Below are 54,495 nucleotides of genomic sequence, written 5' to 3' on the forward strand. Positions count from 1 at the left end.
CGGTGGCCGATCGTGGTGTCCTTCTCGATCTGCTCCATGTGCTCGAACGACACCGCCGCCCGCCCGACGCGCACGGCGAAGAACGTCTGGTCCTGGACGATCGCGTACTGGGCCCAGGAGAACTCGATGGTGCCGGTGCCGTAGGGCCCGGTGAAGGCGTCGGCCGGCGCCCGGATGCCGACCTCCTCGAACAGCTCCCGCGCGGCGGCCTCCCGCAGGCTCTCCTCGCCCTCCACCGCGCCGCCGATCGTGAACCAGAACGGCTGGTCGGGGCGGACCGGGTCGAACCCGTTGAGCAGCAGGACGCGGCCCAGATCGTCGATCGGCAGGGCGCGCGCGGTGTAACGGCGCAGGGGGATCATCGTCACGTCTATGAAGCTTACGCCGGGTCAGGGCCATGAAGGGGCAATGAACCCGGGATGACGCCCAGGTGAGCGTGTATCTCTGGCCAAGGGTTCACGCGCTTCGATACACGCTTTCCGGTTGTGGTCATGGCCTGTTCTCCGTCTGTTCACTTTGGACCGGTTCTATCGAAGTGCATCGACTACGGATCTCATACGGAGAAGGACGCACACCGTGACCAGTGGACAGCGCCGCCTCAGCGCGGCGGCGACGGCCGCCATCGTCGTGGCCCTTTCCGCCGCATGTGGCGGCACCAACACCACTCCGCCCGCCGGTGAAGGAACCGCGAGCGCGAACGCCAGCCAGGCAGCGGGCGGCGAACTGTCCGGCCAGGTCAAGGCGGACGGCTCCAGCACGGTGGCGCCGCTGACCAGCGCGGCGGCCGAGTTCTTCGCCGAGGAGCAGCCCAAGATCAACGTGACCGTCGGCACCTCCGGCACGGGCGGCGGCTTCGAGAAGTTCTGCAACGGCGAGACCGACATCTCCAACGGCTCCCGCCCGATCAAGGACGAGGAGAAGGCCGCCTGCGACGCCAAGGGCGTCAAGTACGCGGAGCTCACGGTCGCCACCGACGCCCTCACCGTCGTGGTGAACAAGGAGAACACCTGGGCGAGCTGCCTCACCACCGACCAGCTCAAGAAGATGTGGGAGCCGGGCGCCGAGGGCAAGATCACCAGCTGGAAGCAGGTCGATGCCAAGTTCCCCGACGAGCCGCTGAAGCTGTTCGGCCCGGGCACCGACTCCGGCACCTTCGACTACTTCACCGACGAGATCAACGGTGAGGAAGGCGCCAGCCGCAAGGACTACAGCCCCAGCGAGGACGACAACATCATCGTCCAGGGCGTCACCGGCACCAAGGGCGGGCTGGGCTACTTCGGCTTCACCTACTTCGAGGAGAACGCCGACAAGCTGAAGGCCGTCGAGATCGACTCCGGCAACGGCTGCGTCGCGCCGAGCTCCGAGAACGCCCAGAACGGCACCTACACCCCGCTGGCCCGGCCGCTGTTCCTCTACCCGTCGGTCGAGTCCGCCAAGCGCCCCGAGGTCGCGGCCTTCCTCGACTTCTACGTCGCCAACATCGCCAAGATCGCGACGGACGCCAAGTACATCCCGCTCAACTCCGAGCAGGAGGCCAAGCTCAAGAGTGACCTCGACACTCTGAAGCAGGGCTAGATGGCCGCGCGACACTCGGCGACCGCGTCAGGGGCACCCTCGTCCCTGGCGCGGTCGCGCCCGCGTTACGGCGAGGCGCTCATCAAGGCGGTCCTCATGCTGGCCGCCCTCGTGTCCATCGCGACCACGATCGGCATCGTGGTGTCGCTGCTGGAGCCGACTCTCCGGTTCTTCACCGAGGTCAGCGCGCTGGAGTTCTTCACCTCCACCAACTGGGGGCCGCTGTTCGAGCCTCCCACCTATGGCGTACTGCCCCTGGTGAGCGCGACGCTCATCACGACGGGGATCGCGGTGGTGGTGGCCGTGCCGCTCGGGCTGGCCGCCGCCATCTACCTGTCCGAGTACGCCAGGCCGCGCGTCAGGAAGTTCTGCAAGCCCGCGCTCGAGGTGCTGGCCGGCATCCCGACCGTGGTCTTCGGGTTCTTCGCGCTGAGCTTCATCACCCCGCTGCTGCGGGGCATCCTGCCGTTCGAGATCGAGATCTTCAACGCGCTGAGCGCGGGACTCGTGGTCGGGTTCATGATCATCCCGATCGTCGCCTCGCTCTCCGAGGACGCGATGGCCGCCGTCCCGGCCGGGCTGCGCGAGGGCTCGTACGCGCTCGGCGCCTCCAAGATGGTCACCTCGCTCCGGGTGGTGCTGCCCGCGGCCTTCTCCGGCATCGTGGCGGCCGTCATCCTCGCGATCTCGCGGGGTGCCGGCGAAACGATGATCGTCTACATGGCGGGTGGCGGTCAGCCGAACTTCACCCTCGACATCGGCAAGGCGATGCAGACCATGGCCGCCTTCATCGCCCAGGCGGGATCGGGTGACGTGCCGGTCGGCACCGTCGACTACAACACGATCTTCGCGGTGGGCTCGCTGCTGTTCGTGATGACGTTCCTGATGAACCTCGTCAGCGCCCGCCTGGTGCGCAAGTTCCGTGAGGTGTACGAATAATGGCCGTCCTCTCCACCCCGCGCTCGGCCGTGCAGCTGGCGGGCAAGGGGCAGCCGGTCCGGGAGCACCTGTTCAGGATCGCCCTGATCTCCAGCCTGGCGATCGCGTTCATCTTCCTGGCCGCGCTGCTCACCTACGTGCTCGTCGAAGGCTGGCCGAGGCTCGACTCCCGCCTGTGGGAGAACATGCCGTCGATCCGCGACCCCGAGATCGCCGGCGCGCAGTCGGCTATCACCGGCACGCTCTGGGTGATCTCGCTGACCGCGCTCTTCACCATTCCCACGGGCATCGCGGCCGCGATCTACCTGGAGGAGTACGCGGACAAGTCCCGCTGGTGGAACCGGGTCATCGAGCTGAACATCCAGAACCTCGCCTCGGTGCCGTCGATCGTCTACGGCATCCTGGGGCTCGGCATCATCGCCCGCGCCCTGGCCCTGGGATTCAGCGTCATCACCGCGTCGATCACGCTGGGCCTGCTGGTGCTCCCCGTCGTGATCATCGCCTCGCGCGAGGCGATCCGCGCGGTCCCGCCGTCCATCCGTGAAGGCTCGCTCGCCCTGGGCGCGACGCAGTGGCAGACGATCTCCCGCCAGGTGCTGCCCGCGGCGATCCCCGGCATCGCCACCGGCTCCATCCTGGCGCTCTCCCGGGCGATCGGCGAGGCGGCCCCGCTGCTGATGCTGGGCGCGGTGTCCTTCATCCGCTTCAACCCGGACGGCGTCTTCGCCAGCTACACGGTCCTGCCGATCCAGATCTTCAACTGGATCTCCCAGTCGCGCGAAGGGTTCCACTACCTGGCCGCCGCGGCGATCGTGATCCTCCTCGCGATCCTGCTGCTGATGAACTCCGCCGCCATCTGGCTTCGTAACCGCTACCAGAAGCGCTGGTGAGGGAAGAAACATGAGCGAGACAGAGACGACAACCATGAAGAACATCGCGGTCAACGCCCCCGGCGCCCCCCGTACCATCGAATCCCTCGACCCGGTCTTCACCGTGTCGGGTCTCAGTGTTTTCTACGGCGAGTACGAGGCCGTCCGCGGCGTCGACATGATCATCGGCAATCGTGAGATCACTGCCATGATCGGCCCGTCCGGCTGCGGCAAGAGCACCGTGCTGCGCTGCTTCAACCGGATGAACGACCTCATCCCCGGCGCCCGCGCCGAAGGCAAGATCCTCTACCACGACGAGGACCTCTACGGCGACCACGTCGACCCGATCGAGGTCCGGCGGCGCATCGGCATGGTGTTCCAGAAGCCGAACCCGTTCCCCAAGTCCATCTACGACAACATCGCCTACGGCCCCCGCGTCAACGGCCTGAAGGGCAAGATGGACGACCTCGTCGAGGAGGCGCTCACCCGGGCGGCCCTGTGGGACGAGGTCAAGGACAAGCTGAAGCAGAACGCGCTGTCCCTCTCCGGCGGCCAGCAGCAGCGGCTGTGCATCGCGCGGGCGATCGCGGTCAAGCCCGAGGTGATCCTCATGGACGAGCCCTGCTCCGCGCTCGACCCGATCGCCACCACCAAGATCGAAGACCTGATGCAGGAGCTGGCGCGCGACTACACGATCGTCATCGTCACGCACAACATGCAGCAGGCCGCCCGCGTCTCCCACCGCACCGCGTTCTTCACCGCGGAGGTGGACGACAAGGGCGAGCGGCACGGCCGCCTGGTGGAGTTCGACGAGACCAGCCGCATCTTCACGAACCCGACCGACAAGCGCACCGAGGATTACATCACCGGTCGCTTCGGGTGACCCGACTCAGAGGAGGACCCGGGTGATCCAGCCGCAGGCGACGCTCGGCGGGGGCGCGCGGGCGGGGGCGCCTTCGGTGCCGCTGCTGCTGGTGGCAGACCCCGACTCGGCCGGGGTCGAGGTGCTCGCGGCGGCCCTGGCCCGCGAGGGCGTGGAGGTCACGGGCGTGGCCGACGGCGCCCAGGCGCTCATCCAGACGGGAGCGCTGCGCCCGGACGTGGTGCTGGTGAGCGCGTCGCTGCCGCTCATCAGCGCCGTGGACTTCGTCAGGGCCATCCGCATCAGCCATCCGATGCCGGTGCTCCTCGGCATCGGGGAGGGGCACGCGGAGCTGGCCGTGCAGGCGCTCACGGCGGGGGCGACCGCCTGTGTGGCCATGCCGTACCGGCTGCACGAGCTGCTGCCCCTGATCCAGGCGACGGCGGCGGGCGAGGCCGGCCGGCTCATCGCCGTGGGCGACGTGGAGCTCGACGCCGACGCCTACCAGGTGAAGGTCGCCGGCCGGGTCGTCCACCTGCCGCTGCGCGAGTTCGAGCTGCTCCACTACCTGATGCGCAACCTCGACAGGACCGTCACCCGCGAGCAGATCATGCGGCACGTCTGGCACGCCTCGGGGGACAACATCGCCACCAACACGATCGCGGTGCACGTCAAGCGCCTGCGCGCCCGTCTCGGCGACACCGACGACACGCTCATCCAGACCGTCAGGGGAGTCGGCTACCGCCTGGTGGCCCCCGGCTGAGCACCGGACCGGCCGACGCCCCTGATGATGATGTCGATGACGTCCTCCAGGCTGATCGCCTTGTGCGCGAGGTGGCCCGCCGTCGCCAGCTCGGCGAGGCCGTGGGCGGTGGACATCAGGGCCATCATCGTGGCCTTGTTGACCGGCCCGTGGTCGGTGATGTCGAGGCTGAGCGCGGTCATCACCTCGTCGAGCGCCTTCTCCATCTCCGGATGGTCGCCGGCGGAGAACGCCGAGGCGAAGACGAGCCGGTATTCCTCGCGATGCGCCACGGCGTACTCGACGTAGCTGCCGTAGAAGGCCTGGAGCCGCTCCTGACGGCCGGCGTGGCGCAGGACGGCGGCGGCGACGTGAGTGCTGAGGTCGGTGATGACCCGGGCGGCGAGGGCCGCCAGCAGGGCGGTCTTGTCGGTGAAGTGCCGGTAGGGGGCCATCCGCGACAGACCGGCCAGCTCGCCGACCGCACGCAACGTCACGGCGTCGAGGCCCTCCTCGCGCAGCAGGCTCAGCGCGCTCTCGATCAGCCGCTTCCTGGTGTCGTCCACCATGCGTCCACCCTCTCACGACCTCCCATGTTGACAACGTCAGCGATGGTAGCTGACACTGTCAACATCCGATGTTGACGGCGTCAGCAGGAGTGACATGAAAATCACCATAAACGGCGTGCCCACCGAGGCGGACGCCGGCCCGGACGACGTGGTCGTCGACGTCCTACGCGACGGCCTGGGCCTCACCGGGGCCAAAGCGGTCTGCCGTACCGGAGTCTGCGGAGCGTGCACGATCAAGGTGGACGGAACCCCGCAGGTGAGCTGCCTGCTCCCGGCCACCGCGGTGGAGGGACGGGCCGTCGTCACGGCCGAAGGACTCGACCATCCCGTGCAGCGGGCGTTCATGGCCCATGACGGGCTGCAGTGCGGCTACTGCACGCCCGGCTTCGTGGTGGAGGCCGCCGCCTTCGTCGACGCCTGGCGCGAAGAGCACGGCGACGTCGCGCCGCCGCGCGAGCGGATCGCCGCCGCCATGGCCGGTCATCTGTGCCGCTGCGGAGCGTACGCGGGGATCTACGCCGCGATCGAGGCCGCGTGCCGGGGCGAGCACGACTCCGGCACCCCGACGCCCGCCCGGGTCGAGGCCGTCGAGAAGGTCACCGGCCGCGCCCGCTACACCACCGACATCCGGCACGACGGCCAGTGGGAAGGCGTGATCATCCGTTCGACCCGGGCGCACGCGCTGGTCACCTCGGTCGACGTGGACGGGACCACGGTCGACCTGCTCCCGGCCGACCGCATCGTCCGCTACGCCGGCCAGCCGATCGCCGCCGTCGCCGCGCCCACGCGCCGCGAGGCGCTGGCCGTCGCGGAGGCCGCCAGGATCGGCTACGAGCCGCTCCCCGCCGCGCTCGACGACACGCCCGGCGCCCCGCCGGTCTACGACGAGCGGACCAGGAAGAAGGCCCCGTCCTCCGGGGAAGGGCTTACGCTGCCCGGCGGCTGGAACGGCAACGTGCACGGCCCGTTCACCGGGGCGAGCCGGCGCGGCGGCACCGCGGTGAAACGGATCGAGGCCGCCCGCCGGCGCGCCGACCCGCTCCTGGTCACCGGGACGTACACCACCGCCGTGCAGGTCCACACGCCGCTGGAGCCGCACGCGTGCGTGGCTCGATGGGACGAGCGGGGAGACCTCCACCTGCACCTGTCCACCCAGACGGTGGCCATGGCCGCCGAGCGGGCGGCCAAGCGCTGGAAGCTCGACGCGAACCGGGTCCACGTCGTCGCCGAGCACGTCGGCGGCGGCTTCGGGGCCAAGGCGGGGATCACCGTGGAGACGGTCGCCGCGGTCGAGCTCGCCCGCGCCTGCCGGGCCCCCGTACGCGTCGTGCTCAGCCGCGCCGAGGAGCTCACCGACGCCGGCAACCGGCCGGGCACCCGGGCCGGGATCGCCCTGCTCGCCGACGAGAAGGGCGATCTGTCGGCCCTCGCCGTGGACGTGCACGGCCGCGGCGGCGTGTCCGTCGGATCCGCCGTCGCCCTGCACGCCCGCCTCGTGTACGGCACCGCGCCCCGGCGGCTGCGCGACTTCGACGTCGTCACGAACGAACCGCCCGGCACGCCGTTCCGCGGCCCCGGCGCCCCGCCCCTGCTGTGGGCCCTGGAGCAGGCCGTCGACGAGATGGCCCACCGCCTGGAGGAGGACCCGATCGCGCTGCGCCGCCGCTGGGATGGCAACCCGAAGCGCCGTGCCCTCTACGACCGGGCGGCGGAGCTGCCCCTCTGGCGTGACAGGCCGCGCACCGGATCGCAGACGGGCCGCCACCGCCGCGGCGTCGGCGTGGCCGCCGCCAACTGGTTCTACGCGGTCAGCCCCGGCACCGAGGTCGAGCTGGAGGTCGAGGACGACGTGGTGGTCGCCCGCACCGCCACGCAGGACATCGGGACCGGCATCCGCAGCGTCATCGCCGGCATCCTGCGCGAGGAGCTCGGCCTGCCCGCCGACCGGATCCGCGTCGAGATCGGCCGATCCGGCACCGTGCCGGGACCGGCGTCCCTGGGCAGCCGCACCACCACCTCGGTGGCCCCCGCCGCACGCGACGCGGCCCGCCGCCTGCGGGCCCAGGGCATGACTCCGGGCACCAAGGTGGTCGGCAAGCGGCGACGCGACCGGGGCGGCTACGTGACCCCGTTCGCGGTGCAGGGCATGGCGCTCGGCCGCGGATTCAGCGGCGCCGTCCACGTCACCGAAGTGGAGGTCGACACCCGCATGGGCACGGTCAGGCCGCTGCGCGTCTGGGGCGGCATCGCGACCGGCCACATCTACGCCGACAGACCGGCCCGCAACCAGTGCGAGGGCGGCATCATCCAGGGCATCGGCTACGCCCTGTACGAGGAACGCCACGTCGACCCCGCCACCGGAACCGTCCTGACCGCGAACCTGGAGGACTACCGCATCCCCGGCATCGGCGACACCCCGGAGATGACCATCCACTTCCACCAGGACGGCTGGGACCACGTCAACGGCCGCGGCGTCGGCCTGGGCGAGGTCTCCACGATCGGCGTGGCCGCCTCCGTCGCCAACGCCGTGCACAACGCCACCGGCTGGCGCCCCCACGACCTGCCCATCCGCCCCGACCGGCTCCTCGAAGGGATCAGAGCGTGACCATCTTTGAGAACCCGCCGCACGGCCGGCTCCGCGCGGGCGGCACCGACCTGATGAGCCTGCCGGGCACCGGACCGTACGTGGACCTGCGGGACCTGCCGGGGCCGTCGGGCGTGACCTGGCAGCCGGACGGCTCCGCCCACATCGGCGCGCTGACCACGATCGCCGAGATCGCCCGCGACGAACGGCTCCGCGCCGCCTACCCCGCGCTGACCCTCACCGCGGGAGCGCTGGCCACACCCCAGATCCGCGCCGTGGCCACCATCGGCGGCAACCTGCTCCAGCGCAACCGCTGCTCGTACTTCCGCAACCCGGCCTTCTCCTGCCACCAGAACGGCGGCGACTCCTGCCCCGCCCGCGACGGGCTCAGCCTCTACTCCGCGGTGATCGACACCAGCCCGTGCGTCGCCCCCCATCCGTCGTCTCTCGCGATGGCGCTGCTGGTCTACGCCGCCGAGGTGGAGGTGCACGGGAGGAGCCCCTTCCCGGTCAGCTCGCTGTACGGCTCGGACCCGACCCGTGACCATCTGCTCGACCCCGGGGAGATCCTCCTGGCGGTCCACCTGCCGCCGCCCGTGGCCGGCGAACGGGCCGCGTACCACCGCGCCACCAGCCGGTCCGAAGCCGAGTGGCCGCTCGTGGAGGCCGTGGCACGGGTGACGCCGGACGGCGCGGCGGCCGTGAGCGTCGGAGGCGTCGCCCGCGTCCCGCTGCGGCTGCCGGAGGTGGAACAGGCTCTCGCCGCGGGGGAGCCCATAGAGGTGGCGGCCGGGCGGGCCGCTTCCCGGTGCACGCCAACGGCCTCGAACAGGTACAAGGTCACGCTGCTGACGGCCACGGTGCTGGAGGTGCTGGAACAGGCCACGGCACCCTCCTGACCAGCGTGTTCGGCCGGGTGGGGGGAAGGGCTCCTGACCGCGCACGGTGCCGGCGGGAGCGCGACGACCGCGCACGGCCTCGCGCCCCGCTCCGCTACCGGTAGTTCGTGAACTGAAGGGCGATGTCGAGATCCTTGCCCTTGAGCAGGGCGATGATCTCCTGCAGGTCGTCCTTCTTCTTCGAGCTGACCCGCAGCTCCTCGCCCTGGATCTGCGCCTTGACGCCCTTGGGGCCCTCGTCGCGGATCATCTTCGAGATCTTCTTCGCGTTTTCCTGGTCGATGCCCTCCTTGAGCGCGACCAGCATCTTGTATTCCTTGCCCGACAGCTTGGGCTCGCCCGCGTCGAGGATCTTCAGGGAGAGGCCGCGCTTGATCACCTTCTCCTTGAACACGTCGAGCGCGGCGCTCGCCCGCTCCTCGCTGTTGGCCTTGATCTCGATATGCTCCTGACCGGACCAGCTGATGCTCGCCCCCGTACCCTTGAAGTCGAAGCGGTGCCCGATCTCCTTCACGGTCTGGTTGAGCGCGTTGTCGACCTCCTGCCGGTCGATCTTGCTCACGATGTCGAACGATGAATCGGCCAAAGCACACTTCCTCTCAGCTGCGTCAGCACCGGTGAGCGTCCGACTCCGAACGCATCCAGCCCACGAGCCTAGCCAGCATCTCCGCCCGGTGCAGGGTCCGCCTCCGGCCCTGTGGAAAAGCTCCGTGTCGTGGGGCTGACCTCGGTGGGGTGTCCGCGGGAACGAGGGGGTCGGAGCGATTCGGGACGGGGACAAACTGGTGTCACGTGCACTGCGGAAGTCCGCTATCCTTTTCTCTGTCGCCGCGAGAGCGGAAGACACGGCAGGTTGCCCGAGTGGCCAAAGGGAGCGGTCTGTAAAACCGTCGGCTCAGCCTACGCAAGTTCGAACCTTGCACCTGCCACACCAGCGGGAAGAGGCCCGTCACCAGCGGAAACACGGTGACGGGCCTCTTACGTTGTGTCCGGCCGTCTACGGCTGAGACCGGCGCTCTACGGTTGATCGTTCCCTAGACGTTCCCTAGTGATCAAGGAGAGGGGCCGTGGCCAGTTCGCCGAGCTTGCCGATCTGAAGCGGCAACGGACGGTTCAGGTCCTGCTTGGCAGCTCAGAGGAGATCACCGCCTCGCTCGACCCCACTTCCCGGGGCAGATTGAGGGCATGACTGGGACCATTGCGTACAGGTGGACGCCTGAGCGCAGATGAGCTGCCGGGCGTTCCGCCCTTCGTGTGTCGACGTCGGCGACCTCGTCGTCAAGGCGGGAGGCGAAGTTACGGGAGACTCCGAGTGCTTCGTACCTCGGGCTGTGCACGCTAACGACAGTGGCGCCTTGAGACTTGCAGGCCCTGCTGTTCGCGCGATGGGTGGCCGAAAGTCGCTGAGCGTCTCGCTCATCATGGCTCGACCGCTGAAGAGATCGAGACCCCTGGAGTCCCTAGGACGAGGTGTGAAGGTTCGGATGCTTGCCTGCCCCTACAACCAGGGAACCTGCATGGTGCTTCTTGGAGGTTGACTTAAGGCGGGCGAGTAGGGTCTGCTGTTTCGAACGTCATGGCCTCTTCGACGACGGAGAAACGTATCCTCAGCGAGGCTTTGGACGGAACCAGGAGGTCACGATCGTGAGCGATGTTCCTCTCGGCCAAGTTATCGAAGGTAGTTTGGGATTCTTCTGGCCCTTCACGAAGAAGGTTCCAAGCTTGAACGGGGACCCGGAGCGCGGGTATGTCCGTCGCGATGGTGGGTGGCTTCTCATCGAGACGCTGGATGAAAATATCAGAAAGAAATACTCTCAACGCAAGGCGGAAGGGACTCCGGAAGCTATCGCGGCTCTCATGCCGGAGAAGTCAGCCCTTTTTTTGGAAGTAATAGGGAGCGGTTGGACGACGCGTTCGGGATATCGGGCATCGTCCAAGCGGTACCGTGCGCGCACCATGATTGGAGATATTCCGTTCGATAGATTGAAGAGTGCGCGAGTAACATGCGTCGAAGCCCGCTTTCATGGTGTCAGCGATTGGGCCGGTGTGTCGGCAGCGAAGGAAAGCGTTACGCATGGGGACGACGGGCGACCCAAGTCGTGGACCTTTACTCTCGGTGCGACAGAGCCTGAGAGTCGCAAAATCTCTCACGGTCGAGAAGTTGTCCTGTCAACCACTTGGCAAGTGGGCGGCGATCAAGATCGACGAATCGCCAGTGCGCCTGTCACGCTCGCCTGCTCAAGCAAGCGGCCACGCGACGTATGGGATCTTCTGCAGCCGTTGCTTTTCGTGCAGGATCTACTAAACCTGGCATGGGAAGGTTTCGTCACAGCTGCCGACGGTGCGGCCGACCTGCACACATATCCTGTCGATGGAGGTGAGACATCGAGGCCTAGGCTCTGGAATGGTGCTCTTATGATCCCCCTCCCAGGGATTCAAGGTCCGAAGTCCATAAATGAGTATCCTCTTTTCGATCTAGCTGATCTAGGTGGAGTTCCAGGGTTGGCTCGTTGGATTCGCTTGTACGGCGCACATCCACGGGCAGTTAACCCTGTCGTGAACCCTTATCGCTTCGGTCCAGCGACGGCCGAGGTGGCTTTAAGGGACGTTGCTGCTGGTATCGAGTACTGGGTTAAGAGTAATCGTCCAGCTGCATGGGCCAATGGCAAATATATGCAGGCGTTGGCTGGCCGAGTGGGCAAGCCCTTCAGCGCGTGGGTGGGCAACGCGGAGGATTGGTGCAAAGATTTCTGGCATACCTACAACATGCTCAAGCATGATGTTGCATACCGAATGGATCCAGAAAGGGTGCCAGATCTCGTATATAGTGGTCGGCTTCTGCTTGCTTCCGCACTTCTGGATAGGGCGGCTGGGACTAAAAATCCGAGCCGCCAGATTTTTCAAAGTCATAGAACGCGCAGCTTGGGGTCTAGGCTGCGAAAGAGATATCGCTAGGGGTTGCAGGATGCGCGGGGCCTTGTAGCGCAACAAGTTTCGTGGGGCCAGTGAGGCGCAATCTGACTTTTATATGCGGCTGAGAGGCGGCGCACCGCCCCTCAGCGCCCTTCATAGCTGCCGAGCCTGTTGCGGCTTGGCGCTGTTGGGCATCTCATCGTGTCGCATCCCAGATTCGGCGCATGGCCTCGCTCTGCTGTCCGTAGATGCATTTGGCGTAGACGCGTAGCAGGACGTCAACGCTGTGGCCTGCCCATTCGGCCACTTGGGGTGCGGGGACGCTGGCGTTGAGCCATGTGGAGACGGCGGCATGGCGCAGGGCGTAGGGGACCTCCATCAGGGGCGACTCGGCCTCCGACGGTGTGAAGGCTTTCGCTCTGGCTGCGTGGAAGACCTTGAGGTCGGCGCGGTCGGTCATGAGGCCGCCGCGAGGGCCGATGAAGATGCGTCTGCCGGGGCCGGCGCCGAACTCCTTGAGGTGCTCGATCAGCATGTTGGACAGCTCGGGGTGGATGGGCACTCGCCGTATCTCGCCTACGGCTCGGTGCTTGAGTTCCCGGCGTTCCCTCACCTTGCCGCTGTTGGTCCAGTGACTGCCTGAGCGGGGCTCCGCGTTGGTGAGCCGCATCTCTCCCCAGTCGTCCGCAGGAAGGCTGACGAGGTGTTCCTGACGTAGGTCTACGACCTCTTCGGGCCGGAGCGCGGCGAAGTACATGCGGGGGCTCGCCCCGAAGTGTGGACACCGGTCGTTATGCGGCGAGCTGCACCTTATCGATGGTCTGCTGCTCGTAGTCGATCGGGCTGAGGTAGCCGATGGTGGAATGCCTCCTGCGCGTGTTGTAGCGGACGATCCACTTGAACACCGCCAGGCGAGCCTCCCACGCCGAGGACCAGCACGTAGCGCCCTGGAGGGCCTCGCGTTTCAGGGTGGCATTGAACGCCTCCGCAGCGGCATTATCGGCGCTCGAGCCGACCGCTCCCATGGACTGGCGCACCCCGAGCTCGGCACAGACCTGGGCGAACTCGGCCGAGGTGTACTGCGCCCCATGATCGGCATGAAAAATCGCCCCGTCCAGGCTGCCCCGCGTCGCGGCCGCGGCCCGCAGCGCGTCGATCACCAGCTCGGTGCGCATGTGATCGGCGATCGACCAGCCCGTCAGCCGGCGTGAGCCCAGGTCCAGCACGGTGGCTAGGTAGAGGAACCGGCCGTCACCGACGGGCAGGTAGGTGATGTCACCGACGTAACGCTGGTTCGGAGCCGGCGCGGTGAAGTCCCGCCGGATCAGGTCGGGCACCTTCTGATGCGAGGGTTCCGGCGCCGTGGTGCGCACCTTCTTGCGCAGGTGCAGCCCGACGATGCCGAAGCGGCGCATCACCCGCGCCACCCGCTTGTGGTTGACCGCCCGGCCCCGGGCGCGCAGCTCAGCGGTGATGCGCGGACTGCCGTAGGTGCCGTCGAACTCACCGTGGATCTGCCTGATCTCCTCGGCGAGCGCGGCATCGGCCGCGGCCCGCTCCGCCCGGGCCGGTGCCGCTCTCCGCCCAGTTCAGCGCCCGAACGAGATGTGATCGATGCAGTTCCCAAGCTGACAGCGGGAAGATGGTCTTGTGGAAGATCCCCGGGAAGCCATGGCGACACCATTCACGAAGCCATCGACAGGTTCGCCGAGCGCTACGAGCGCCTTCGGGAGACTCGTCCCGGAGACTTCGTCGAACCGCGCGAAAAGTACGGGCGGGGCTTCTACTCCTAGATCATCGACCATTGCGACGCTGGGCTCCGAAGGCCCCTGTGTTCGCGTCCTGGGTGGTCCCGGCTCAGCAGCCGCCGTGCAATATGCGTGCAATGATCATGGACCTTGCGTCCATGAGACATGGCTCCGGTGCAGGCGGGAGGCCTTGTGTCATTCATAACGGTCACGCACTGTAAACCGTCGGCACAGCCTACGCAAGGGCACCAGCCGGACCGACCCGGCATGCTCAGGTGTCGTGCTGGTAGGCCTTGGTGCCCGGCCAGCCCTGGCGAAGCTGCCGCGACAGGGCGAGGAACCGGTCGCGTTCCTGCTCCGGGGTATCGGGGAGCGGTAGATGGAGGGCAGCGAGGAGGTCGAAGCGGTGGAGGGCGACCGCCGCGTAGACCAGCTCACCATACGCGTACGCGGCGTGCACCGCGCCCCGGTAGGCCAGAGCGGCGAGAACGACCATGGTGAAGGCAAGGAGTGTCCACCAGCCCAGGGGAAGCAGCGCGGCGGAGATCACTCCCATGAGGGCGAATGAGCCTGACAGGCGGCACGCGGCGTCGAGTTGGTCGCGGGCATCGTCCACCATCGCCGCCGTCCGCTCGGGCAGCAGGGGGTAGAGCAGCGGCCACGTGGCCACCACGTCGAGCCCGTAGTCGTCGCCGGGGCGGTCCTCCGCCGCCCGTAACGTGTTGCCGAGCCGGGTGGGCAGCAGGCGGTCGCGCTCGCGCGGAAGCCTGCGCAGGCGGGCCGCTGCGTCGACCATTGCTGGAAGATCGGCCGCATTCGGCTCGGTGACGCGCTGGCGCGCCTCCAGCCGGTCCCAGCGCCTTTGCCACAGTGCAAGTAGCGGGATGCCGATCAGCCGGGCGGGTCCCTGCAGCAGACTATAGCCCTCCATGAGCCGCACGGTCGGCCGCTGCAGCGGCTGTAGCAGCAGGGCACCCACGATGAGGACCAATACGAGCAGCGTCCATTCGCCTGCCGTGAGCGACATAAGAGTCTGCGTCAGCTGCTGCCTGCTCGGCGGCTGGGCGGGGGCGCCCGCCCCGAGCTCGACCAGCACGGTGAGCATCACCGCGAGCACGGGGAGCGCACCGGTCACGGTGAAGCGGCGGCCGAGGTCCTGCCCGAGACCGGGCAGCCCGGGAATGCTCATGAAACCAGCACCTGGTCCGGGTGCCGGGGGCAGCGAGGCTCATGCGCCGGGTAGAGGACCAGCCCGAGCCGGGTGGGGCAGCCGGGGCGAGGGCATGTCAGCGTGACCATGTCGTACCTTGCCACGCCCGGCAGAAGGCTCTGGTCGGCCGCTCCGTAGCTGCGAACCTCATGCCCGATGGGCGGCGGCAGGCTGTAGGCGTCGAACCGACGCAGGGAGCCCAGGACACGGCCCTGGTTCAGGACGATGACCACTTCGTGCGCGTCGTCGGCGTCGAAGTAGCGTAGGGCGGCTGCCAGTGCCGGAGCCACGTCCTCCTCGGCGTCCACGATGATCACCGCTCCGCCCTCGGAGCGGTCGCGGCCGAGCCGGTTCGTGAGCGTGGCGATACTCGTCATCGGTCCTCCTGGTGCCGGGTGTCGATGATGCGTCCTGGGTCGCCCTGACAGACGAACGCAGCCCAGTAGGCCGGGTGCGGATACTTACGGCGCATCGCCTGCCGCGCCCCGGTCAGCGCCTCAGCCAAGCCATCGCCCGCCCAGAGCCGCCGGTACAGGTCGGTCATCAGGTCGCGGGTCTGCCGGTCGGGAACCCTCCACAAACTCATGACCAGCGACCGGGCTCCGGCGATGGAGACCGCGCGGCGCAGCCCGAACACCCCTTCGCCCACCCATGCCTCGCCCAGCGCGCTGTCGCACGCTGACAGCACGACCAGCCGGGTGCCGTTCAGATCCGTGAGCGCGAGATCCGCGGCGGTCAGCACGCCGTTGCCCGCCTCAGGCGGCAAGTCGCCACCCGAGAGCCAGGTGTTCGCGCCTGCCAGCGCAACGCCGCAGCGGAGCATCGGGTCGTCCACGTCCCGGCCGGACAGCCGCTCGAAGGGGTCGTCGCGCGCCAGGGTGAAGTCCATGGGGGTGGCCAGCGCCCCGTCGAGCACGAGGATTCGGCGATGGGCGTCGACCGGCGTCACGATGTCTCCGACGGCGATGTCCGCCAGGTCTATCGCGCGCGGGACGCTGGGGCTGAGGAACCCGTGACTGGCGATGTGCAGGACGAGCGGGCTGCGAGCGCCCGTCACCCGTCCCTTTACGGCGTCGGCGCCTGCCAGCGGCGTGACGCCCAGGAACTCGGCGATCTGCAGGCCTTCCTCGCGCGCTCCCGGCAACGGGGTGAACGGCGCTCGCTCGCTGGCCTTCCGGCCGCCCGGTGTGCCGAGCTCGAGGTCGGGGTCGGCCAGCACGAGTGGCGGGCCGCAAGGTGCGGGCGAGGGCAGGCTCAGGTGCAGCGCGTCCCGGCCCGTCGGCAGGTAGCACACCAGCCACCGGTCCATGACGAGCCGTCCGTCGTCTAGCGGCAGCGCCTCGTACGGCAGCGTGCTCAACGCGCCATCGGGAGCCAGCAGCAGGCGAGAGGCCGCGCCGAGCGCAGGCGTCAGGGGATCCAGTACGGCGCGGCGCAGCCGGGCCGCTTCACCGGTGTCCTCCTCCTGGTTTCGCCCGCTCATGATCGCGGTGACTTGGCTGGTCAGCTCGTCGATGTGCTCTGCATCGCCCAGGTCGACGAAGGCAGGCGGCGCGCCGGGACGCAGGACGAGCGCGCTGTAGCGGGCGCCCGCGTGGACTCCCTCGGTACGGTCGGCCGCGTGGAAGTCGAAGACGGCGCGCCGGCGCAGCTCGACGAGTGCCGTGTCGGAGGCCAGCGTGGTGGCGATGTCCTGCCACGTCAGCTCGAACAGGCGATGGCCCGCGCTGTGTGTGCGCTGGGCGATCTCCGACTCGACTGCGTCGAGCCGCTGCCTGTCGTCCGCCAGCCGTTGCCGATGCGTGTTCATCGCGCCGTCCGACGGTCCGGCCAGCTGCCTGGCGTTGATGGCGGCCTGCAACCGGTCCCGCTGCTTGTGCAGGTCACGCAGCCGGGGATCGTGGTCGCCAGCGTACAGCACGTCCCGCTGCAGGATGGTGAGCTGCGCGGCCAGGCCCTTGTGCCTCAGGAGTGCGTCGGCGGCGACGGCCACCGCGTCGGCGTCCGTGTTCAGCTCGGTGAGCACCAGGCCGAGCAACTGGTCCACGCGGAACCGGCTCCCTGACAGCGCGGTGAGCCACTGCCCCCGCGAGCCCGTGGCGAACACGGCGCTGAGCCAGTCGTCCTCTCGTTCGAGCGCCTCCCGGAAGACGGCCAGCGCGTCATGGGGGCGCCCACTGGCGGCGTGCAACTCGCCCAGGTTGAACAGGGTGTCCCTGAGGTTGTGCGGGGGCCCGGGGAGCCCGCGAATCAGGTCGATGGCCTGTGCCAGCAGCTGCTCCGCCTCCTCGTCTCGGTGCGTCTTGTAGGCTAGCCGGGCGAGGTTGTTCAGAGCCGTGGCGTGGGTCGCCGGGTCGGTGTCCTTCGACAGCAGGCCGACGGCCTCCTCCAGGAGCGTGCGGGCCTCGTCGTACTGACCGCGCATCTCGTGCAGCGCGCCCAGGGCGATGAGAACCGACGTCGCGCGGGACGGCGGCGCCTGAGCCGATCCCCGCAGCACCTTCAGGGCGTGGCGGTAGTGACGTTCGGCCGATTCGAGCGCGCCGGCCGAGTGGTAGACCTGTCCGAGCGCGTTCAAGGCCGACGCCACACCCGCGCGCTCGCCCACCCGCCTGTACAGCTCGACGGCGAGCTGCAGCGACCCCTCCGCTCCCGTCAGGTCCTGCTTGTCCCGTTGGAGCATCCCGAGGTTGGCCAAGTCGGTGGCCACTTGGCGCGCGTCGCCGTCCTCGCCGATCCAGGCTGGCTCACGTGAGTCGTCCAACTCCTCGCAGGCGAGCTCGTAGGCTTGCACCAGCCTAGGCAGCGCGCCCGACGTGTCGCCGAAGCCGTACATCAGCCGTCCGAGGTGAGCCAGGGCGGCGACCCGCAGCGGTCTGCCTTCTCTCGGCGGCAGGGCCTCGCTCCACTGCAGGCACCTGGTCCAGTGCTCGTCGGCGCCGTCCCCGTCGCCCAGACGCAGACACCAGTTGCCGAGCAGGTAGTGAGCGGCGCTGCGGGAACGGGCGTCGCCCAGGTCAGGAGGCCGCCCCGTGTCCGCGGGAGCGCCGCCGGCGATTTCCTCGTACACCGCCTTGGCCCGCTCCGGCTCCCCGGCCTCCATCAGGTACTTGGCGCTGTCCTCCAGAGCCTGCACCAGGTCGGGGTGGCGGGCAGGGAGGAAGCCACGGCGGGCGCCGAGGATGTACTCAGCCATCCGTGAGGCCTCCGCGGAGTCGCCAAGTCGGTCAGCGAGGAGCATGACTGTGGTGGCGCGTTCAAGGACCGGCGGGTCGTCGGCCTGGCGTACGGCCCGAGTCAGCGTCCAGCCGGCTTCGGCGAGAACCTTGGCCGCGATCAGTTCACCGCGGGCGATGCACTCGCCAAGGAGATTGTCGTTTGCCATGAGCAGCTCGACGTGGGGTGATTGCATCAGCTCGGCAATGAGCGCGGTGGCGGCCTCCTCGTACCGGCCGACGCCTCTGAGGTGTGAGACCTCAGCTAATGTGGTCTGACGCCGCCGCTTGGACTCGCCTTCACCCATGCCCGAAGCTCCTAGCGGTAGTCCCCCGTAAATTCTGCATCAGATGACGATCCTCCGGTGATTGTTTTCGCGAGGTCGAGCGGAGCGGCAGGGCCGTCGGCCGTGGCAGCGCCGGAGGAGTTGGGCCACCACCTCCCTTGCTGATCTCGAGCTGCTAGGTCGTGTCTTCAAAGTGATCTAGGTAGGGGATCATGGTGTGGTGATCCGGCGTCATGAGCTCACTGATGAGGAGTGGGAGAAGCTGCGGCCGTTTCTGCCTGTCTCGCGGTTAGGTCGTCCGCGTGAGGATGACCGGCGGGTACTGAACGGCATCGTGTGGAAGATCCGTACCGGTGTGGCATGGCGTGACGTTCCGCCCCGGTACGGGTCCTGGCAGAGCCTGTACACGCGGTTCCGGCGCTGGGCCAGGGACGGCACGTTCACCGCGATGCCGCATGCGGTGCAGGCCCGGGCCGATGCGCACGGTGCCCTCGATTGGCTGGTGGCGGTGGACTCGACCATCGTGCGTGCGCACCAGCACGCCGCCGGTGCCCGTAAAGGGGGCTCGTCACAGGCTCGCCGGCAGATAACGCCCTCGGCCGATCCCGCGGCGGGCTGACCAGCAAGATCCACCTGGTCTGCGAAGGCACCGGACGACCGCTGGCGTTCTGCCTGACCGGCGGAGTGGCCGCGGCTGCAGACCACCCGCTGGACGGTGACAGGTTCGGACGGGGAGGTGGGCGGTGGCCCGGCGGGGCGGGCGTTGCGCAGGCTACCGCACTCGGCGAGCGGAAGCGGGCAGGGCACGGCGCGCAGCAGGAGGCGTTGCCCGTCCATGACGCGGGCGGTGATGCCGTCCAGGCGCACGGTGACGCGCCGACCGGCGAGGTGGGCGCCGATGCACAGGGCGCGGCCTGCCAGGCTGATGCAACCGATCGAGCTGACCTGCCGGTCGACCTCGACGGCGCTCGCTTCGATGGCCGGTTCACCGGCGGGCTCGGTCGGTGCCGGGCGGGCTTGGCCCGAGGCGAGCAGCGCGGCCAGGTCCTTGACGGTCAGTCGGGAGGCCACGCTCTTGAGCCTGCCGCCGCTGGTGGTGAACACATGCAGCCGTTGCGTGCTGATCAACAAGGTGATCGGCATGCCCGCCCGGTCGGGGCCGAGCCAGAGCTGCTGGCCTCCGATTGACAGGTTGCCTGATGCGGGCACGATCCGGTCGACCTCGATGGCCTGGCGCGACAGCGGATCGATCGTGGTCGTCAGGATGGGTTCGGGCCGTTCGGGCTGATCGGCGGCAGGAACCGGGGGATCGGCGGGCGGGGGAGTAGGACAAGCTGCAAAGGGGCTCCGAGAGCCGGAGCGGTCACCGTGGTCAGGCCGGCGGGCAGGTGCAGCGGCAGTTCGCGCTCGGCCCGGCGGAGGCCGTCGCTGCGCTCGATGAAGAACCGGTCGGTGGGCAAGGCCATGTCCAGCGCCTGGTGCGGGCGGGCGGTGTTGTAATGCTCGGCGAACGCGTCCACCTCGGGTTGGGCGGCTTCGAGTGAGGCGAACGGCAGCGCCTCGGTCAGCAGTTCGCGGCGCACGCTCTGGTGGAAACGCTCGATCTTCCCGGTGGTGGTCGGAGTCCTGGAGCGGTGTGACGCAGCTTGATGCCGTTCTCCCGGCAGACTCGTTCGAACAGCACCTCACCCGCTTTCGGCCCGCCGAACCGGCCGGTGAACTGCTTGCCGTTGTCGGCCAGCAGCAGCCCGCCCATGATGTCCATCTGCCACAGCTGCATCGGCCCCGGCCGTTCCCAGCGGCGGTAGTCCTCGCGTCTGCGCCGGCGGGTGACCGGCTCGACCAGCCCGTTACGCACCAGCACCCGATAGATGCTCGCCCGTGACGGCAACGGCTCCACCCCGCGCCGGCCCAGCTCCCACAACAGAGTGCGCGGGCCCCACCGCGGATGGGCGCGCCGCAGCTCACAGATCAGCGCCTTGATCGCCGCCGGCGTCTGCATCGGTTGCGCTTTGGGCGCATGCGACCGATCGGCCAGCCCCGCTAGACCGCCGTCCTGATATCGGCGCACCCAGACATGCACCGACTGTCGTGACACCCCATACCGGCCTGCTACGTCGGTGACCTTTGCCCCCGACAACACCTCGATCACCGCGTGATAGCGCTGTTCCGCGACGCTCAACTCCACCAATGCCATCCCGGCCTGCCCCGAAGCGTCGATAACGCCACGAGCAGGCACAGGAAACGATCAAGGTGTCAAGCATCAAGCGAGGCCAGAGTGTCAACCATTAAGCGAGACAGGACATCCGGCCATGGCGATCACACTGCCGAATTGTTCTTGTAGAGATCAAGCGGCGGCGCGGCGTGCCGCCGTACCCCCGGCCCTCCGCCCGCCCGCCGCCCGGGCGTGCGGCCTGAGGGCCGGGTCCCGGACGGCGGCGGGACACCGGGCCGGGCACTGCACGTCGGCCCCGCCGCACCAACCGAACGCTTCGGTCGGGGATTACCGCGTCGCCGCACAGATGCAGGCCCACGATCGCCGCTGCATGGCTGGACGCCGTACATGCTTGGGGGCGATCGGCCACACCGGGGCGGTGGGGCCGATCGCTGCTACTGCCTGAACTGCATCAATACCGCAGCTCGGCCAGTACGGCGTAGTGGTCAGAGGCGGTTTGGGGGCCAGCGCCCACCACCTCGCAGCGCACCGGATGCCCCGCCCCTCCTGCACGCGGCCAGGCGCTCAGGACGTAGTCAAAGCGGCGATCGGGATAAAGTCCAGGACGTGCCCATGGGTTGGCGTTGCTCCATGTGTACCCAGGACCGCCGTCGCCAGCGATCTCCCAAGCGTCGTAGAAGACCACGCCGGGCGTCCCTGGTGCGCTACGTCCGGTCAGCATTCTGATCTCGTCACTGTCGGGCGACGCGTTGAAATCCCCGCAGACAACTGTTGGACGTCGCCGCGAGGCCACCTCGCCCACGAAAGCGGTTAATGCCCGCACCTGCATTTGGCGAGCTTCCGACTCATCCAGCCGATACGCGCCGATCATCACGCTGAATATCTGTAGCGGGCCCCGTGGTCCCGCCAGCTCACAGAACAACGCGTGGCCCGGCAGTGCACCGCCCGGCAGGTGCCGCTCCTCACTTCGCGCGATCGGCCAGCGTGACAGTAACGCGCATGAGGATTTCTCTGAGGCCACTGCGGTGTGCTTGTAGCCGAACGTATGCCCGGTCGGCTCCTGCAGAGTCACTACATCGGGCGCCAGTTCACCTATCACCTTTTCGATGCGCTCGGCGCGCTCGGCGTAGGGGCCGTGCTCGCCCCACACGTTCCAGGTCAGTAGGCGCACGCGAGTTTCAATCACGGGTCCGTACGGTTCTGCCCAGTTCATGCCCGCGCCTCCACCGCTACCGCCTGATCGATCCGCTCCAACAAATCTTGGCAGGTGTTACTAATCGGGCATAGGTACTAATCAGTCATCTGCTGGGTTCTCAATCGTGCCTGGCCTCGTGAGATATACGCGGGATGGCCTTCCCCGGTGGAGGCAAGCGAGAGCTGTACGCGGAGGTCAGAGGCCTAACGCAGCCTGGAACTTCGACCCTTGCACCTTGCCACCAGCAGTAGCAGCAGGTCAGAGGCCCTACGGGGCCTCTTCTGCGTTTCAGGGGTCATGCAGCCGGATGCCGCCGTGAGCGGCCTGTTGCCGCAGATCCCTCGGCCCTTGGGGCTCACCCGCGTCTACCCGCAGGCGGCTGTGGTCAGATCGCTGCGCTATCAGGCTCGTACGCCAGCGGCTTTCGGTGGGGCCAAGGAACTGATGGCGCGTATCCGGCTTACGGCGACGGACGCCGACCTGTCGATCGGAGACGGCCTGGAAGTGAGCGGAACCGTGCTTTCGCTCCTCCTGGCCATCTCTGGGCGACGAGTGGCGCTGGACGAGCTTGACGGGCCGGGAACCCCCACGCTGACGATGGCCGCTTGACAGTCTGCCTTCGGTGGGGAGTGCAACCCTCCCATGACCTTGAGGACGAAGAGGATGGCAGTCGAGTCGAAGACCCGCTACCGTGCCGAGCTTGAGTGGGCCTCAGGCGGGCGAATAGGTGAGACAGTCCGCGGTGTTCTCCACATAGCCGACCGTGATGTTGGGAGCCTGGCACTCGAACTGGACGTTGTGCCGGCAGTCGGACATCTTGCATGCGCCGACGTGGCCCACGGTGGTGGGATCGCCGCCCTTGGCGGAAGTGCGGAAGAAGGTGTCGCAATGGGCATGGCGGATATCACCTACGGTGATGGCCAGTGCATGACACCTGCGGTCGGTGTTGTAGGCGCACGCATCCACTTCGCATTCGTTCACTACAGGCATCTGCATCGGGATCCTCCGGGACGTTGAAGTGGCGCCGGTGAGCGGCTTGTCGAAACCGCTCACAGATGCTGCCCCAGCTCCGGTGAGCCCACTCTGAGTCGTCATGAAGCAGGGTGAAGTTTTGCCGTTTGCGATGGCTTCGCGGCCTTTCTGGCGTTTCTGGGGTACGCAGCCAGATGTCATCGAGGGCGACCGTATGCCGCGGCCCATCACCGTACGTACAAGGGATCTTGGTGGCTGGTTGTGCTTCGGGCCACCCAAGGAAATGCGCACGGTACAGCCGGGAAGTACAGCAGCCGACCTGCGCCATGTCTCCTTCCCCACCCTCAGTACCTGTTTGTTACCTCTGTCCATCTTCGCGGGGAGGGATTTCACCTTCTGAAGACTCGCCCGCCTGCTGAGAGCCCGCCGTCGCCTCACGCCCCCGGGCCAGGGTGTCGAGGGCGTGCGGGAGGCCCGTGAGGCGGGCGCCCAGGGCGTCAAGTACGGCGGTCAGTGCGCGCGGCGGCGCGTCGCGCTGGGTGAGCGTCCATGCCAGCCACCTCGTGTAGGAGACGAACAGCTCGGGATCGTTCACGTACACGGCGGTGCCCAGGAAATCGACGGTGAACGCCACGTCCTCCGCGGTGAGGACGGGCGGCTCCGCAGGCCGGGGCCCGGTCTCGGGAACGCGCCGGCTCAGCTCTTCCAGGGCGCCTCTGACCAGGTCTGGCTTGCGGTCGGTGAACAGGGCGTACTCATGGGAGGCGAGATGCGGTCGCCGCTCGGCGCTCAGGCCGGGCGCGTGCCTCCGGGGCAGCGGCCCGGCGTCGAGCAGGTCAGCGGCGGCACGGGCGTCGGGCGTCCAGGCGTCGGCTCCTAGCAGGCGGGCGTAACGGCCGTCGGGGCCGAAGGCGGCGCCGCCCACGAGCACGGGCGTGCCGGCCGCCTGGCACGCGCTGATCGCGGAGTGCGCAGCGGGCAGGCGGGTGGCGATCGAGCTGGAAAGCGCGACCATGTCCGGGGCCGTCCTGTGCAGGTGCACGATCAGGTGCCGGGTCGGCACATGGGCTCCTAGGTAGTCGACCATCCAGCCGCGCAGCCGCAGCACCTCGGTCAGCAACCGGGCGGGGAAGGTGTGCCACTCGCCCTCGACGCACGCCACGCAGAGCCGCCACTTGAGCGGCGCGGAACCGTGGTCCGTCGTGTCGATCGTGTTGGCGAGGACGGCGAGCACGCCCTCGTTGACGGCGGTCGCCATGTGCTCCTGGGCGACGGTGAGGCGGTTGGCCGCCCACTCCTCGCCGATGCGTGCCTGCGCGACGGCGACGACGTCGAGGAGGAGGCGCTCCAAGGAGACACCGGCGTCGTGCGCGTCCTGCGCCACCTTTACCGCGGCGTACTCGTCGCCGGCCGTCGCCGCCGCCCGCAGCGCCTCGACGTACTGCTCCATGTCGTCCTTCACGGCCCCGGTCCTCCGGTCGCCGCAGGGGGTGCCTCACCTGGGGCGCCGATGGCGACGATCGCTATGTCGTCGTGCTCACGGTCGCCCGCCCATTGCAACGCGAGCATCTGCACGTGTTCCGCCAGGGTGTCCGTCGGCACGCCGACGCTCCGCCGCAGTTCCTCGCGCAACCGTTCGTCGCCGAACCACTCGTCGCCGAGCGGCCCGCCTCTGGCTTCGATGACGCCGTCGCTATAGAGCAGGCACTTCTCCCCGGGCTGCAGGAGCACCGTCTCGGTGGAGCTGGTGACCTCGTCCAGGAGACCGATCGCCGTGCCATGGGCTGTGGTGACGTCCACCCGGCCGTCGTCGCGCACGATCATCGGCGGCGGATGTCCGGCGCTGGTCAGCCGCAAGGCGACTCGCGTGCCGCGGCGCTCGACGCCGGCCAGCACGAGCGTGACGTAGCGGAGACTCTCGCCGGCGAGCAGCACGTCGTTGAGCCGCTCCAGCACCTGCTGGTGGTCATCGGCCAGCGGCAGCAGGGCGCGCAACGTGTCACGGATCTTCCCGGTGAGGACGGCGGCCTCCAGCCCTTTGCCGGAGACGTCGCCCAGCACCACCAGGGAGTGCCGCCCCGAGCCGACGGCCGGGTACACGTCGTAGAAATCCCCGCCGATCCGCGAGCTGCCGCCTGCCGCCCGATAGCGGGCCGCCACTTCGATGCCGTCCAACTGCGGTATCACCGGCGGCAGCAGGCCGGCCATCAGCAGTTCGGTGATGGCCACCTGGTCGGAGTACAGGCGGGCGATGGAGATCGCGGTGCCGGCCCGCGCGGCGAACAGCCGGGCGAACATCTCCTCGCGGGGGGAGAACCCGGCCGTATGGCGCAGCAGGACGAGCGCGCCTACGGGCATGCCGTGTCCGGGCAGCGAGATCACGGCCGCGGAACGGATCCCGCGCCGCCGGCCGGGGAGCAGCCGGCCGGGCACCAGGGCGGGGTCGATCCAGCGGGCGGGCACCGGCGGGAACCCCTGCAACGCCTCGTTGAGCCCCGGGATCGTCCGCGGGTCGAGGTCCACGCTTTCGCGTCCGGCCTCGCCCTCCGAAGTGCAGAAGGCGAGCTCGTACTGGCGGCTTCCCAGCGGCATGACGACCAGCGCGGACTCGGCGAGATGCCGCACCGCCAGCCGCGCGGTGGTCTCCAGGCAGCGGTCGAGGTTCAGGGTGGACAACAACTCGGTGGCGGCCTGCACCATGGACAAGACGGATTCGCGCTCGGCCTGCAAGGTCTCCATGGCCTGCTGCTGTCCGGTGACGTCGATCAGCAACCAGGTGACGTGACCGCCGTCGGCCCACACGGGATGGGCCTCGAACACCCGCTCACCGATCGGTCCGCGGACCGGCGCGCACGCCAGGCCCTCCCGGCCCGTCGTCAGTCGAGCCGAGAGCCCGCGTTGGGCTTCGGCGAGCCACGCCGGCCCGTCGTGGAACAGCGCCCGGGCCGCCTCGTTCGCCTGTTCGACGGCGCCTGAGACGCCGGTCACCACCAGTGGGTACGGCGAGTCCTCCCCGAGCATGCCGATCCTGCCTCGTGCGCGATCGCTGTCAAACCTCAACCGTACTGCCGGGATGTACATGGCTTTCTCGCCGGACAATTGATGTTGTGTCATTTTTCGCCGCAGGACGCGCCGCGTAGCCCGGGTCGTCTTCGCCGACTGTCAGGCGTGCTCGGCGGCCCAGGCGCAGATGGCCGCGAGGGGTTCCTGCAGGGACCTGCCGAGATCGGTGAGGGCGTACTCGACGTGCTGCGGAACGGTCTCCTTGTGGACGTCACGGGTGATGAGCCCGTCCGCCTCCATGCCGCGCAGCGTCTCGGTCAGCACCTTCTGCGTGATGCCGGGCAGGCGGTGGCGCAGGCGGGCAGGCCGCTGCGGGCCGTCCATCAGGGCGTAGATCAGCAGGATCCGCCACTTGGCCGCCAGCCGCTCCAACGCCTGGCGGGTGGCACAGGACTCCTCCAGCACGTCAGGGATCGTCAGGTCCACGGGCGCCTCCGGCGGGAGTGGTAAGGGCACTTCAAAGTGCCTTCTGGGAGACGGGCGTCCCAGCCCTTACGTTCGACAGCACCGCGAACCCAAGGAAGAGAGACGCCGCCGATGACGGACTTCCAGTGTCATGTCTACACCGCCGCGGAGCCAGGGATCTTCGCCAACAGCTACCTGCTGGAGACGGACGACGGCGTAGTGCTGATCGACGCGAACCTGCTGGTGGCCGACGCCGAGGCCCTGGCCGCCCGCCTCGCCGCGCTGCGCAAGCCGCTGCTGGCCGCCTTCGTGACCCATCCACACCCCGACCACTTCAACGGGCTGCCGTACGTCGTGCCCGAAACCGTCCCCGTGTACGCCACCGCGGCAGTCGCGAAGGAGATCGAGCAGAGCGCCGACGCCAAGCGGGAGCAATGGCGGCCCGTGTACGGCGACCAGTGGCCCGACCGCTGTCGAGTGCCTGAGCGTCTGCTCGCCTCCGGCGACGGCGTCGACGTCGGTGGCCTGCGGGTGACCGTGCACGACATCGGCCCGGCCGAGAGCCACGCCGACTCCTACATCGTGGCCCGGAGCGGCGACCGGCGTGCCGCGTTCATCGGGGACCTGGCGTTCGGGTCGATGCACTCGTACCTGAGCGACGGCCACTCCGGGCACTGGCTGGCCGCCCTCGATCGGATCGCTCGCGACCTCCGCGGGGTGCCGCTGTTGCCCGGTCACGGGCCGTCCGGCGATGCTTCCATGCTGGACGCGCAACGCCGGTACCTGATGATGTACCGCGAGACGATCGAACGGCTCGCCCGAGGAGCTTCCAGCCTCACTGACGACGACAAGCATGAGCTCACGCGGACCATGACGCGTTTTTCCCCCGACGCGCGGCTGGACTGGCTGGTCGGGCTGGGCGCCGACGCCGTCGCCGCGGAGCTGGCCGCCGAGCACCGTGAACCGGCACCAGGGACGCAGCAGTGAAGATCGGGGTCCTGGGCACCGGAGACGTCGGCCGCCGGCTCGCCTCCAAGCTCTCCGGTCTCGGCCACGAGGTGACGCTCGGCTCCCGTACGGCGGACAATCCGGTCGCCGCCGCGTGGGCGCGCGAGCATCAAGGGCACCACGACACCTTCGCCGGCGCGGCCACCCACGGCGAGCTCGTCGTCAACGCCACCGGAGGGCTCGTGGCACTCGCCGCCCTGAAGGCCGCGGGGACCGCCAACCTCGACGGCAAGATCGTGGTGGACGTGTCCAACCCGCTGGACTTCTCGCAAGGCTTCCCGCCCCGGCTGGTCGTGCCCGCGGCTGGAAGCGTCGCCGAACAACTGCAGCAAGCCTTCCCCAGCACCCGCATCGTCAAGACGCTCAACACGATGCACAACACACTGATGACTGATCCGGCGCAGGTCCCGGGACCGCACAACGTGTTCGTGTGCGGGGACGACCAGGCCGCCAGGGCGCAAGTCGCGGATCTGCTGAAGTCGTTCGGCTGGGCCGATCGGCAGATCCTCGACCTCGGCGGCCTGGCTGCCGCCCGCTGCGTCGAGCCCCTCGTGCTGCTCTGGATATCTCTCAGCGGCACCCTGCGGACCTCGGACTTCAACTTCGCGATCCTCCGCTGACAGAGCGGACCCCTGCGCCGGCACACCGTCCCATCCGGTCCTGGAGAGGCTGATGGTCTATGGGGTACGCGAGGCGCCGTTCTTCATGGCCGATTCCGCGGCGGACCGGTCGAAGGAGCGCCCTGACGGGGCCAGTTCGGGCGTGGCGGAGTTCGTCACGGCAGGCTGCCTTTCGGGCTCCTCCTCTGCGGAACTGGCGGGCTGCTCCGTGGTCTCCGCGACCGGAGCGCTGTTCGCGGAGCGTTCGAAGAAGCGCAGGAGCTCCACGGGCACCGGCATGACCAGTGTGGAGGTCTTCTCGGCCGCCACTTCCACCATGGTCTGCAGCAGGCGCAGCTGAAGCGCGCCCGGGGCCTCGTTCATGATGGCCGAGGCGTCGGCGAGCCTCTGCGCGGCCTGGAACTCCCCGTCCGCGGTGATCACACGGGCCCTGCGCTCCCGCTCGGCCTCGGCCTGGCGGGCGATGGATCGCTTCATGCCCTCGGGAAGATGGACATCCTTGATCTCCACGCGGTCGATGTGGATGCCCCAGCCGAGCGCGGGGCTGTCGATCATCAGCGCCAAGCCCTTGTTCAGCTCCTCGCGGTTGGAGAGCAGGTCGTCCAGATCGCTCTTGCCGATGATCGAGCGCAGTGACGTCTGGGCTACCTGCTCGATCGCGAACAGGTAGTTCTGCACCGCGATGGCCGCCCGCATCGGCTCCTCGACCCGGAAGTACGCGACGGCGTCGACCTGGACGGAGACGTTGTCACGGGTGATGCCTTCCTGCGTGGGCACCGGCATCGTGACGATCTGGATATTCACCTTCTTCATCCGATCCACGACCGGGATGAGGAAGGTGAGCCCTGGCGGGCGGATCTCCTGCTGAGCCTTGCCGAAGCGGAAGACCACGCCTCGCTCGACTTGGTTGACGACTCGGACGCTGACCACCAGCAAAGCTACGAGGATGGCGATCAGCCCGATCACGATAGTGGTGATCATGGCATGCCCCTTCCAGCTCAAGGTTAGATCCGGGCATCGGCCCGCGTCGGTAAGGCAGGCGTCAAGACCTGGTCAGCGGCTTCGGCGCGGGCGCGTGGACGCCGTCTCACCGAGGAGTCCTTCGACATGGTCGAGATCGCCGAGACCAGGTCCGGCGCGTCATCTGGGTTCGGGTGGACGGCGGGCGAGGTGCCGTTTGGAACCCGAGGTGGTCGGTCCGAGTGTGACGCCGGGCGGCAGCGGCGAGGGGCGTTTCCGGATCCTGGGAATCACGCCGACCTGGTACTGGTCCTCGTAGACGAGCTTGCCTGGATCGCTCGCCCGTACGAGGTCGCATCGCACGTCGTGCACCGACAGGAGGTCGCGCAGCGGCCTGAGACGGGCGAGCATCGCGCCTGTGGTGGCGTGTTTGAACCAGGTGATCGCGCCGATGGTGTTTCCGTCCGCGTAGAAGGGCGGCTCGGGCAGGTGTTCGCGGAACCAGTCGTCGATGTCGAAGTAGAGTTCTTCCTCCTCCGGCGTGAGCAGGTTCTTGCGTCGCAGGTGGTCGACGGCGACGAAGATGCCGACCTCGACCCCCAACCGGCCGATGTAGTCTGCCTGAAGCCGCAGGTACGGCGTCTCGTTGATCATCTGCCTGCTCCAGAGTCCGCTCGCGCCCTCGACCCCTGTCAGCATGACTCGTCCGCCTCTTTCCGAACACTCTCGACCGAGTTCGTCCAGCGCGGCGAAGGACTGGGCGGTCCGCAGGTTGCACAGTATGGACGGCGCGTATGTCTGTGACGAAGCCCCTGTGGCCCGTCTCCCATTCCTGAGCGGTTCAGTCCGAACTCAGGGTCCCTTGGTGGAAGTAGAGCCGCCAGCCCGCGTCAGTCCAGCGCCACACCGAACTCCGGCGGGCACGCCGTCCGCCGTTGTCGGAGACATAGGTCAGGTGGACCACGCCAGGGGCAAGAAGCAGCCCTGCCATGTCACTCACTCGAATGGGCTCGTCGGATTCCCGAGTGCTCTCAACCAGGCTGGCGATGATCTCCGATCGGCTCCAGAGACGGCCGGACGCGCCGATCTCCTTGAACTCCGGATGCAGGAGTTCGGCCATGAGATTCGCCGACGATCTCACGGTCGGATCGAGAAGCCGGAGCTCTCCGGCCACAGCAGCTTCCACGGGATCCGTCCGCTGGTCGACCATGCCAAGGACCTTACGGGCAACGTCTCCGGCGGGGCACCCCGGCTCCTGGATGATCAGGTCAGCGAGGCGTGTGAGTGGCGGGCGTGATCACGGCATCGTCCCGTACGGGCGGACCCGCCGTGGACGCGGCCGCAAGGAGAACCACTACGGTCATTTGTCGCCTCATAAGCTAGGGATCTTCGCAGCTGCAGGCTTCGGCGGCGTAAGGCTGCGACAGGGGAAAACCAGTACAGAGGGTGGGATTACCGTCATCTGAAGCCGAGAACTTCGATCCCGTGACCGCGATGGCCGCCCCAGTGCAGGGTGGCGGCACGAGAAGAGGGACTCGACCATGCCCAAGTACCTGATTCAGGCGACCTACACCGCAGACGGCCTCAAAGGAGTGTTGCGAGACGGCGGCACCGGGCGTCGGCAGGCGGTGGAGCGCGTGGCGGAAAGCGTCGGTGGCCGGGTCGAGCAGATGTACTTCGCGTTCGGGGAGACGGACACGTATGTGGTTCTCGACCTGCCGAACAATGCGGCTTCGGCTGCTGTGGGGCTCACGATATCGGCGACCGGGGCCGTACGGACGAAGACGACCGTCCTGCTGACGACGGAGGAGATCGACGACGCCACGCGGATGGAGGTGGCGTACCGGGCTCCTGGCACGTGACAGCCAGGTGACTGCGAGCGCCGCAGCGGTGGAAGGCCGGCTCGTGGAAGATGACCATCCAGCCGTCAGGGCCTACGCTCGTGGCCACCGCGCGTCCGCGAGCTCCGGATGATCACGCGGTGGCCGTCTCCACGCGACCCCAACGCCTCGAGATCAGTCACTGGAGTACTGGGTGGTCACCGGAGCGCGTCACGGGCACTTCGCGCGCATCTTGGGGCTCCAGCCGTTGCGGACGACGTACTTGCTTCCTGCGTAGTAGCTGACCTGGCCCTGCAGGCGGTAGGTGAAGACGGTTCCCCGCTTGCAGCCCTTGTACAACGTCTTCTTGCCGGCCCCGTACCAGGAGGCGCTGGAGATGTTCTGCCAGCCGTACCAGCGCTTGCGCTGAAGCATGATCTTGGTGCGCTGGTTGCGGGAGCAGCCTCTCGACCAGCCGGTCGCGGCCACGTGTCCCTTGCGCATCTCCGGACGGTACACACGCACCTCACGGCAGGACATCGCCGTCGAGCCGGTCGCCGCGGCGGCCGGGGTGACGGTGGTAGGTGAGCTCTGGGCGCTGGTCTGGACGGCGGCCTGCGCGGGGGCGCCCGCGGTCAGAGCCGCGGCGGCGACCGCCGCACCGAGGACCATCGTGTTGAGCGTTCGCATCGGGTTCTCCTTGGTGCTCGTCGTACTGGACACCGCGAAGGTAGCCAGGCCGATGTTGAGAATCTGTGGAGCGCCTGTTGAGCGAACGATCGGCGATCATGGTGGGCAGTCGGCGGTCGAGCGATCCGGTATGAGGGCTTGCATCCGGTACCCAGGTACAGGCTTACCGTCGACACATGACACAGGAGATCGCCCTGGACCAGGCCTGGGTGCCATCGGCGTGCACGCTGCCCACGGCCGAGCAGCCGCTGCGTGTGGCGGAGTTCGACGCCCTGTTCGCGGACGCGGTGCGGGCCGTGGCCCGGCCGGATCGTACGGCGCCGGCGCCGCGCTGGCCGAACAGCTGCTGCCGGCCGTGGCGGGATTGCTCGTCGCCGCGGCTGCCGGTATGTGGTGGCTGCGCCGTCGCCGTACTGCTTCGGCAGGGTGCGGTGGGAACGGCTGCGGGTGCTGAACAACGGGCCTTGATCGCCGGGGCGACTAGACTGATCGCCGGCAGGCGAGGTCGAGGCGATCGTGTCACGGGGGAGTTCGGGGCCGGATGACGATGGGCGCGGAAGCGGATTTCCAGCAGGTCGGCGCGGAGCTGGCTGATCTGGGTGTGGGGATCTCCAGGATGATGGGGAGGCCCGCGCTCAAGGACCGGGCGGGGAAGGTGTTCGCGAGCCTGCAGCGTGACGGCGCGATGGTGTTCCGGCTGGTCAGGGACACCCCCGAGCATGCGGCCGCGCTCCAGTTGGCCGGGGCGTCCCTGTTCGACCCCACGGGGCAGGGCAGGGTGGTGAAGGACTGGGTGGTCGTGCCTCACTCCTCGGCCGATAAGTGGACCGATCTGGCCGAGGCCGCTCTCAGCCGTCCACGCTGACCTGCGAGCGCCGCGGCGCCGGTTCCCACCGTGGGCCGGAGCCGGCATGACCAGACCGATCAGGATTCGAGAAGTGGGGATCACCGGGCCGCGTCTAGCGTGACTGCTATGGCTTCCATCGAATTCGTCACCCTAGAGGTTGCCGACCCCACGGCGGCCACCCGGTTCACCACCACTGTTCCCGGTTCGGACGCTTGGTTGCGTCTGCGGGCCTCGGAGGCGCCGACGACCGGCTTCCGCGGGTTCACGCTGTCGCTCGTCGTGTCCCAGCCGGCCACCGTCAACGGTCTCATCGATGCCGCCGTCGACGCCGGTGCCACGGCGTTGAAGCCGGCCGCGAAGTCGCTGTGGGGGTATGGCGGTGTCGTCCAGGATCCGGGCGGGGCGATCTGGACGGTCGCCTCCTCGTCGAAGAAGGACACCGGCCCGGCCTCCCCGCAGATCGACGAGATCGTGCTCCAACTGGGAGTGGAAGACGTGGCCGCCAGCAAGAAGTTCTACGTCGACCGCGGTTTCTCCGTGGCGAAGAGCTACGGCCGCAAGTACGTCGAGCTCGCCACCCCGTCGAGTCCCGTCAAACTGTCGCTCTACAAGAGGCGTGCCCTGGCGAAGGTCGCCGGCGTCGCTCCCGAGGGCACCGGATCGCACCGGCTCGCCATCGGCGGTGACACCGGGCCCTTCACCGACCCGGACGGCTTCGTCTGGGAGCAGGCGGCTCCCGCTGGCCACGGAAAGTGACCGGGGGCACTCGCCCCGCGGTCTGCGGGGTGGTCAGGAGTCGCGGGCGTCGTCGAGGACGCGGGCGGCCTCTCGTTCGTACGGGGCGCGGGCGGCCAGCACCACCAGGCCGCCCAGGATCATGGGCACGATCAGCGCGTACATGGCCATCAGGAGGGAGCCGGTGGCGTCGGAGGTCATGCCGATGATCAGCGGACCGAAGGCGACGCCGATCGTCAGGAGCAGCTGCAGGACGGCGAAGCCGACGCCGCGCGACCTGGCCGTCACCACGTCGGCGATGCAGGCCGTGCACGTGGGGATGGCGGTGGCGGAGATCGTGACGGCCAGCAGGATGAGGGTCACCATCGCGACCGGCGAGTTCATCAGCAGGGCGACGCCGAGGAGAGCCGAGCCCACGGTGATGCCGGAGCCGCCGATGAGCAGCCGGCCGCCCTTGACGCGGCCGTGCACCCGCTTCCCGAAGTGGGTGCCGATCAGGGTGCCGGCCAGCACGCCCACGATGGTGACGCCGCCGCTGATGCTGCTGGCGACGCCGGTCTGCATGCCGAGGACGCGGACCATGAGGGAAGGCAGCCAGTAGTAGACGCCGCCGAGGCCGAGGGTGAGGATGCTCACGCCGACGGAGACGAGGACGAGGGTGCGGGTGGCCAGGACCTGGCGGAGCTGGGGCCAGAAGAGCAGTTTCGCCTCGGCTTCCCGCGGTGGCGCCGGGTCCTGCCGGGGTACGGACGCGGCGGCCATGATCTTGTCGATCTGGCCGCGTTCCGGCTCGCGCAGGCGCCAGACGAGGAGGGCGGTCAGCGCTCCCGGGATCGCCATCAGCACGAAGGCCGCCCGCCAGCCGAAGGCCTGCCCGATGACGCCGCCCAGCAGGGTGCCGACGCCGCCGAGGTAGGAGGTCATCCGGGTCCAGCCGTACACCTGCATGCGGGTCGCGGCGGGGTAGAAGTCGGCGAGCAGGCTGCTGACGGCGGGGTTGTCGATGTTCTCGGCGGCGGCGAGCAGGACCCGCATGAGGTAGAAGACGGCGAACCCGGCGGCCAGGCCGGTGCCGAGGGTGGCCAGAGCCCAGCAGAGCACCACGATTCCCAGGATCCTGGTGCGGTTGTAGCGGTCGGCGAGGTAACCGGCGGGCAGGGCGACGAGGGTGGCGGCCAGCGCCGCGGCGGTGGGGATGGATCCCGCCGCGGTGTCGCTGAAGCCCCATTCGGCCTGGACCAGAGGCAGTACGCCGGACAGCAGGTTGGCTTCGATGCGATCGACCATGCCGACGACGAACAGGACGATGAACGGCCCCCACCCGAAGGGGTTGGGGTCGGTCGGGCTGATGCCGCCGGGCGGCGGGGATCCGAGTCTGCGGCGTTCGCGGGCGACGGCCTTGACCATGACTTCTCCTCCGCGGTGGGCGCTCCCCGGGGTGGGGCTCCGGGCACGGAAAGCGCCAGAACACGGTTCTAAAACAGTGTTCTAGGAGGAGTGTCGTACATCACACTCTGTTTCACCAGTGCTGAGCGGTGCCTGTGAAACGGATGAGCGTCGCGCGCCTTCAGCCGATCGACGCGCGCTCGTACGCGTCATAGCTGTCGCGCACGGCTGTGCCGCCCGCGGCCAGGGCCCGCAGCAGCGCCGCCAGCCTGGCGGGTCCGTCGCCGGGCGGCGTACGGTCGAGCGCGGCCCGGCACAGGTCCCGCAACTCCTGCTTGGTGCGCTGCCCGCGCAGGACACCGTCGAAGAACTGGTCCGCGCAGGCGTACAGGGCGCGGACGGCCGTCGCCGACTCGGTCTCCAGCTCCTCCCGCAGGCGGCCGAGCGCCTGCTCGACCATGTCGGTGAGCGTCTCCGACACCCACTGCGCGGTCTCCTCCGCGCGCTGCCGGGTGGACACCACCTTCAGCGCGGCCTCCACGGTCAGCCCTTCGGTCCTGTGGTCGACGAAGTCCTCCTCGGGAGCCGGCCTGGAGTCCGAGCCGGTTCCCTTCTTCCTCGCCCAGGTGGGCACGTCGTCGTCCGGGTCCGTACGGCGGGCGTCCTCACGCGGCGGGTCGTACGAGCCGCCCTCCCGCGCGTGGCCGCCGGGGATCTTCCCCCTGACGTCGATGTCCATCACGATCGGCTGCACGATCCGCAGGAACAGGCTCCGGACCCCGTAGCCGGTGCTCAGGTCGGCCAGGTCGGCCACGGTCGTGGCGAGGGCCACGTGCCCGTCGCCGCGCAGCGACTCGGCCAGCACCGTCAGCGAGCGCCGCTCCGGCAGCGTCTCCTCCGGCAGATGGCTCCACAACGCCTCTGTCACCTGCTGCTGCAGCTCGACGATCGCCTGGTCCATGGAGGCGTCCACGACCTTCTTGAAGGTGTCGGACACGTAGTGGCGGCTGCGGATGAACTCCTGCTCCACGGTGTCGAGCCGGAGCATCTTGGCGTCGGAGCGGACCTCGCTGAGCCACTCGCCGGGGGCGCTGTGGCCGAACCCGGCGGCCATCCACGCCCTGACCTCCTCGACGGCCTTCTCCACCGCCGCGTCGAGTTCGTCCGTCCGCCTGCCTTCCTGCACCCGCCGCAGGTAGTCGTCCGCGATGTCGCCGAGGGCGTCCGAGAGCCCGCGGCGGATCCGCGTCACGAGCTCGCTGACGAGCGCGTCCTCCGTGGGCAGGGCGACGTTCTCCCGCCGCAGCGTCTCGGCCAGGCCGGCGACCGCCTCGACCGCGCGGCGCCCGGCCGCCTCCGTGCCCTGCCGCGCCGCGCCGAACGCCGCCTGGTCCATCGTGGCCAGCCGCGCGGCCAGATGCGACAGGACGGGGACCAGCACACGCTCGCGTACCTCGTGCTCCTGGACGACGTCGGCGGTCAGCACTTGGATGCCGTGCATGCCCACGGCGCCGCGGGCCTGCTGGGTCGCGGTGTCGAACTGGCTCTTGGTCAGGTCGGTGTGCTCGGCGTCGTGGTTGAGCAAGATGATCATGAAGTCGCCGATGGCCGCTCCGGCGCTCGCGGCGCGCGCGAGCCGCTGGATCTCGGTGTCGCTCTCGCTGAAGTGCACCGTGGTCTGCCGGGGCCGTTTGATCTGCAGCAGCAGGTCCACCTCGTTCCGCAGGTCCTGCATGAACTGCTGGGCCACGTCGATGCCCCGCTCCTGCGTGCCGGGGAGGTCGATCAGCGTGAGATCGCGTACGGGATTGTTCGGGAACGGGCAGTAGATCCGGACGTCGCGCACGGCCAGGTAGGGGCGCGGCGCGTCCACCGGGCCCGAGGCCGGGGGATAGGAGACGTGCGCGGCCACCTGGTCGAGCGGGATCTCCCGCACCTGGTCGCGGACCAGGTGCGGCTCGTAGGAGCGCAGCGACGCCCGCGCCTCGTGGAGCCGGCGCAGGTGCTCGGGGGCGGCGGTGAGGTCCCGGCCGGCCGACCGGGGGTCGCTCCGGTAGTCCTCCCAGGTCGGATAGCGGTAACGGGCGAACTCCGTGATCGTGTACGGCAGGCTCAGCCCCAGGGCGTCGTGGCGCGGCCTGAGATAGACGTCCCTGAACTCGGCGAAGTCCCGCAGCACGACCTCCGCGCGTGCGGTGTCGGAGTTGGAGATCCGGCTGCGGGTCGCGGTGGTGGGCAGCGAGTCCCGCGAGGTCGGCAGGACGTCGACGGGCAGGCGGTCCAGCCCGGAGATCGCCCGGAGCAGCGTGCTCTTGCCCATCTGGGTCTGACCGACCACGCCGATGTTGAGCGTCGTCCGCGAGGTGCGTCCCCGGACCGCCTGCAGCTGCCCGGCCGCCTCGGTCAGCTCCGCCAGCACGGACCGGGCGTCGCCCTCGTCGAGGAAAGCCCGCAGGGCGGTGCTCAGCCCGGGGCTCAGCTCGTGGGCCGCGGCGTCGCGCCTGGCCTCCTCGGCCAGGGCCACCAGGTCCGCGAACGCCTGCCGCAGCGCCTCCCAGGCCGTGTACGACTCCTCCGCCTGTGCCTGCCCTGCCCGGCGGGCGTCCAGCACGGCGTTGATCCTGGCCTGAATCTCAGAAGCGTCCACCATGCCTCGCCATCTCTTCGTCGGGCTCTTGCGCGGATCTCCAGACGTACGCGGTCATGCGCGCGGTCCGCTCTCCCTGCTCCGTCACCCTGATTCCGATGAGCCGGCCCTTTTCGCCGATCATCACGCAGGTCACCTCGTGGGGGCCGGCCGGGACGTGCGGCGCCGGGTGCGGGTACATGTCGGCCTTCCGGCATCCGGGGAGGGTGCGGGCCGTGCCGGTCAGGATGGGGGTCTTCGGGGCGAAGTCCAGCGAGACGCCGGTTCCGCGGCGGTAGCTCACCCACGGGCCCTTGCCGGTTTCGAAGCCGGGGACGAGCCGTTTTCCGGCCTGGTCCTTGAGGGTGAGGGGCTGGTTGACGATCCTTCGCCCGGTCTGCGGACGCTTCGGCGCCGCCGGGACGGTTGACCGGGTGGCGGGCTCGGGGGCCGACGCCTCCAGCGGGGCGCGCGAGGAGACGGCCACGCCGACGACCAGCAGGACGAACACGGCCGCGCCGCCGAGCAGGATCGGGGACGATCCGTTCTTGCGGGGTGGCCCGGGGGTTCCGGCGACCGGCGGTGGTGGTCGGCGTTCGGGGTGCTCCAGGGGGTGGGGGTCGACGGGGCCCACGCGCTTTGAAGGCTCCAAGGGGCCGGAGCGGTCGAGACGGGGGACGCCGCGGTCGAGTACGCCCAGGTGGGTGACGCCGGCACCGGGCCGCCCCGCCGCGCTCCAGCCGAGCATGACACTGGCCGGGGCGGGGCTCGCCAGGGCGTGGTTCCACACGATGTCCCAGTCGTTCACGTGGATCACCGGCGGGAGCACGAGGTGCGGATCGACCGGAGGCGGCGGGGCGACCGGCCACGGTGGCGGGCCCGGCCGGCCGGGGTCGGGCCGTCGCACCGCGCTGACAGGAGCGTTCCAGACGGGCTCCATGTGGCGTTCGTAGACGGCTCCGGCCCAGGCGGGGTAGTGGTCGTACAGGTCCGGGAACTCGGGACCGCCGCTGTCGGCGGCGGAGAACCAGCCGACGAAGCAGTACATCTCCCTGCTGCCGTCGGTGTGCATCGACCGGCTCAGTTCGATCGCCTGGCAGGCCACTCCCACCAGCCGCGCGCCCGGCCGGACGGTGATGAGGAAGCGGGGACGGCCCTCCAGTCGCCTGCCGCCGGCGATGACGGTGTGGATGGCGTTCTCCAGCCACTGGCGGTCGGCGCCCGGCGGGCGGACCCGCCACCACACGTCGGCCCCGGCGGTACGGCCGAAGACCACCGGCGCCCAGGTCTGCTCAGGCACGGCGGCCGGCCGCCCAGCGGGCCGGCGACCCGCCCTCGAACACGCGCAGGTTGCCGAGCCGTGCGGCCAGCGCGGAGATCGCCTGGGTGGACTGGTCGTAACGGCGCTGGTTGTGGCCGATCTCCGCTTCGACCGCCCGCAGCTCCTGCTCCAGCCGTAGCCGCTGGTCGCGTACGGCGCGCCGGCTGCTCTGGGGCAACGCGGCCAGCCGCTCCTTGAGGCTGCCGCGCTCGGCCGCGAGCTTCCCCAGGTGCTGATCGTCCAGGTGGGCGGCGGTCCGGTAGTAGTGCGTCATGGTGAACATGAGCGGCAGGTGGACGTCGTTCGGGTCCACGCCGTCCGGCCGGACGTTGCCGTCCGGCAACGTCTGCAGGGGACCGACCGTGACGGGGCAGACGGCGGTGCACACGCGCGGCTGGAAGGCCACCGGCAGCAGGTTCCTGACCTCGTCGACGACGCCGGTCAGGGTCCGCCCCGGGCCGCCGCCCCAGTCGATGAGGTCCGCCTTCGTGATGAGGATGGTAATCGACGGCCACGCGAGCCCGCGCGCGGTCCTGCGGGTGAGAGTTTCCGTGATCACACTGGAAATGCGGTGGGTGACCATCGCGCGGGCCAGTGGTTCGCGGCGTTCGGGGGTCACGGGCTTACGGAAGTGCTCCCCGTCGAGCGTCACGAAGATGGCCTGGGAAAGCGATATCTTGTTGAGCAGCGTTTGTGTGTCGAGCGAGCCGTCCACGCCGACGAAATCGTGCAGCGCGCCCCCGCGGAAATCGGTCCAGTCGAGCAGCGCCGACGGATTCATCTCCCGCGAGAAGACGAATCGGTAACTGATCGGCTTGACCGACGTCTGCGGCAGCGAAGTGCCCTGGCCCAGGTCATGCCAGCTCTCCAGGATCTGGACATCGGCATTGTTGGTGACTTCGTGAAGGTTGCAATTGCCGACACCGCGCGTCATCGTCGCGTACAGCGCATGCAGATAAGTGGATTTTCCGGAACCCGGGGCGCCGATCATAGAGACCGTGAGCGTGGGTAATTCTTGCATGCGACCCCTCCCCTGTCGGCATGACGCCCTCGAATTTGACATGCGATCGGCCGGGACGGAATGGCGGATAGCTAAGAGTGGCCAAGTCGTTACCGCAACTGGAATGGTCGGGAATTTGTCCGGCAGGCCGTCAGGTATAGCGGGCGGTGAGAAATTCAATTTAACGCCGGTGTCGGCCGGGGTGTCCGGAAACGGACACATGGTCACGTCAACCGGACCCGCTTTTGGAACGTCCCAAGTAGTCGGATCTTCGTCTCAGGAGCGTCCCATGGGTCATCCGTACCAGCCGCAAGAGCCGTACGGTCAGCAACCGTACGGATACAGCGGGCCCCAGCAGCCGCCATACGGGTATATGCCGCCGATGGGCCCACCCCCGCCGAAGCGCGGCAACGTGGGCCTGATCGTGTTGCTCGCGGTCGGTGTCCCGTTGCTGCTGCTGGGTGGGTGTGCCGCCGTGCTGATGGCGTTCTCGGACGTGGGCGGCGGTCGCGAGAGCGTGGTGACGGAGACGGACCTGGCCGCGTCCAGCGCGCCGACTGTCGGGGAAGAGGCCGACCGGCAGGAGCCTGCGGAGCCGCCCGCGCGGCAGCAGCAGGCCGCCGCCGCGGTGGGTGGGACGATCACCCTTGAGGGGCGGGATCCCGGGCTGCGGATGGCGGTGACGGTGAAGCAGGTGGTGAACCCCGCCACGCCCGAGCACGACTTCATGAAGCCGAAGACGGGCAGCAGGCTCGTCGCCGTGCAGGTCATCCTGTCGAACGTCGGGCAGGCGGTGTACAGCGACTCTCCGACGAACGGCGCGATGCTGATCGACGGCGAGGGGCAGCAGTACCGGTCGTCCTACCACGAGGTCCGTGAGGGGCGGTCCTACGGTGGCGGCTCGACGATCAACGTGGGCGACACCCGCAAGGGCATGATCGTGTACGAGGTCCCGGAAGGGGCCGAACTGGCCAAGTTCCAGTTCGCGCTGGACTCGGGCTTCGCCGATCAGAAGGGTGAGTGGACGCTCGGCTGACGCTGACCGACCCCCTTTTCTGGAACTTGGGCCTTGTGTGAGGGTTCCGTGTCAACCTATGCTGCGCCGCACGTTAAGAAACTTTCCTAACCGAATATGCCCCGGAGAATCGGAGTCGTTCGTGAGGCGAAGTGCAGGTGCGAGGATCTTCGCGGTCGTGGCCGCGCTGGTGGCGCCGTTGATGGTGCCCTCCGGCGCGAGCGCGGCCGTGGCCGACCCGCTGGTGTCGCAGGGCAGGCCCGTCACGGCCTCCTCGGTCGAGGCCGCCGGCCTGGAGCCGGACAAGGCGGTCGACGGCAACGCGTCCACGCGGTGGGCCAGCGCCGAGGGGGTGGACCCGCAGTGGATCCGGGTGGACCTCGGCGCCGCGCACACCATCTCCCGGGTCCGGCTGACCTGGGAGGTCGCCCACGCCAGGGCGTACCGGGTGCAGACCTCGCCCGACGGCTCCACCTGGAGCGACGTCTACTCCACCGCCGCCGGTGACGGGGGGACCGACGACCTCACGGTCAGCGGCAGCGGCCGGTACGTGCGGGTGTACGGCACCCAGCGCGGCACCCAGTGGGGCTACTCCCTGTGGGAGCTGGAGGTCTTCGGGACCCCCACGGGAGGCAGCGGCGGCGGCACCCCGGTCCAGGCCAACGGGCAGCTGCGGGTGTGCGGCATCAAGCTCTGCAACGAGAACGGCAAGCAGATCCAGCTGCGCGGCATGAGCAGCCACGGCATCCAGTGGTACGACCAGTGCCTCAACAGCGCGTCGCTCGACGCGCTGGCGAACGACTGGAAGGCCGACGTCCTGCGCATCTCGATGTACATCCAGGAGGGCGGGTACGAGACCAACCCCCGGCTGTTCACCGACCGGGTGCACTCCCTGATCGAGATGGCCACCGCCCGCGGGATGTACGCGATCGTCGACTGGCACATGCTCACCCCGGGTGACCCGATGTACAACCTCAGCCGGGCCAAGACCTTCTTCACCGAGATCGCCCAGCGGCACGACGGCAAGAAGAACGTCCTGTACGAGATCGCCAACGAGCCGAACGGCGACGCCGTCACCTGGCCCGTCATCCGTGACTACGCGCACCAGCTCATCCCGGTGATCCGGCAGCACGACGCCGACACCCCGATCCTGGTCGGCACCCGCGGCTGGTCGTCACTCGGCGTCTCCGCCGGCGGCAACGAGACCGAGATCATCAACAACCCGGTCAACGCGGCCAACATCATGTACACGTTCCACTTCTACGCGGCCTCGCACGACAGCCTGTACCTGAACACGCTGTCCCGGGCCGCCGACCGGCTGCCGATCTTCGTGACCGAGTTCGGCACCCAGACCGCGTCCGGCGACGGGGCCAACAACTTCGCCAGGTCGCAGCAGTATCTCGACCTCATGGCCCAGAAGAAGATCAGCTGGGTGAACTGGAACTTCTCGGACGACTTCCGTACGGGCGCCGTCTTCACCACCGGAACCTGCCCGAGCGGCTCGTTCGCCGGGACGAGCAGGCTCAAGGAGGCCGGTGTCTGGGTCCGCGACCGGATCCGCACCGCCGACGACTTCTGACGCGACACGGGCGCCCCGTCCCGTGACGGGGCGCCCGCGTGGCATCAGTCCGAGGTCACGGGGCCACGCGCGACGCGCCAGAGCAGATACGCCTGCAGCAGGCCCGCTCCGGTGAGCAGCACGATGAGCAGTACGGGGTTGTCCAGCTGCGGCGGGACCCAGTGCCATCCCCACCAGATGAGCGGCCCGAGCGGGAATGTGACGACCATGAGGGCGAAGCCGGACAGCAGGATCGGGTCCTGGACGGTCAGCAGGATCACCGCCGAGGGGATGCCGAGGAGCATCACCAGCCCGGCGTAGAGACCGGCGAGAACCGCGGCGAGCCGGCCGTTCCTGTAGCGCCTCATGCGGTCACGCTCCTCGGACGCTCCGGAGGGAGACGAGCGTATCCCATCGAAGCCGGGCCATGATCGTGGCGGCGAGCCATGGGTTAGCGTGTAGGCAAACGCTTTCCCGGGGGTTGGCATGGGCACCACCGCTCTCGACGGCGACGCGCCGTTCGCCCGTCACCATCACGACTACTCACCCTGGTCCTTCTGGGACGAAGCCGGTCAGGAAGAACAGGACAGGCAGCTCGAACTCCAGCGCGCTCTCACCGGACGGCACGCCGGTTACGAGTTCGGCGAGAGGTGCTTCGTCTCCGAGCTCGCCTCGGTGCAGAACGAGGAGCTGCGGCTCGGCCCGCGCACCTACGTCGCCGCCGGCGCCTACCTGAGCGGCTCGGTGCGGACGGGACGCGACTGCTCCATGAACCCCTACACCGTCGTCCGGGGCGACGTGCGGCTCGGCGACGCGGTCCGGATCGGCGCCCACACCTCGCTGCTGGGGTTCAACCACACGATGTCCGATCCCGACGTCGAGGTCTTCCGGCAGCCGCTCACCAGCCGGGGCATCGAGATCGGGGACGATGTCTGGATCGGCTCCCACGTGGTCGTCCTGGACGGTGTCACCGTCCGCGCCCAGTGCGACGCGATCGAGATCGCCGACCTGCTGCTCGGCCGGGCCCCCGGCCCGATGCCGGCGGACGAGCAGGCCGACCGGCTGCGCTCCTGGCAGGACCCGGCGACGGGCCTGGTGGGGACGCTGCTCGCGGACGGCAGCCAGAGGAGGCCGGATCCAGGCTTGGCGGAGACGCCGGATGGCGGCCCACGGCCCCAGCCGGGGCTGTCCGATCCGGATGTCGGCTACCACGTCCTGTGCGTCGGCTACGCGCTCGACCTGCTCGGCAGCCGGTTCCCCGCGCCGGTCCGGCCCGTCGCCGACATGGAGGCCGGCGACCTGATCGCCTTCCTGGAGAGCCTGCCCTGGACGCGGGACGCCTGGGGGGCGGGGCACTGGGTCGACATCCTGGGCACCGCCATGCTGTGGAACGGCGGACGGGGCCGTCCCGGGGCCACGGAGGCCCTGTTCGGATGGCTGGTCACGCACGCCGATCCGGACACCGGGATGTGGGGTTCGGCGCGGCCGATCGACGGGCTGCTACGGATCGTCAACGGCTTCTACCGCGCGTCGCGCGGCACCTTCGCCCAGTTCGGGGTGCCGCTGCCGTACCCGGAGCGGGTTGTCGACACCGTGCTGCGGCACGCCCGCGACCCCCGGTACGTCCGCCCGGAGCGGCAGAACGCCTGCGACATCCTCGACATCGCGCACCCGCTGTGGCTGACCCGGCACACCGGCTACCGCGCCGAAGAGGTGACGGCCCTGGCCAGGACCCTGCTCTCCGACGCGCTGGGGCACTGGACCGACGGCCAGGGCTTCGGGTTCCAGGCCCCGCACCCCACCACGGCCGGCGTCGCCGCGACCGTGCCTGGGCTGCAGGGGACCGAGATGTGGCTGGCGATCCTCTGGCTGCTGTCCGACCTCGCGGGCGTCGCGGACGCTCTCGCGTACCGGCCGCGCGGCGTGCACCGCCCCGAACCCGCCGTGGAGCGCCCTCGTACCGCGTAGGGCACGGCGTCACTCAGCCGGTCCGGAGGGTTTCGGTCACGGGGCGGCGGGCGCCGAGTCGGGCCGGGACGGAGGTGAGCGCCGCCACCACGAGGACGGCCGCCAGCACCAGGGCGAGTAGCTGCCAGAGCGCGGGAAGCGTGGCCCTGCCGCTGTCACCGCCGCTGATCGCGTTCACCGCGGCGAACAGCGCGAAGCCTCCCGGGAAGGCGCCCAAGACGGCGCCGGCGAGCGTGGGCAGCACCTGCGCGGCGGTCAGTGCCGTACTCACCTCGCGAGGGGTGGCGCCGAGGGCGCGCGCCAGTGCGGACCAGCGCCGGTTGTCGAGCACCGTCGCCCAGGTGATGACGACGGCGTTGACCGCCGTGAGGGAGAGCAGGATGACCGTCCAGACCAGGAGCACGTGGCGCAGCACGGCCACCTGGGAGTCGTCATATCCTCCGGCGAGTGGTTGGTCGCCGAGGAAGGCGTCGAGCACAAGGAGGACGTAGATCCCGCTGACCGTGATCGCGATACTGGCCACGGCCAGCGCGACCCGTCGCGGCCGGCGGGCGGCGATCCGCGAGGCGAGGAGCAGCGGGACGGGCAGTCGCGCGGAGATCGCGATCAGCCAGCCGACGCGGCGGGGTGGGCGTGGCGAGTCGGCCAGCATGTCGACGGTGCTGGAGCGGGCCGCGCGCACGGCCGGGACGACGGTCGCGACCAGCGCGACCCCGAGTGCCACGGCGGTCACGGAGGCGGCCGTCGACCACGTCATCGACGGCGTGCCCGCGCTGCCGACCAGGCCGGCACCGGGCTCGGTGAGCAGCGGAGCGGTCAGCGAGCCGATCGTCAGACCGGCGGCGGCCGCGACGGCGGCCACCAGGACGTACTCCGCGAGCAGCACGGCGGCGACCAGGCCCGGGGTGCCGCCGGCTGCCTTGAGGAGCCCGACGCGCCGGGTCTGATCGGCCATCCGGCCGCCGACCAGCACCGAAAGGCTGGCCACGGCGAGCAGGCCGAGCAGCCAGGCTCCGATCAGCAGCAGGATCTGGGAGTCCTCGGCGAGCTCGGTCGCGTCGTCGAGGATGGTCTGCCAGGGCTGCATGGGCAGATCGCCATGCTTCGTGTCGGCGAACGCCTGGGCCTCGCCCGGGTCGGCCAGCTTCAGGTTCATCACGTACGACAGCGAGTCCGGTCCCGCGGCGAGGCCCCGCACGTCCGCCTGGGTGAGCCAGACGAGGCCGGGATTGTGCGACAACCCCGCGGGCAGGGCCCTGTCGTCGGGCACGACGCCGTGCAGGCAACCGGCGGCGACCAGGCACGACCCGCCCGGATAGGGCGCCATGGAGGCGGTGACCGCGACACCGACGACCTCGAACGACCGGCCGCTCAGCGTGACCGGATCGCCGACGCGCAGCTCGAACGCACGGGCGAAGGCGGCTTCGACCACCACGCCGCCGTCGCTGACCCAGCTGCCCTCCACCAGCTCGGGCTGGTCGACCGACGCGGGTGTGGCGTCGCGTCCCACGGCCTGCACGTCTGACGTCCGCCGGGACGCCTGGAGCTTCGCCGCGGTGACCGGGTACGGTCCGCCGTGGTCGACGACGTCGGGGTCGCCGGCCAGTTCCTCCAGGAGGGGAAGCTCCGACGGCCGGCTTGCGCCCGCCACCACGTCGGGACCGGCGGTCGTCTCCCGGGTGCTCTGGTACGGATGGGCGGCCGCGTCGCGCAGGACGAGCCCGAGTGTCAACGTCGTGGTGGCCGCCATGATGGCGAGCAGCATGAGCACGGCCTCGACGCGGCGCCGCCGGAGGTCGCGCACGGCGAGGCGGCCCACGAGCAGGATGCGGCCCATCACCTTCAGTCCTCCAGCCCGGCGAGGGCGCCGAGCCGCCCGGTGGTGCCGCCGGTCAACCAGGTCTCGTCCACCAACGCGCCGTCGCGCATCGAGAGCAACCGGTCCGCGGTGGCGGCGATCCGCGCGTCATGGGTGACGATGACCAGCGTCTGGCCGGCTGCGTGGAGGCCCTCGAAGAGCTGGAGGACGTCCAGGGTGGCGGCGCTGTCCAGGTTTCCGGTCGGTTCGTCGGCGAGGACGACCAGCGGCTCGTTGCTCAGCGCGCGGGCGACCGCGACCCGCTGCCGCTGGCCGCCGGACAGCGTGGAAGGCAGGAAGCCGGACCTGCCGGCGAGCCCGACCCGCTCCAGCAACTCCTCGGCACGCCGTCTGGCGGCCCGGGGCGAGCGTCCGGCCAGGAGCGCCGCCAGCTCGACGTTCTCCACGGCGGTGAGCTCCTCCATCAGGTGGAAGGACTGGAAGACGAAGCCGACGTCGGTCCGTCGCATCCGTGACAGGGCCTTCTCGCTGAGGTCGTCGACGCGGCGGCCGTTCAGCGACACCTCGCCGCCCGAAGGCCGGTCCAGACCGCCGAGCAGGTGCAGCAGCGTGGACTTCCCGCAGCCGCTGGGCCCCATGATCGCCACCGTCTCCCCGGCGCGGATGTCGAGATCGACCTCGTCGACGGCGCGCACGAGTCCGTCCCCCGTGCCGTACTCCTTACGTAACCCGCGGGCGGACAGCACGGGCGGGTCGGCGGCGATGGTCACGATCCACTCCTTCGATGGGTCCAGTCCTTCTCACATGCCTCCAGCCAGCGCAGGTCCGCCTGGAGCCGGAGCACGATGCCCTCCAGCAGCAGCGCCGGGTCGGAGCGGTCCGGCTCGGCCATGGCGGCGCGCTGGACGTCACGCAGCCGGCGCAGCAACTCACGGCGCTGGGTGTCGACGACGGCGAGCGGGTCGGCCAGCCGGGCCGACGCGGCCGCGATCAGCTTGAGATGGAACTCCGCGAGGTCGGGCTTGGGCCAGCTGACCTCGGCGATCCACTCGGCGACCCGCTGCTGGCCGTCGGGGGTGAGCGCGTACACCTTGCGATCCGACCGGTCGGCGCCGCCGGCGGTCTCCTCGACCGCGATGAGGCCGGCCTTCTCCAGCCGGGTGAGCGTGACGTAGACCTGCCCGGCGTTCATCGCCTCACCGAGAGGACCGAGCGCGTCCCGCAGCCGCGCACGCAGCTGGTAGCCGTAGGAGGGCTCCTTGGCCAGCATCGCCAGCACCACTTCTTGCCGCATCGCGACCCCCTAACCGTTAGCCTCTATAGCTAACGGTTAGCCTCCACCCCTGTCAAGCCGGCCGGCCCTTCCGCGACCGGCGAGATGCGAGGAGAAACGGACCGCCCCTGCCGCCAGCACCGGCATCCCGAGGGCCCAGCAGCGCAGGAACGCCCAGACTTCCTGGTTCGTATGCTCACCGTTGCCCTGGATCTCTGGTGCGAGAGAAGAGGCGATCGTCGGCAGCAGGAGCAGCGCGAAGCCCGCGAACAGAAGCGCCGCGCCGGCCGCGGTCGACTGGCGCGGCCGGTACGGGCGGGCCGCCAGCAGGGTCAGGGCCGCGGCGCAGACGACGGCGGGCAGCGCCACCTTGCCCGCCCAGTGCAGCAGCATCGTCGTCGTCCAGTACCACCGCTCGGCCGGAAGCGGATCCAAGAAGTACAGCATGGGGGCCGGGGGGCCGAGAAGATCTCGCACCGTGCCGAGGAGGCCGCCGCCGACGAAGGCGAGGACGAACACCGGCAAGCGCCGCCCGGTACGGAGCACGGCGAGGGCGCCGGCGGCGGCGAGCAGGCCGAGGAGCACGCCCTTGGTGGCACCGTAGGCGAACGGGATCCACTTGTTCCACGGGTAGTTCCCGACCGTGATCGCCGTCCAGGCGCCGACGGCGCCCCATGAGACGACCCCGACGGCGATCCCGACGCACAGCAGGTCCCAGACGCGGCTGTCCCGGTCGCGTGCGGGGTTCGGTAAGAAGGGGTGGGTCACCAGTCGCGCCATTCGTCCGTGAGCTCGAACCGCTTGATGCCGCGACGGGCCGCGAGCACGTCGAGGTCTATCCCCGCCTCGGTGAGCACGTCGTCGATGAACTCGCACAACTCCTCCCGCTCGACGGTGTCGAAGTCGTGGTCGTGCGTCCCGTCCACGGCGTTGAGCCCTTCGACCACCCGCCGGATCGCCGCGAAGACCTCGTCGTCGGAGGGCGAGCCGAAGCGCCGTACCTCGGCCTCGAAAGACGTCAGGACCCGTTCGGCCGCCGCCACGAACGGCTCCGGATAGGGCGCGGCGAAGTCGGCGACATGTGCGCGCCAGGTGTCTGTCGGTCTCCTGATCATTGCGTGATCGTAGGCCGATTGGACTCTCCCACGGGGGGAGGCCCCATGCTGGTGACCGGACACGAGGAGAGCGGCGCATGACCATCGTCAAGGACATCGAGGCCCGCGGCCTGCACCACTGCGAGACGACGGCGCTCGGGGTGCTGCTGCGGCACGAAGGGCTCGATCTGTCCGAACCTCTGCTGTTCGGGCTGGGGTCGGGACTGTCCTTCGTCTACTGGGACAGCAAGAGCATGCCGTTCCCGTTCCTCGGCGGCCGCGTCAAGCCTTTCGAGCTCACCAGGAACCTGGCGGCCAGGCTGGGTCTGACGTTGACGGTGAAGGAGACCGCCTCACCGCGCAAGGCGTGGGAGAACGTGGCCGCCCCCATCGACGCCGGCCGGCCGGTCGGGCTCCAGCTCGACTCGTACCATCTGGACTATTTCTCGACAAAGGTGCACTTCGGCGGCCATGTCGTCGCCATGTACGGCTACGACGAGCAGGACGTCCACCTCGTGGACACCGGCCAGCAGGGCGGAGCGGTGCGCACGAGCCGGGCCGGCCTCGCCAGGGCACGGGCCGAACGCGGCCCGATGACCGCCAGGCACCGGTCCTTCACCATCACCCTGCCGGCTCACCCGACGCCACCCTGGCAGGGACAGCTCGCCGGCGCCATCAGGGACTGCGCCGACGCCTTCCTCGCCGCGCCCATCGCGAACATGGGACACCGCGGCATCGCGAAAGCCGCCAAGCAGGTGCCCCGATGGCTGCTCCGCGCCGACGACCCGGCGCGGGACCTGCCGCAGGCCGCCCTCCTCATGGAGAAGGCCGGCACCGGCGGCGCCCTGTTCCGCGTCCTCTACCGCGACTTCCTCGAAGAGTGCGCCGGGCTGATCGACGACGGCAACCTCCGCGCGGGTCACAGGCTGTACGCCGAGGCCGCCGTCCTGTGGACGGACGTGTCCATCCTGATCGCGAAGGCGGGGGAGAGCGGCGACGCGGCGCACCTGGAGCAGGCCGGGGCCATCCTCCGCGATCTCTCGCGCGTCGAGGAGGACGCGATGCGGCGGCTACGGCTGCTGTAGCCGGCCGCGCAGGAAACGACGCTCCGCGTCGGTGGGCGCGAGGTCGAGCGCCGTCCGGTAGTGGCCGGCCGCCTCCTGCCCGCGGCCCGCGCGTCGCAGCAGGTCAGCACGGGTGGCGTGCAACAGGTAATAGCCGTCGAGCCCGGTGATCCCGTCGACCAGGCGGAGCGCCGCCTCGGGCCCGCTGACCATGCCGATCGCCACGGCACGGTTCAGCTCCACGATCGGGCTCGGCGCGATGCGCGCGAGCTCCGCGTACAGCCCGGCGATCTGCGGCCAGTCCGTCCGGGAGGCGAGCGGCGCGGTCGCGTGGCACGCCGCGATGGCCGCCTGGAGCTGGAACGGCCCGGCGCGGCCCCGCCGCAGCGCCCGCTCGCAGATCGCGGCGCCCTCCGCGATCCGCGCCAGGTCCCACAGCGTGCGGTCCTGTTCGTCGAGGGTGACCAGATCTCCGGCCGCGTCCACGCGCGCCGGTCGCCGGGCGTCGTGCAGCAGCATCAGCGCGAGCACGCCCTGCGCCTCGGGTTCGTCGGGCATCAGCGCCGTCACCACCCGCGCCAGGCGGATGGCCTCCTGGCAGAGCCGGGCCTTCGCCGGATCTCCGTACCCTTCGTTGAACAGCAGGTAGAGCACGTGCAGCACGGCGGGGAGGCGGTCGGGCAGCAGGTGCGCGGGCGGCACCCTGAAGGGGATGGCCGCGTGCGCGACCTTCTGCTTGGCGCGGAAGATGCGCTGGCCCATGGTGCGTTCGGGCACCAGGAACGCCCGCGCGATCTCGGCGGTGCTCATGCCGGTCAGGCTCCGCAGGGTCAGCGCCACCTGGGCATCGAGGTTCAGTGACGGATGGCAGCAGGTGAACATGAGCTCAAGGCGCTCGTCAGGGATCTCGCTGTCGCGCAGGTAGGGCGGTGGTTCCATGGCGGCCGCCTCCCGCAGCTTCGCCGCCTCGCCGGCCGCGCGGCGCATCCGGTCGATCGCGCGGTGACGGGCCGTGGTGGTCAGCCACGCCAGCGGCTGGTCGGGCACCCCGGACTCCGGCCATTTCTGGAGCGCCTTGGTGAACGCGTCCTGCGCGCACTCCTCGGCCAGGTCCCAGTCGCCGCCGGTGAACCGGATCATGGTGGCCACGATCCGGCTCCACCCGTCGGCGTAGATCCCGGCGATCTCGTCCTTCACCTGCGGCTAGTCCTCGCCGTCCGTCCAGAACGGACGCAGCTCGATCATCCCGGCCCACGCCATCGGGTGCTTGGACGCGACCTCGATGGCCTCGTCGAGGTCGGCGCAGTCGATGACGTCGAAGCCGGCGATCTGGTCCTTGGTCTCCGCGTACGGACCGTCGGTCAGCAGCACCTCACGGTTGCGGACGCGGACGGTGGTCGCGTCGCTCACCGGGCGGACGCGCTCGCCCATCAGCCGGATGCCCTTGCCGTCCATCTCCTTGACCCAGTCCTCCACGTCCGGGGCCCCGTCGTCCTGGCCGGGCTTGTAGTCGGGATCGGTGCACACCAGCATGAGGTACTTCATCGGGCTGCTCCTGTCGTGTGTTCGGTTGTTTCGCTGTCTTTCGTCGGATTGACGAACGGGAGAGGCTCTCCACTACAGCTCACCTCAGGATTTTTCCGACCGCGCCAGGCGAGGGCCACCCGGCCACTCCCTGGTGATCGATCTCCGGCGGTGTGACGGTCCGGAATCTCCCGTTCGCGCCGCCCTCGACCGGTGATCAGCCAGGAAACCGTCAAGACGTACGTGTCGCGCATCCTCACCGAGCTCGACCTGCGTGACCGCGTGCATACGGTGGTCCACGCCTACCGCGACGGGCTGGTGACCTGACGCGGTCACCGGCGCGGCGCTGCCAGGATGGGGAGCATGTCCCGCGATCTCCGAGCCACCTTCGACCGGGCGGCCGCCACCTACCAGGACGCACGCCCCGACTACCCCGCCGAGCTCTACGCCGATCTGCTGGACGTCACCGGGGTCCCCCCCTCCGCCCACCTGCTCGAAGTCGGCTGCGGCCCGGGGAAGGCCACGCTGCCGCTGGCCCGGATGGGCTTCCGGATCACCGCCGTCGAACTCGGCGCCGCCCTGGCCGCCGAGGCGCGACGCCGGCTCGCCGGATTCTCCGGCGTCTCCGTCATCACGTCGTCGTTCGAGGACTGGGAGCCGCGGGACCGTTTCGACCTCGTGTACGCGGCCACGGCCTGGAAGTGGGTGGACCCGGAGGTCAAGTACGCCAAGGCGGCCTCCCTCCTCACCCCGGGCGGTCACCTGGCCGTGTGGAACGCCGACCACGCGATGCCGTCGGACTTCGACCCGTTCTTCACCGAGATCCAGAAGACCTACGAAGAGATCGGCGAAGGCCACGACGGCCCGTGGCCCGGGCCGACGCCCGAGGAGCAGGACGACCCCATGGCCGCCGAGTTCGACGCCTCCGGACATTTCACGGTGGTCGGGACGAAGCTCTACGTATGGGCGTTGCGCTACACGGCGGACGAGTATCTCGCCCTGCTCGACACGTTCTCCGGCCACATCGCCATGGAGCCGGACAAGCGCGAACATCTCTACCGGCAGATCCGCCGCCTCCTCGCCGCCCGCCCTGACGGACGGCTCACCCGCCACTGGTCAGCCGTCCTCACCGTCGGCCGACGCCTGTGACCTGTTTCATCCGCCCCGGCGGCCCATCAGCGCGCCGATGACCATCCCGATCGCGGTGCAGACCACCAGAGTGATCCACAACGGGGCGACCAGCACGATCATGAAGAGCTGGATGGTCGCGTCCTGCTGGTTCTGCACGATGAACACCACCGCCAGGATCAGCAGGACGAGCGCCATCCACAGGCGCGGCGGCACCGCCCGGAGCCGGCTCGCCGGCTTCTGCCCTGTCACCATGTGTTCCCCCCGGATGCACACAGAGCCCTGGAACGCAGCCCTACCCGAGAAACCGCCGGTGATGTGGTCACTCCGCGCCGAAGTCGAAGGCGACGTCGGCGAGATGGACCGCCTCGACCACCGGGTCGTCGAGGAGCTCGCGCAGGTCGGCGAGTTTCCAGCGGTCGACGACGAGCCCGTGGACGACGCCCTCCTCGGCCGCCGTCACGAGCCACCCGCGGGCCAGTCCGAACTCGTGCAGATCGTCATCCTCGTCGAGGATCCCCACCCACTCGCGGTACGCGGCCAGCGCCGCCTCGGGTTCGGTCTCGCACTGATAGGTGGTGGCCTCCCAGGTGTGGTTGGCCATGTCGCGGTTCCAGACGACCGCGTTGAGTGAGGGCGGATCACCGGAGTCGTCGAAGTAGGACGGCGAGTAGATGTAGGAGACGTCCTCTCCTCCGCAGATCTTGTGGCGCCGGTTGAAGGCGACGAGTTGCCCGGCGGTCACGGAGTCGGCGAAATCCACGACCGCCACGGCGTCGAGCGTCCGCGGCAGCCCGTCGATGATGTCGCGGGACGTCTCCGCCGCCGTCCCGGAGACGCCGTCGGGATCCGCCTCCACGGAGTCGATCGCGCCGGCCAGGCTGCCGGAGGGTCCGTCGAGCTGGGGCGCCCGGACTGTTCCGAAGACGTCCTCCACGATCTCGTAATCGGTGCCGCCCTCGTCGGGACCGGCCCCGCGCGGCTCTCCCCACAGCGTGTAGGTCGTCGTCAGGAGGCTGCCGCGATCGAGGTAGCCGTGCATGCGCTCGTCCGGGTTGGCGACGCGCGCCGCCGTGCCGTACACCTGGGCGATCCGCTCGTCGCCGGTCTCGACGAACAGCGGTAAGGCCCGGTCGGCCACGACTAGGGCCAGCCAGAGCGCCGCGGTGACGGCCAGGACCTTGAGCAGCGACCTGCCCACGTACGCCCAGTCGGGCTCCCTCGCGTTCGTCACCGCGCGCTCCTCCCTAGTGGTCCGACGCCGGTGCGCCGGCGGTCAGCAGTTTCTCCGCGAGTACGCGACAGCGGCTCGCCAGCTCCGGCGGGTCGAGCACCTCGAAGTCGTGCCCGAGCAGCAGCACGTGCATGAGCACCGCGTCGAGGCTGCCGGCGCCGCTGATCACCTCGCAGCGCCCGCTCCCTCGCGGCCGTACGACGGCGGCCGACGCCGGGACCTGGGCGCGCACCGTACCGGCGGGCGCGTGGACGAGGAAGCGCCCCCGGTGCGGGTAGACCCGGCTCGCCACGCCCTCCTGCACGTACGAGGCCGCGTCCGGCGCGGGGCGCGGGCGGAAGCGCCAGGTGCGGGCGGACACGTCGGTCATCCGGTCGAGACGGAAGCTGCGCCAGCCGTCGCGATCGAGGTCGTAGGCCAGGAGATACCAGCGCCGTTCGGAGGCGACCAGCCGGTAGGGCTCGACCCGCCGCCGGCGCACCTCGTCCCCGGACGGATAGCCGAAGCCGGCCTCGACCTCGTCGCGGCAGGCCCCGGCCAGCGTCATGAGCACCTCGGGGTCGACCGGCGCGCGGCCCGCGGCGAAGGACTCCACCGACCCGGAGAGCGCGCGCACCTCGTGCCGCAGCCGCGTGGGCAGCACCCGGTCGAGCTTGGTCAGAGCGCGCAGCGCGGCGTCGCCGGCGACCGCGCCGCCCGCGCCGGCCAGCAGCGAGACGACGGTGGCGATCGCCTCCTCGTCGTCGAGGAGGAGCGGCGGCAGGTCCTGCCCGGGGCCGAGCCGGTAGCCGCCCCCGACGCCCTGCCCGGCGTGCACCGGGTAGCCGAGGGCACGCAACCGCCCGACGTCCCGCCGTACCGTCCGCGAGGTGACACCGAGCCGGTCGGCGAGCTCGGGGCCGGTCCAGACCCGGCGCTGCTGCAGCAGGCCGAGCAGGGCGAGCACCCGCTCCGTCGTGCTCCGCTCGTCACCGGCCATGTCGCCCACCCTGTCAGATAGCGGACCGATCCTGTCCTCCAGAGGATGACAGCATGGACCCGAACCACCACGACGAACGGAGCGATCCGATGAGCCGCCATATCCAGGTCACCTTCGACGCCCACGACCCTCGGGCGCTGTCGTCCTTCTGGCGCGACGTCCTGGGCTACGTCCACCCCGGCCCGCCCGGCGTCGACCTGCCCGAGGGCGCCGACCCGCTGGCCGCGTGGGACGACTTCCTCGCGCGGGCCGGCGTCCCGGAGGACCGGCGCAACACCAGGTCGGCCGTCGAGGACCCGGACGGCCACGGCCCCCGGCTGTTCTTCCAGCAGGTGCCCGAGGACAAGGTCGTCAAGAACCGCGTGCACCTCGACGTGCGCGCCGCTCCCGGGCTGCAGGGGGAGGAGCGGATGGCGGCGCTGGAGGCCGAGTGCGACCGGCTCGTCGCGCTGGGCGCGAAGAGGGTACGGCGTGACGAGCCCGATCTTCCGCTGACCGCCGGCACCATCGTGATGACCGACCCCGAGGGCAACGAGTTCTGCCTGGACTGATGCCGAATGGGCTGGATGCCCTGAATGGGCGGGCCGCGGATCCTACGCTCTT

54 protein-coding genes, 1 tRNA gene and 3 pseudogenes (1 of these 58 cut by a window edge) are annotated in these 54,495 nt (G+C 69.5%); 24 read left to right on the forward strand and 34 right to left on the reverse strand.

Translation table 11 applies throughout. The features are described from left to right. A protein-coding gene (locus tag AB0K05_RS27260) for an NUDIX domain-containing protein (RefSeq protein ID WP_246640505.1) crosses the window boundary here: on the reverse strand, nt 1–362 show its 5' portion. 103 nt of this gene lie to the left of the window's left edge; only the first 362 of its 465 coding nucleotides appear in the window; it begins with the start codon at nt 360–362; its stop codon lies beyond the left edge, outside the window. A 214-nt stretch (nt 363–576) separates the two neighbouring features. Here AB0K05_RS27260 and AB0K05_RS27265 point away from each other — a divergent pair, with 214 nt between their 5' ends. From AB0K05_RS27265 to AB0K05_RS27285, 5 genes are read left to right on the forward strand one after another with little or no spacing between them, the layout of a single operon-like run. After that, a complete protein-coding gene (locus AB0K05_RS27265) occupies nt 577–1,575 on the forward strand; it encodes a PstS family phosphate ABC transporter substrate-binding protein (protein WP_271278330.1) in 999 nt (332 codons plus the stop codon). Beyond that, nucleotides 1,576–2,514, forward strand: coding sequence for a phosphate ABC transporter permease subunit PstC (gene pstC, locus AB0K05_RS27270; RefSeq protein ID WP_148036492.1), 939 nt, complete (start codon nt 1,576–1,578; stop codon nt 2,512–2,514). Continuing rightward, on the forward strand, nt 2,514–3,404 hold the full coding sequence (gene pstA / locus AB0K05_RS27275) for a phosphate ABC transporter permease PstA (RefSeq protein ID WP_148036493.1): 891 nt from the start codon (nt 2,514–2,516) through the stop codon (nt 3,402–3,404). The genes pstC and pstA overlap by 1 nt, the downstream gene beginning before the upstream one ends. 34 nt (nt 3,405–3,438) lie before the next feature. After that, nucleotides 3,439–4,266 (forward strand): phosphate ABC transporter ATP-binding protein PstB, encoded by an 828-nt coding sequence (gene pstB, locus AB0K05_RS27280; RefSeq protein ID WP_222709350.1) that lies wholly within the window; start codon nt 3,439–3,441, stop codon nt 4,264–4,266. 22 nt (nt 4,267–4,288) lie between these two features. Beyond that, on the forward strand, nt 4,289–5,008 hold the full coding sequence (locus tag AB0K05_RS27285; RefSeq protein ID WP_261809046.1) for a response regulator transcription factor: 720 nt from the start codon (nt 4,289–4,291) through the stop codon (nt 5,006–5,008). Here the strand turns inward: AB0K05_RS27285 and AB0K05_RS27290 are convergent. Continuing rightward, complete coding sequence (locus tag AB0K05_RS27290; protein ID WP_364232737.1) at nt 4,984–5,556, reverse strand: TetR/AcrR family transcriptional regulator; 573 nt, start codon at nt 5,554–5,556, stop codon at nt 4,984–4,986. The two genes, AB0K05_RS27285 and AB0K05_RS27290, sit on opposite strands and share 25 nt — an antisense overlap. A gap of 94 nt (nt 5,557–5,650) precedes the next feature. Between AB0K05_RS27290 and AB0K05_RS27295 the strand changes: the two genes are divergently transcribed. Both AB0K05_RS27295 and AB0K05_RS27300 read left to right on the forward strand, forming a co-directional pair. Further along, entirely contained in the window at nt 5,651–8,161 is a 2,511-nt protein-coding gene (locus tag AB0K05_RS27295; protein ID WP_271278331.1) for a molybdopterin-dependent oxidoreductase, read from the forward strand. Beyond that, a complete protein-coding gene (locus AB0K05_RS27300; RefSeq protein ID WP_364232739.1) occupies nt 8,158–9,039 on the forward strand; it encodes an FAD binding domain-containing protein in 882 nt (293 codons plus the stop codon). Before AB0K05_RS27295 ends, AB0K05_RS27300 begins: the two co-directional genes overlap by 4 nt. 94 nt (nt 9,040–9,133) lie before the next feature. Here AB0K05_RS27300 and AB0K05_RS27305 read toward each other — a convergent pair whose 3' ends face one another. Next, nucleotides 9,134–9,625, reverse strand: coding sequence for a YajQ family cyclic di-GMP-binding protein (locus AB0K05_RS27305; protein WP_148036498.1), 492 nt, complete (start codon nt 9,623–9,625; stop codon nt 9,134–9,136). Nucleotides 9,626–9,886: 261 nt separating this feature from the next. Here AB0K05_RS27305 and AB0K05_RS27310 point away from each other — a divergent pair. Further along, nucleotides 9,887–9,968 (forward strand) — tRNA-Tyr (locus AB0K05_RS27310). A 715-nt stretch (nt 9,969–10,683) separates the two neighbouring features. Beyond that, a complete protein-coding gene (locus AB0K05_RS27315; RefSeq protein ID WP_364232741.1) occupies nt 10,684–11,994 on the forward strand; it encodes a hypothetical protein in 1,311 nt (436 codons plus the stop codon). A gap of 154 nt (nt 11,995–12,148) precedes the next feature. Here the strand turns inward: AB0K05_RS27315 and AB0K05_RS27320 are convergent, their stop codons facing one another. From AB0K05_RS27320 to AB0K05_RS27340, 5 genes and pseudogenes are all read right to left on the reverse strand, one after another. Then, the gene (locus AB0K05_RS27320) at nt 12,149–12,709 is read right to left on the reverse strand and encodes a hypothetical protein (RefSeq protein WP_364232743.1); all 561 of its coding nucleotides are present in this window, start codon (nt 12,707–12,709) and stop codon (nt 12,149–12,151) included. Between the two features lie 34 nt (nt 12,710–12,743). Beyond that, nucleotides 12,744–13,535 (reverse strand): annotated as a pseudogene (locus AB0K05_RS27325) (IS3 family transposase); the annotation flags it as partial. A gap of 436 nt (nt 13,536–13,971) precedes the next feature. Then, nucleotides 13,972–14,889, reverse strand: a complete 918-nt coding sequence (locus tag AB0K05_RS27330) for a hypothetical protein (protein WP_364232746.1) — start codon at nt 14,887–14,889, stop codon at nt 13,972–13,974. Further along, complete coding sequence (locus tag AB0K05_RS27335) at nt 14,886–15,287, reverse strand: hypothetical protein (RefSeq protein WP_364232748.1); 402 nt, start codon at nt 15,285–15,287, stop codon at nt 14,886–14,888. Before AB0K05_RS27335 ends, AB0K05_RS27330 begins: the two co-directional genes overlap by 4 nt. Continuing rightward, complete coding sequence (locus AB0K05_RS27340; RefSeq protein ID WP_364232751.1) at nt 15,284–18,433, reverse strand: CHAT domain-containing protein; 3,150 nt, start codon at nt 18,431–18,433, stop codon at nt 15,284–15,286. The genes AB0K05_RS27335 and AB0K05_RS27340 overlap by 4 nt, the downstream gene beginning before the upstream one ends. Nucleotides 18,434–18,629: 196 nt before the next feature. Between AB0K05_RS27340 and AB0K05_RS27345 the strand changes: the two are divergent. Further along, a pseudogene (locus AB0K05_RS27345) lies at nt 18,630–19,096 on the forward strand (IS5 family transposase); the annotation flags it as partial. 575 nt (nt 19,097–19,671) lie between these two features. On the opposite strand, the gene AB0K05_RS27350 reads toward AB0K05_RS27345, so the two are convergent. The 3 genes from AB0K05_RS27350 to AB0K05_RS27360 all read right to left on the reverse strand — a co-directional run bounded on the left by AB0K05_RS27350 (nt 19,672) and on the right by AB0K05_RS27360 (nt 21,801). Then, a complete protein-coding gene (locus AB0K05_RS27350) occupies nt 19,672–19,995 on the reverse strand; it encodes an integrase core domain-containing protein (protein WP_364232754.1) in 324 nt (107 codons plus the stop codon). After that, on the reverse strand, nt 19,977–20,609 hold the full coding sequence (locus AB0K05_RS27355; RefSeq protein ID WP_364232757.1) for a helix-turn-helix domain-containing protein: 633 nt from the start codon (nt 20,607–20,609) through the stop codon (nt 19,977–19,979). Before AB0K05_RS27355 ends, AB0K05_RS27350 begins: the two co-directional genes overlap by 19 nt. A 430-nt stretch (nt 20,610–21,039) precedes the next feature. Continuing rightward, the gene (locus AB0K05_RS27360; protein ID WP_364232759.1) at nt 21,040–21,801 is read right to left on the reverse strand and encodes an endonuclease/exonuclease/phosphatase family protein; all 762 of its coding nucleotides are present in this window, start codon (nt 21,799–21,801) and stop codon (nt 21,040–21,042) included. Nucleotides 21,802–22,080: 279 nt separating this feature from the next. Between AB0K05_RS27360 and AB0K05_RS27365 the strand changes: the two genes are divergently transcribed. Then, nucleotides 22,081–22,392, forward strand: a complete 312-nt coding sequence (locus AB0K05_RS27365) for a hypothetical protein (RefSeq protein WP_364232762.1) — start codon at nt 22,081–22,083, stop codon at nt 22,390–22,392. 102 nt (nt 22,393–22,494) lie between these two features. Here the strand turns inward: AB0K05_RS27365 and AB0K05_RS27370 are convergent, their stop codons facing one another. The 4 genes from AB0K05_RS27370 to AB0K05_RS27385 all read right to left on the reverse strand — a co-directional run bounded on the left by AB0K05_RS27370 (nt 22,495) and on the right by AB0K05_RS27385 (nt 26,244). Next, a complete protein-coding gene (locus AB0K05_RS27370) occupies nt 22,495–22,836 on the reverse strand; it encodes a DUF1540 domain-containing protein (RefSeq protein ID WP_364232765.1) in 342 nt (113 codons plus the stop codon). Between the two features lie 277 nt (nt 22,837–23,113). After that, nucleotides 23,114–24,217: a cobalamin-dependent protein gene (locus AB0K05_RS27375; protein ID WP_271277707.1), complete on the reverse strand. Its 1,104-nt coding sequence runs from the start codon at nt 24,215–24,217 to the stop codon at nt 23,114–23,116. Then, nucleotides 24,214–25,776 (reverse strand): GAF domain-containing SpoIIE family protein phosphatase, encoded by a 1,563-nt coding sequence (locus tag AB0K05_RS27380; protein WP_364232767.1) that lies wholly within the window; start codon nt 25,774–25,776, stop codon nt 24,214–24,216. The genes AB0K05_RS27375 and AB0K05_RS27380 overlap by 4 nt, the downstream gene beginning before the upstream one ends. Nucleotides 25,777–25,917: 141 nt before the next feature. Continuing rightward, nucleotides 25,918–26,244 carry a helix-turn-helix domain-containing protein gene (locus tag AB0K05_RS27385; protein WP_148036503.1) on the reverse strand — a complete coding sequence of 109 codons (327 nt, stop codon included), beginning with the start codon at nt 26,242–26,244 and terminating at the stop codon, nt 25,918–25,920. A gap of 111 nt (nt 26,245–26,355) precedes the next feature. Here AB0K05_RS27385 and AB0K05_RS27390 point away from each other — a divergent pair, with 111 nt between their 5' ends. Continuing rightward, nucleotides 26,356–27,210: an MBL fold metallo-hydrolase gene (locus AB0K05_RS27390; protein ID WP_364232770.1), complete on the forward strand. Its 855-nt coding sequence runs from the start codon at nt 26,356–26,358 to the stop codon at nt 27,208–27,210. Further along, entirely contained in the window at nt 27,207–27,851 is a 645-nt protein-coding gene (locus AB0K05_RS27395) for an NAD(P)-binding domain-containing protein (protein ID WP_364232772.1), read from the forward strand. Before AB0K05_RS27390 ends, AB0K05_RS27395 begins: the two co-directional genes overlap by 4 nt. A gap of 57 nt (nt 27,852–27,908) precedes the next feature. Here AB0K05_RS27395 and AB0K05_RS27400 read toward each other — a convergent pair whose 3' ends face one another. The 3 genes from AB0K05_RS27400 to AB0K05_RS27410 all read right to left on the reverse strand — a co-directional run bounded on the left by AB0K05_RS27400 (nt 27,909) and on the right by AB0K05_RS27410 (nt 30,021). Then, complete coding sequence (locus AB0K05_RS27400) at nt 27,909–28,832, reverse strand: slipin family protein (protein ID WP_364232774.1); 924 nt, start codon at nt 28,830–28,832, stop codon at nt 27,909–27,911. Between the two features lie 159 nt (nt 28,833–28,991). After that, a complete protein-coding gene (locus tag AB0K05_RS27405; RefSeq protein WP_364232777.1) occupies nt 28,992–29,510 on the reverse strand; it encodes a hypothetical protein in 519 nt (172 codons plus the stop codon). 142 nt (nt 29,511–29,652) lie between these two features. After that, complete coding sequence (locus AB0K05_RS27410) at nt 29,653–30,021, reverse strand: nuclear transport factor 2 family protein (RefSeq protein WP_364232779.1); 369 nt, start codon at nt 30,019–30,021, stop codon at nt 29,653–29,655. Nucleotides 30,022–30,352: 331 nt separating this feature from the next. Between AB0K05_RS27410 and AB0K05_RS27415 the strand changes: the two genes are divergently transcribed. Continuing rightward, entirely contained in the window at nt 30,353–30,673 is a 321-nt protein-coding gene (locus AB0K05_RS27415; protein ID WP_364232782.1) for a GYD domain-containing protein, read from the forward strand. Nucleotides 30,674–30,862: 189 nt separating this feature from the next. Here AB0K05_RS27415 and AB0K05_RS27420 read toward each other — a convergent pair whose 3' ends face one another. Further along, complete coding sequence (locus AB0K05_RS27420; protein ID WP_364232785.1) at nt 30,863–31,321, reverse strand: hypothetical protein; 459 nt, start codon at nt 31,319–31,321, stop codon at nt 30,863–30,865. A gap of 176 nt (nt 31,322–31,497) precedes the next feature. On the opposite strand from AB0K05_RS27420, the gene AB0K05_RS27425 reads away from it, so the two are divergent. The 3 genes from AB0K05_RS27425 (at nt 31,498) to AB0K05_RS27435 (ending at nt 32,924) form a co-directional block, all read left to right on the forward strand. Next, on the forward strand, nt 31,498–31,866 hold the full coding sequence (locus tag AB0K05_RS27425) for a hypothetical protein (protein ID WP_364232787.1): 369 nt from the start codon (nt 31,498–31,500) through the stop codon (nt 31,864–31,866). Continuing rightward, nucleotides 31,863–32,186 carry a hypothetical protein gene (locus tag AB0K05_RS27430; RefSeq protein WP_364232789.1) on the forward strand — a complete coding sequence of 108 codons (324 nt, stop codon included), beginning with the start codon at nt 31,863–31,865 and terminating at the stop codon, nt 32,184–32,186. Before AB0K05_RS27425 ends, AB0K05_RS27430 begins: the two co-directional genes overlap by 4 nt. 108 nt (nt 32,187–32,294) lie before the next feature. Next, the gene (locus tag AB0K05_RS27435) at nt 32,295–32,924 is read left to right on the forward strand and encodes a glyoxalase (RefSeq protein ID WP_364232792.1); all 630 of its coding nucleotides are present in this window, start codon (nt 32,295–32,297) and stop codon (nt 32,922–32,924) included. 33 nt (nt 32,925–32,957) lie between these two features. Here the strand turns inward: AB0K05_RS27435 and AB0K05_RS27440 are convergent, their stop codons facing one another. The 4 genes from AB0K05_RS27440 to AB0K05_RS27455 all read right to left on the reverse strand — a co-directional run bounded on the left by AB0K05_RS27440 (nt 32,958) and on the right by AB0K05_RS27455 (nt 39,227). Then, nucleotides 32,958–34,310, reverse strand: a complete 1,353-nt coding sequence (locus tag AB0K05_RS27440; protein WP_364232795.1) for an MFS transporter — start codon at nt 34,308–34,310, stop codon at nt 32,958–32,960. Between the two features lie 160 nt (nt 34,311–34,470). Then, on the reverse strand, nt 34,471–36,939 hold the full coding sequence (locus AB0K05_RS27445) for a hypothetical protein (protein ID WP_364232798.1): 2,469 nt from the start codon (nt 36,937–36,939) through the stop codon (nt 34,471–34,473). Next, nucleotides 36,923–38,215: a hypothetical protein gene (locus tag AB0K05_RS27450; protein WP_364232801.1), complete on the reverse strand. Its 1,293-nt coding sequence runs from the start codon at nt 38,213–38,215 to the stop codon at nt 36,923–36,925. Before AB0K05_RS27450 ends, AB0K05_RS27445 begins: the two co-directional genes overlap by 17 nt. Continuing rightward, nucleotides 38,208–39,227, reverse strand: coding sequence for a hypothetical protein (locus AB0K05_RS27455; protein ID WP_364232803.1), 1,020 nt, complete (start codon nt 39,225–39,227; stop codon nt 38,208–38,210). Before AB0K05_RS27455 ends, AB0K05_RS27450 begins: the two co-directional genes overlap by 8 nt. Nucleotides 39,228–39,618: 391 nt before the next feature. Between AB0K05_RS27455 and AB0K05_RS27460 the strand changes: the two genes are divergently transcribed. Both AB0K05_RS27460 and AB0K05_RS27465 read left to right on the forward strand, forming a co-directional pair. Further along, nucleotides 39,619–40,272 (forward strand): DUF4352 domain-containing protein, encoded by a 654-nt coding sequence (locus AB0K05_RS27460; RefSeq protein WP_364232806.1) that lies wholly within the window; start codon nt 39,619–39,621, stop codon nt 40,270–40,272. Nucleotides 40,273–40,393: 121 nt separating this feature from the next. Next, nucleotides 40,394–41,830 (forward strand): cellulase family glycosylhydrolase, encoded by a 1,437-nt coding sequence (locus tag AB0K05_RS27465; RefSeq protein WP_364232809.1) that lies wholly within the window; start codon nt 40,394–40,396, stop codon nt 41,828–41,830. A gap of 44 nt (nt 41,831–41,874) precedes the next feature. Here the strand turns inward: AB0K05_RS27465 and AB0K05_RS27470 are convergent, their stop codons facing one another. Further along, nucleotides 41,875–42,177, reverse strand: coding sequence for a hypothetical protein (locus AB0K05_RS27470; protein WP_364232812.1), 303 nt, complete (start codon nt 42,175–42,177; stop codon nt 41,875–41,877). A gap of 118 nt (nt 42,178–42,295) precedes the next feature. Here AB0K05_RS27470 and AB0K05_RS27475 point away from each other — a divergent pair, with 118 nt between their 5' ends. Next, a complete protein-coding gene (locus tag AB0K05_RS27475; protein WP_364232815.1) occupies nt 42,296–43,777 on the forward strand; it encodes a hypothetical protein in 1,482 nt (493 codons plus the stop codon). 13 nt (nt 43,778–43,790) lie between these two features. Here the strand turns inward: AB0K05_RS27475 and AB0K05_RS27480 are convergent, their stop codons facing one another. From AB0K05_RS27480 to AB0K05_RS27500, 5 genes are read right to left on the reverse strand one after another with little or no spacing between them, the layout of a single operon-like run. Next, on the reverse strand, nt 43,791–45,614 hold the full coding sequence (locus AB0K05_RS27480; RefSeq protein WP_271277710.1) for an ABC transporter permease: 1,824 nt from the start codon (nt 45,612–45,614) through the stop codon (nt 43,791–43,793). 5 nt (nt 45,615–45,619) lie between these two features. Beyond that, a complete protein-coding gene (locus AB0K05_RS27485; protein ID WP_271277692.1) occupies nt 45,620–46,366 on the reverse strand; it encodes an ABC transporter ATP-binding protein in 747 nt (248 codons plus the stop codon). Then, nucleotides 46,363–46,890 carry a PadR family transcriptional regulator gene (locus AB0K05_RS27490; protein WP_271277691.1) on the reverse strand — a complete coding sequence of 176 codons (528 nt, stop codon included), beginning with the start codon at nt 46,888–46,890 and terminating at the stop codon, nt 46,363–46,365. The genes AB0K05_RS27485 and AB0K05_RS27490 overlap by 4 nt, the downstream gene beginning before the upstream one ends. A gap of 36 nt (nt 46,891–46,926) precedes the next feature. Next, nucleotides 46,927–47,637, reverse strand: coding sequence for a hypothetical protein (locus tag AB0K05_RS27495; protein ID WP_364232819.1), 711 nt, complete (start codon nt 47,635–47,637; stop codon nt 46,927–46,929). After that, complete coding sequence (locus AB0K05_RS27500; protein ID WP_364232821.1) at nt 47,634–47,984, reverse strand: hypothetical protein; 351 nt, start codon at nt 47,982–47,984, stop codon at nt 47,634–47,636. Before AB0K05_RS27500 ends, AB0K05_RS27495 begins: the two co-directional genes overlap by 4 nt. A gap of 77 nt (nt 47,985–48,061) precedes the next feature. On the opposite strand from AB0K05_RS27500, the gene AB0K05_RS27505 reads away from it, so the two are divergent. Beyond that, nucleotides 48,062–49,048: a BtrH N-terminal domain-containing protein gene (locus AB0K05_RS27505; protein ID WP_364232824.1), complete on the forward strand. Its 987-nt coding sequence runs from the start codon at nt 48,062–48,064 to the stop codon at nt 49,046–49,048. Here the strand turns inward: AB0K05_RS27505 and AB0K05_RS27510 are convergent. Further along, nucleotides 49,034–50,224: an RNA polymerase sigma factor gene (locus AB0K05_RS27510; protein ID WP_364232826.1), complete on the reverse strand. Its 1,191-nt coding sequence runs from the start codon at nt 50,222–50,224 to the stop codon at nt 49,034–49,036. The two genes, AB0K05_RS27505 and AB0K05_RS27510, sit on opposite strands and share 15 nt — an antisense overlap. Before the next feature lie 6 nt (nt 50,225–50,230). After that, on the reverse strand, nt 50,231–50,572 hold the full coding sequence (locus AB0K05_RS27515) for a YciI family protein (protein ID WP_364232828.1): 342 nt from the start codon (nt 50,570–50,572) through the stop codon (nt 50,231–50,233). Between the two features lie 192 nt (nt 50,573–50,764). Between AB0K05_RS27515 and AB0K05_RS27520 the strand changes: the two are divergent. After that, nucleotides 50,765–50,878, forward strand: a pseudogene (locus tag AB0K05_RS27520) (DNA-binding response regulator); the annotation flags it as partial. Nucleotides 50,879–50,914: 36 nt separating this feature from the next. Further along, complete coding sequence (locus AB0K05_RS27525) at nt 50,915–51,700, forward strand: class I SAM-dependent methyltransferase (protein WP_364232831.1); 786 nt, start codon at nt 50,915–50,917, stop codon at nt 51,698–51,700. A 6-nt stretch (nt 51,701–51,706) separates the two neighbouring features. Here the strand turns inward: AB0K05_RS27525 and AB0K05_RS27530 are convergent, their stop codons facing one another. The 3 genes from AB0K05_RS27530 to AB0K05_RS27540 form a co-directional block, all read right to left on the reverse strand. Continuing rightward, on the reverse strand, nt 51,707–51,934 hold the full coding sequence (locus AB0K05_RS27530) for a LapA family protein (RefSeq protein ID WP_148036527.1): 228 nt from the start codon (nt 51,932–51,934) through the stop codon (nt 51,707–51,709). Between the two features lie 67 nt (nt 51,935–52,001). Further along, nucleotides 52,002–52,913 carry a hypothetical protein gene (locus tag AB0K05_RS27535; protein WP_364232833.1) on the reverse strand — a complete coding sequence of 304 codons (912 nt, stop codon included), beginning with the start codon at nt 52,911–52,913 and terminating at the stop codon, nt 52,002–52,004. 13 nt (nt 52,914–52,926) lie between these two features. Then, nucleotides 52,927–53,892, reverse strand: a complete 966-nt coding sequence (locus AB0K05_RS27540) for a YafY family protein (RefSeq protein ID WP_364232836.1) — start codon at nt 53,890–53,892, stop codon at nt 52,927–52,929. An 89-nt stretch (nt 53,893–53,981) separates the two neighbouring features. On the opposite strand from AB0K05_RS27540, the gene AB0K05_RS27545 reads away from it, so the two are divergent. Next, nucleotides 53,982–54,443 carry a VOC family protein gene (locus tag AB0K05_RS27545; RefSeq protein ID WP_364233188.1) on the forward strand — a complete coding sequence of 154 codons (462 nt, stop codon included), beginning with the start codon at nt 53,982–53,984 and terminating at the stop codon, nt 54,441–54,443. Nucleotides 54,444–54,495 lie beyond the last annotated feature (52 nt).

It is taken from the genome of Nonomuraea sp. NPDC049486, from assembly GCF_040676925.1.
Lineage (GTDB): Bacteria > Actinomycetota > Actinomycetes > Streptosporangiales > Streptosporangiaceae > Nonomuraea > Nonomuraea ferruginea.

Coding starts and splice junctions, on each gene's coding strand:
- pstC (WP_148036492.1), top strand. CDS start 1,576: ATGGCCGCGCGACACTCGGCGACCGCGTCAGGGGCACCCTCGTCCCTG.
- pstA (WP_148036493.1), top strand. CDS start 2,514: ATGGCCGTCCTCTCCACCCCGCGCTCGGCCGTGCAGCTGGCGGGCAAG.
- pstB (WP_222709350.1), top strand. CDS start 3,439: ATGAAGAACATCGCGGTCAACGCCCCCGGCGCCCCCCGTACCATCGAA.
- AB0K05_RS27290 (WP_364232737.1), bottom strand. CDS start 5,556: ATGGTGGACGACACCAGGAAGCGGCTGATCGAGAGCGCGCTGAGCCTG.
- AB0K05_RS27295 (WP_271278331.1), top strand. CDS start 5,651: ATGAAAATCACCATAAACGGCGTGCCCACCGAGGCGGACGCCGGCCCG.
- AB0K05_RS27320 (WP_364232743.1), bottom strand. CDS start 12,709: ATGTACTTCGCCGCGCTCCGGCCCGAAGAGGTCGTAGACCTACGTCAG.
- AB0K05_RS27330 (WP_364232746.1), bottom strand. CDS start 14,889: ATGAGCATTCCCGGGCTGCCCGGTCTCGGGCAGGACCTCGGCCGCCGC.
- AB0K05_RS27335 (WP_364232748.1), bottom strand. CDS start 15,287: ATGACGAGTATCGCCACGCTCACGAACCGGCTCGGCCGCGACCGCTCC.
- AB0K05_RS27340 (WP_364232751.1), bottom strand. CDS start 18,433: ATGGGTGAAGGCGAGTCCAAGCGGCGGCGTCAGACCACATTAGCTGAG.
- AB0K05_RS27355 (WP_364232757.1), bottom strand. CDS start 20,609: ATGGCATTGGTGGAGTTGAGCGTCGCGGAACAGCGCTATCACGCGGTG.
- AB0K05_RS27360 (WP_364232759.1), bottom strand. CDS start 21,801: ATGAACTGGGCAGAACCGTACGGACCCGTGATTGAAACTCGCGTGCGC.
- AB0K05_RS27365 (WP_364232762.1), top strand. CDS start 22,081: ATGCAGCCGGATGCCGCCGTGAGCGGCCTGTTGCCGCAGATCCCTCGG.
- AB0K05_RS27380 (WP_364232767.1), bottom strand. CDS start 25,776: ATGCTCGGGGAGGACTCGCCGTACCCACTGGTGGTGACCGGCGTCTCA.
- AB0K05_RS27390 (WP_364232770.1), top strand. CDS start 26,356: ATGACGGACTTCCAGTGTCATGTCTACACCGCCGCGGAGCCAGGGATC.
- AB0K05_RS27400 (WP_364232774.1), bottom strand. CDS start 28,832: ATGATCACCACTATCGTGATCGGGCTGATCGCCATCCTCGTAGCTTTG.
- AB0K05_RS27405 (WP_364232777.1), bottom strand. CDS start 29,510: ATGCTGACAGGGGTCGAGGGCGCGAGCGGACTCTGGAGCAGGCAGATG.
- AB0K05_RS27410 (WP_364232779.1), bottom strand. CDS start 30,021: ATGGTCGACCAGCGGACGGATCCCGTGGAAGCTGCTGTGGCCGGAGAG.
- AB0K05_RS27415 (WP_364232782.1), top strand. CDS start 30,353: ATGCCCAAGTACCTGATTCAGGCGACCTACACCGCAGACGGCCTCAAA.
- AB0K05_RS27420 (WP_364232785.1), bottom strand. CDS start 31,321: ATGCGAACGCTCAACACGATGGTCCTCGGTGCGGCGGTCGCCGCCGCG.
- AB0K05_RS27425 (WP_364232787.1), top strand. CDS start 31,498: ATGACACAGGAGATCGCCCTGGACCAGGCCTGGGTGCCATCGGCGTGC.
- AB0K05_RS27430 (WP_364232789.1), top strand. CDS start 31,863: ATGACGATGGGCGCGGAAGCGGATTTCCAGCAGGTCGGCGCGGAGCTG.
- AB0K05_RS27435 (WP_364232792.1), top strand. CDS start 32,295: ATGGCTTCCATCGAATTCGTCACCCTAGAGGTTGCCGACCCCACGGCG.
- AB0K05_RS27440 (WP_364232795.1), bottom strand. CDS start 34,310: ATGGTCAAGGCCGTCGCCCGCGAACGCCGCAGACTCGGATCCCCGCCG.
- AB0K05_RS27445 (WP_364232798.1), bottom strand. CDS start 36,939: ATGGTGGACGCTTCTGAGATTCAGGCCAGGATCAACGCCGTGCTGGAC.
- AB0K05_RS27455 (WP_364232803.1), bottom strand. CDS start 39,227: ATGATCGGCGCCCCGGGTTCCGGAAAATCCACTTATCTGCATGCGCTG.
- AB0K05_RS27460 (WP_364232806.1), top strand. CDS start 39,619: ATGGGCCCACCCCCGCCGAAGCGCGGCAACGTGGGCCTGATCGTGTTG.
- AB0K05_RS27470 (WP_364232812.1), bottom strand. CDS start 42,177: ATGAGGCGCTACAGGAACGGCCGGCTCGCCGCGGTTCTCGCCGGTCTC.
- AB0K05_RS27475 (WP_364232815.1), top strand. CDS start 42,296: ATGGGCACCACCGCTCTCGACGGCGACGCGCCGTTCGCCCGTCACCAT.
- AB0K05_RS27480 (WP_271277710.1), bottom strand. CDS start 45,614: ATGGGCCGCATCCTGCTCGTGGGCCGCCTCGCCGTGCGCGACCTCCGG.
- AB0K05_RS27490 (WP_271277691.1), bottom strand. CDS start 46,890: ATGCGGCAAGAAGTGGTGCTGGCGATGCTGGCCAAGGAGCCCTCCTAC.
- AB0K05_RS27500 (WP_364232821.1), bottom strand. CDS start 47,984: ATGATCAGGAGACCGACAGACACCTGGCGCGCACATGTCGCCGACTTC.
- AB0K05_RS27505 (WP_364232824.1), top strand. CDS start 48,062: ATGACCATCGTCAAGGACATCGAGGCCCGCGGCCTGCACCACTGCGAG.
- AB0K05_RS27515 (WP_364232828.1), bottom strand. CDS start 50,572: ATGAAGTACCTCATGCTGGTGTGCACCGATCCCGACTACAAGCCCGGC.
- AB0K05_RS27525 (WP_364232831.1), top strand. CDS start 50,915: ATGTCCCGCGATCTCCGAGCCACCTTCGACCGGGCGGCCGCCACCTAC.
- AB0K05_RS27530 (WP_148036527.1), bottom strand. CDS start 51,934: ATGGTGACAGGGCAGAAGCCGGCGAGCCGGCTCCGGGCGGTGCCGCCG.
- AB0K05_RS27540 (WP_364232836.1), bottom strand. CDS start 53,892: ATGGCCGGTGACGAGCGGAGCACGACGGAGCGGGTGCTCGCCCTGCTC.
- AB0K05_RS27545 (WP_364233188.1), top strand. CDS start 53,982: ATGAGCCGCCATATCCAGGTCACCTTCGACGCCCACGACCCTCGGGCG.